Genomic DNA, 55419 nt, shown 5'->3' with positions numbered 1-55419 from the left:
CGGGGGAGGCGCGGGAGCTCGACCGCCTCCAGCGCCGGCACGCCGAGACGGCCCGCCGCACCGCCCTGCTCGCCGAGGCGGAGCCCGAGCGGGAGCGGGTCCGCGCCCTGCTGGACCGGGCCCGGCGCGGAGCCCTGGTGGCCCCCGCGCTGGAACTGCGCGGAGCCGCGTCGGCGGCCCACCTGTCCGCCGCCCACGCGGAGGCCGCCGCCCGTGCGCAGCTTCCGCCGGCCCTCGCCGAGGCGGGCACCGAGCAGCTGTCCGCCGTCGAGCAGCGGCTGCGCGAGGACCTCGGAGCGCTCGGCGCCGCCCAGCGGTCCGAGCAGCGCAGCGCCGAGATCGGCCGCGAACGGGCCACCCTGGAGCGGGAGGCCCGCGACGCCGAGGAGCAGCTGCGGGACTCCGCCGACTGGCTCGCCCGCTGGGAGGCCACCCGGACCGCGCTGGCCGAGCGGGTGGACGCCGCCCAGCAGGCCGCGACGCTGGCCGAGCAGCTCGCGGGGCGGCTGGAGCCGGCCCGGATGCACCTGACCGCGTCCCAGCGCCGGGATGCGCTGGACGCCGATGCGCAGCGCGCCGAAGGCGAACTGCTCTCCGTACGCGAGGAGTCGACCGCCGCCCGGGAGCGCTGGCTGGAGCTCAAGGAGGCCCGGCTGCGCGGGATCGCCGCCGAGCTCGCCGAGGCGCTGGTGGCGGGGGAGGCGTGCACGGTGTGCGGGTCGGCGGAGCACCCCGCTCCGGCGCGTCCGGCCCCCGGGCACGTGGACCGGGCCGCCGAGGACGCCGCCCACGCCCGCTACGAGCGGGCCGAGGAGGGCCGGGCCGCCGTCGAGCGGAAACTCGCCGCCGTCCAGGAGGCGCGGGCCGAGGCCGCGGCGGCCGCCGGGGAGGCCACCACCGGGGAACTCCTCGCGCTGACCTCGGACCTGAGCTCCCGGCACGCCGCCGCCCACGCCGCGGCGGCAGGGCTGCACGGCGCCCGGGAGCGGCTGGCCGGCGCAGAGCGGGAGCACGCCGTACGCAGCTCCGACCGGCTCGATGCCGAGCGCAGGGCCGCCGGCCGGGCCTCCCGGCGCGAGGCCCTGGACCAGGAGCAGGCCTCGCTGGAGGAGGAGCTCGCCCTCGTACGGGACGGCGCGCCCACCGTCGCCGCCCGCGCCCGGACCCTGGAGGACCGGGTCCGGATGGTCACCGGGGCCGCCGCCGCGCTGCGCCGGGCCGAGGACACCGCCGCCCGGCTCAAGGAGGCCGACGCCCAGCTCGCCGACGCCGCCTTCAAGGCCGGATTCGACACCACCGAGGCCGCCGCGGACGCGGTCCTTCCGGACTACGAACGCACCGCGCTCCAACGGAGGCTGGACGCCTGGCAGGCGGAGGAGGCCATGCTGGCGGACCGCCTCGGCGAGACCGGCACCGCCCTGGCCGCGACGCTGCCCCCGGCCGCGCCGGACGCCGCCGAGGCGTACGAAGCCCGGGCCGCGGCGAAGCTTCGTACGGCAGGGTCCGCCGTGGACGCGGCCCGGGTGCGCTGCGCGGAGCTGGACCGGCTCTCCCGGCAGGCGGGGCAGGAGCTGCGCGCCCTGGGCCCGCTGCGCGAGGCGTACGACCGGGTGGCCCGGCTGGCCGGGCTCACGGCGGGCACCTCCGCCGACAACGAGCGCAAGATGCGGCTGGAGGCGTACGTCCTGGCAGCCCGCCTGGAGCAGGTCGCGGCCGCCGCGACGGTACGGCTGCTGCGGATGTCCGGCGGCCGCTACACGCTCGTCCACTCCGACGCCAAGGCGAGCGGACGCGGGCGATCCGGCCTCGGACTGCACGTGGTGGACGCCTGGACCGGCAGCGAGCGGGACACGGCCACGCTGTCGGGCGGTGAGACCTTCTTCGCCTCGCTGGCCCTGGCCCTCGGTCTGGCCGACGTGGTCACCGACGAGGCGGGCGGCATGCGCCTGGACACCCTGTTCATCGACGAGGGCTTCGGCAGCCTCGACGACCAGGCGCTCGACGAGGTGCTCGACGTACTGGACTCGCTGCGCGAGCGGGACCGCAGCGTCGGCATCGTGAGCCACGTCGCCGACCTGCGCACCCGCGTCCAGGCCCAGTTGGAGATCGTCAAGCAGCGCGGCGGCTCGGTGGTCCGCCACCGCACGGCGTCCCTCACGGACTGAGCGGGCGGCGGGACAGCGGCGAGGAGTACACGATGCTGGTGGTGACGGAGCCGAGGCCCGCGATCCGGCCCGCCACCTCCTCCAGATGCCCCATCGAGCGGGTGGCGACCTTGAGCACGAAGCAGTCGTCGCCCGTGACGTGGTGGGCCTCCAGGATCTCCGGGGTCGCCTCCAGCAGGTCGTGGAACGGCTTGTAGTTGCCGTGCGGATAGCGCAGCCGGACCAGCGCCAGGATGGACTTGCCCAGCTTCTCCGCGTCCACCACGGCGGTGTACCCGGTGATCACTCCCGCCTCCTCCAGGCGGCGCACCCGCTCGGTGACCGCGCTCGCGGACATCGAGACGGCGCGCGCGAGATCGGCGAAGCTGGCCCGGCCGTCCTCTTGGAGGGCCGTCAGAATGCGCCAGTCGGTGGCGTCAGGGGAATAGTCGGTCATGAACCAGGTGTAGCAGGGGAATCCCCGGCCGAACAAGGGGAAGGCCGGGGAAACCCACTTCCCGGGATGATCAGTGGCTCGTAGATTCAGAGCCATGACGACGACACAGAACAGCGCCGCCGCGGCCACCGCCCCAGCCACCGCCCCCGCTCCCGCCGCCAACCCCGTGCTCCGGGTGCCCCCGGCCGCCCCGGCCGCGGCCGCCGCCTACTTCGCCGCGAGCCTCGCCTTCCACGCGGACGTGTCCGACGTCGCCGCCGCCTTCAAGGCCCACCACGAGCAGGGTGCCGAGCTCGGCTTCCAGCTGGTCGACTCCCGCTCCACCCCGGCCTGGGACCAGGCCCACGTGCCGGGTGCGGTCCACCTGCCGACCGCCCTCATCCCCCAGCAGGCCGAGCAGCTCCTCGACAAGAGCCTTCCCGTGGTCACGTACTGCTGGGGCCCCGGCTGCAACGGGGGAGCCCGCTCCGCGCTCGCCCTGGCCCGGCTCGGCTTCCAGGTCAAGGAGATGCTCGGCGGCATCGAGTACTGGATCCGCGAGGGCTTCGAGGTCGAGACCTGGCAGGGCGGCCGGCAGCGTGCCGAGGCGGACCCGCTGACCGCGCCGACCGACTCCGACGACTGCGGCTGCTGACGGTCCGGTTTCGCGCCGGAACGCGGTACGGGCCGCCCGCTCCCTCGCAGGGGAGCGGGCGGCCCGTACGCGTGAGCGCCGTCGATCAGAGCTTCGACAGCTCGTCCACCAGGTCGTCCAGGCCCAGAGAGCCCTGCGACAGCGCCGCCATGTGCCACGCCTTCAGGTCGAAGGAGTCGCCGTGCGCGGCACGCGCGTTGTCCCGCCCGAGCAGCCAGGCCCGCTCGCCCAGCTTGTAGCCGATCGCCTGACCCGGCATCGACAGATAGCGGGTCACCTCGCTCTCGATGAAGTCCGCGGGCCGGCCGCTGTGCAGGCCGAAGAACTCCTGCGCCAGGTCCACCGTCCAGCGCTCACCCGGGTGGAACGGCGAGTCCGCCGGGATCTCCAGGCCCAGGTGCATGCCGATGTCCACGATGACGCGCGCGGCGCGCATCATCTGGCAGTCCAGGTAGCCCAGGCGCTGCTCGGCGTCCTTGAGGTAGCCCAGCTCGTCCATCAGGCGCTCCGCGTACAGCGCCCAGCCCTCGACGTTGGCGCTGACGAGGCCGACGCTGGCCTGGTAGCGGGAGAGCTGGTCGGCGACGTGCGCCCACTGCGCGAGCTGGAGGTGGTGGCCCGGAACGCCCTCGTGGTACCAGGTGGAGACGAGGTCGTACACCGGGAAACGGGTCTGGCCCATCGTCGGCAGCCAGGTGCGCCCCGGGCGGGAGAAGTCCTCCGAGGGGTTCGTGTAGTACGGGGCCGCCGCGCCGCCCGGCGGGGCGATCATGGACTCCACCCGCTTCACGCGCTCGGCGAGCTCGAAGTGGGTGCCGTCGAGGTTCTCGATGGCCTCGTCCATGATGCCCTGGAGCCAGGCCTGGACCTCGTCGACGCCCTCGATGTGGGTGCCGTGCTCGTCGAGGTGGGCCAGCGCCTCCCAAGGGCCCGTGCCCGGCAGGATCTTGGCGGCCTCGGCGTTCATCTCGGCGAGCAGCCGGTGGTACTCCGACCAGCCGTAGGCGTACGCCTCGTCCAGGTCCAGGTCCGTGCCGTTGAAGTACCGCGACCAGCGGGCGTAGCGCTCGCGGCCCACCTGGTCCGGCGCGTCCGCGACGGCCGGCGCGTACACGTCGCGCATCCAGTCGCGGAGTCCGGCGACGGCCGCGGTGGCTCCGGCGGCCGCCTCCTCCAGCCCGGCGTGCAGCGCCTCCGGGCCGCGGGACGCGAGTTCGCCGAAGAAGCCCGCGCCGTCGCGGTCCGCACCGTCGCCGTCCGCGCCTTCGCCGTCCTCGCCCGCCCAGGTGGTGAGCTGGTCGATGAAGGTGGCGGTGGCGCGCGGGCCCCCGTACAGGCCGCGGTCCAGGCCGAGTCCGAGGCTCTCGCGGTAGCCGGCGAGGGCGGCGGGGACCGCGCGCAGCCGCTCGGCGATCGCGGCCCAGTCCTCGTCCGTGTCGGACGGGGTCAGGGTGAAGACGTCGCGGACGGCGTGCGCGGGCGAATGGATGTTGCTGACGGTCCGCAGGTCCTCGTCCGCCTCGTACACGGCGAGTTCGGCGTTGAGGCGCTCGCGCAGGAGGCGGCCGCAACGGCGCTCGGCGTCGCTGTCCGCGCCGGGCAGCCGCTCGGCGGCGTCGAGGCGGGCGAGGGTGGAACGGGACAGGTCGGCGGCGGCCGCACGGCCGGCGGGCGAGAAGTCCGGGAGCCGGCTGGAGCACGCGGCGACACCGAGATAGGTGCCCGCGATCGGATCGATGGCAATGAGGTCGTCGACGTATGCGTCGGCGACCTGGCGGGGCAGCCGGGAGGCGCTGTCGCTGCGAAGGGTCTCTGACATGCGGCCATCTTCGTACGAGGGACGGCCCCGCGTCATCACCGTTCGCTTTCAGCCTCCTGACGTGCACGGGAGCGGCGGAGCGTGGTTCCGCTCCCGTGCGGTCAACGGCGTGCGTCCGGCGGCGATCTCACGCCACCTGACGCGATCCCGGTGGGCCGGGTTCAGCGCGGGTGGTGCTGGCCGTACGGCTGCTGCGCGCGCGGGAGCTCGTACGCGACCCGGGAGGCGACCGGCTTCGCGTCCAGCCGGGCAGTGATCACCAGGGTGCCCTCCTCGATCTGGTAGTCGAGGGGGAGGCCGAGGCCGCGCATGGCCGCGACCATGCCGGTGTTGGAGGCCTGGGTGACGGCGTACACGCTGTCGCAGCCGGCCTCCACGGCCATCGCGATCAGGCGGCCCAGCAGTTCGGAGCCGATCCCGCGGCGCTGCCAGTCGTCCTCGATCAGGAGCGCGACCTCGGTCTCGTCCCCGTCCCACAGCAGGTGGCCGAGGGCGACGAGCTTGTCGGACGCGGTGGTGGCGGCGAGCGTACGGCCGAACCGGGGGCTCAGCAGGTGGCCGAGGTAGCGGTCGGCGTCGGCGACGGGCCCGTGGTAGCGCAGGCCCAGGGTGCGCTCGGAGCAGCGGTCGTGCATCGCGCGGGCGGCGGCGAGGTCCGAGCCGTCGGCGCGGCGGACGGTGATCTCGTTGCCCTCGGGCAGGGTCAGCACGTCCTGGCTGCGCGGCACGCGCGGGCCGAGCCGGGCGTCGAGCTCGACGAGGGCGCGGGCCCGGGCGAACTCGGTCGGGGTGAAGGGCAGATAGGGGCGCTCCACGGTGATGGCACCGCCCGAGGGGTCGCGCAGCCGCATCACCGTCGCCTCCAGGACGCCCTCGACGGGGGCGTCGGCGCCCGCGTTGGGGCGGCCGGAGAGGGTGGTGGCCGGGATCGAGTGGATGGTGCAGCGGCCGAGCAGCTGGCGCAGGGCGAGGGGCAGCTCGGCGGCGTCCAGGGCGGTGCGGGTGGCCAGGCCCAGGACCCGGGTCGGGGTGTCGACCAGGTCGTGCGCGTCGGCGCGTTCGATCCACGTGCTGTGGCCGCCGGCCCCGGAGATGGCGCGGGAGAGTTCGGAGGAGGCCAGCTGCTGCGGGGAGCGCAGCAGGAACTCGTCGACGGTGCCGCCCTCGGGGAGCGGGTGGGTCTGGAGGGTCAGGATGTCCACGCCGTGGTGGGCGAGCGCGCTGCAGATCGCGGCCAGGCTGCCGGGCTCGTCCCGTACGGTCGTCCGCATCCGCCACAGGGCGGTCGTGGCGGCGGTGGCGCTCTCCGACGTGGACCCCGACGCCTTCGCGGACGCGGACGTGGCCCCGGCCGTGCCGGGGGCCGGATCGGAGGGCGCTGCGCTCGGCGGCGGCGGTGCATGGCTGTGGCGGCGTGCCCACCAGGTGTGGAACGCCGTCGTGACCAGGAGTGCGATGGCCGAGGCGATGAGCAGGACCGGGCCGTGGGGGCCGTGCGCGACGAGATTGGCGATGCCGTCGGCGACCGCGACGGCGCAGAACAGCGCGGCCAGTTCGACGAGATCGCGGCGCCAGTGGTGGCGGTGGTGGCGGTGGGCGGGGGCGTGGTTGCGTTCAGTCATGCATGCCACTGTGACGCAGGGGTGTTGCGTGATCACGAACGATCTGTGTCCGACTGGTTAAGTGTCCGTCTGGCCGATTTCGCCCGGTTTTCGAGAGGGGTGCGGCCATCCGGAATCCGCAGCGGCGAGCCGGGGGCCGGGTCCGGGGCCCCGGGAGTTCCGGGGCCGGACGGCCGGCGCCGCCGTCCAGGATCCCCCGGGACTTGCGGTGGCTACTGGCCCACGCGTCCGGGCTGGAGCGAGGTGGCGAAGAGTACGCCGCCTCCCTGGCGCCGCAACCGGACGGTGAGTTCCCCGCACTCGCCGTCGATCTCGACCTCCCCGTAGTACGGGGGGCTCTCGGACGGTGACATGTTGGCGAGCGGAGCCGACTGGACGTAGGCGGTCTCGGGACCGAAGGTGGCGTCGAGCTTCCCGGCGGGGAAGCCGCCCGCGCCGATGGGACCGGAGACGAACTCCCAGAACGGCGCGAAGTCGGTGAAGGCGGCCCGCTCGGGGGCGTAGTGGTTCGCGGCCGTGTAGTGCACGTCGGCGGTGAGCCAGAGGGTGCCCGTGATGCGCTGGTGCTTGATGTGGCGCAGGAGTTCGGCGATCTGGAGTTCGCGTCCGAGCGGGGCGCCCGGGTCGCCCTGGGCGACGGCCTCGAAGTTCTCGGTGCCGTCGGCCACGACGATGCCCAGCGGCATGTCGGAGGCGATGACCTTCCAGGTGGCGCGGGAGCGCGACAGCTCGCGCTTGAGCCAGGCCAGCTGCTCCTGGCCGAGGATGCCGATGGGGTCCACGGTCTGGCGGCCGGGGGAGTTGGCGTCGCGGTAGGTGCGCATGTCGAGGACGAAGACGTCGAGCAGCGGCCCGTACCGCATCACCCGGTACATCCGGCCCTCGGCGCGGCCGCCGCGGAGGTCGGTGACCGGGAAGTACTCGCCGAAGGCCTGGCGGGCGCGGCCGGCGAGGGTGTCGACGTCGCGCACGGTGTAGCGGGGGTCGTCGATCGTCTGGCCGGGGTACCAGTTGTTGCGCACCTCGTGGTCGTCCCACTGGGCGAGGACCGGCACCTGGGCGTTGAAGTCGCGCAGGTTGCGATCGAGCAGGTTGTAGCGGAAGTTCCCGCGGAACTCGGCGAGGGTCTCGGCGACCTTCGCCTTCTCCTCGGTGGTGATGTTGCGCCAGATGCTGCCGTCGTGCAGGGGGACGGAGGCCTGGATCGGCCCGTCGGCGTAGATGGTGTCGCCGCTGAAGAGGAAGAAGTCGGGGTCGCGCTGGCGCATCTCGTCGAAGACGCGGTAGCCGCCGAGGTCCGGGTTGATGCCCCAGCCCTGGCCCGCGAGGTCTCCGGACCACAGGAAGCGCACGTTGTGGCGGCGCGAGACGGGGGTGGTCCGGAAGGTGCCGCGGACCGGCTCGCCCGTGCGGCGCGGGTCGTCCGGGTCGGCCAGGACCACTCGGTAGTGGATCTGCTGCCCGGGCGGGAGGTCGCGCAGGGTGGTGGTGCCGGTGAAGTCGGTGGCGGGGCCGAGGAACGGGCCGCCGTGCCGCCTGACGCCGTAGCGGAACGACTCGCTCGGGGAGGTCTCGACGTACATCCGCGCCGGCCGGTCGGAGCGCGTCCAGACGGTGGCCGAGTGTGCGGTGATCTCACCGGACTGGGTGCCCCACGACGCGCTCGGGCGTCCGGAGCGGGTGAACGCCGCGGCGGCGGTGGGTGCGGCGAATGCGGGCGCGGCGAGCGCGCCGGACAGGGCAAGGCCCACAGGAACGGCGAGTGAACCGCCGAGCAGGGACCGTCGGGTGTGCGGCATCGGTGCCATCGGAGCGTCTCCAGGGGCCGGCGGGGACGGGTCGGACCAGTGTGCCGTCGTACACCGGCCCGCCCGCGTCGCCCAACCGAACCGTGGATGAACAGCCGTCAGCAGGTCAGGCGGATTGGCCGGTTGTGGCGCGCACCGTGTCCAGAACCACGCGGCAGACCAGCGCCGGGTCGTCGTTCATCGGTACGTGGCCGCATCCGCGGAGCCGGACCAGCCGGGCGTCGGGGACCGTGTGCTTGGCGCGTACGCCCTGGCGGGGCAGGAGCAGCCGGTCGCGGGAGCCCCAGGCGATGGTGACCGGCAGGCCGGGCACGTCCGAGGTGAACCGTACGGAGCGGCCGGCGGCGAGGGTCCCCTCGAATCCGGTGGCCTCGCGCAGGGCGAGGGTCTCGGCGACCACGGCCTCGGGTGACCGGCGGGCCGGGTGCGCGTAGATCGTGCCGGTGAGCGCGGCCCGGCCGGCGGCGCTGCGCGAGAGCCGCTCCAGCGTGGAGTGGGGCAGCGTGAGCGCGCCGACGCGCATCGCGCGCAGGGTGGCGAAGGCGTACCTGCGCTCGGCCTCGGTCCAGAAGCCGGCGGGGGAGAGCGCGGTGACCGAGCGGGCCAGGTCGCTGCGGCCCATTTCGAGGGCGAGGAGCCCGCCGAGGGAGTTGCCCACGACGTGCGGGCGCTCGACGCCGAGGGCCGTGCAGAGCGCACCGAGCGCGGGGACGAAGGTGCCCAGGTCGTACGGGACCCCCTCGGGCAGCGGCTCCGAGACGCCGAAGCCGGGCAGGTCGACGGCGATGACGTCGTGATCGGCGGCCAGGATGTCGGTCACCGGGTGCCAGGCCTGGAGGTGGTGGCCGATGCCGTGCAGCAGGAGAAGCGGTGCGCCGGCGCCCTTGCGCTCGTAGGCGACGGTGGCGGTGCGGGGGCCCAGCGGCGATTCGATCGGGAAGGAGACCGTGGCGGTCATGCAGCTCCTCGTCGGGTGGACGCGACCGTTCGACCGGTGGAGACGCGATCGGGTGGACGCGTGTGAGACAGGCTGTCAGTAATGACTACCGCCATGATTACCGCCCGGTAGCCCGGTGGGACAAGCCTCGGAGGCGTGTCGGGGGAGCGAGAACATCGCATGAACGGCTTGATACGTATGCCCGATGTGCCCGGTAAAGGGGTGAGGATTGGTCTTGACCAAGGGGGAGTGCCGTCCTATCGTCGCAGGGATAGTGCAGGAACCTTTAATAAACAAAGGCGCGGAACTGCCGCTGGAACACGGCGATTGCAGCGATGGCAGGAGGAGTCAGGGTGGGGACCACGCAGCTCGAAACGGTGCCGGAGCCTAAGTACTGGCACCTCAAGACCGTCCTCAGCGAGGCGCTCGACCAGGACTTCGCGGTGGGCGAGGTCCTGCCGAACGAGCGTGAGCTCGCCGCCCGCTTCGGAGTCGCCCGCGCGACCCTGCGCCAGGCCCTGGAACAGCTCGAACTCGAAGGGCGGCTGCAGCGCCGCCGCGGGGTCGGCACCACCGTGGCCCCGCCGCGGGTCGGCGTGGCCGTCGGCAGTACGGGGCAGAGCTGGCCCGGCGAGAGCGTCGACGGCTGGGAGGTCGTGGACGCGGACCCGGCCGATGCCGCCCTGCCGTCCGCCGCCGTCCAAAAGCTCCTCGGTGGCGCAGCCGAACGGCCCCTGCACACCGTGCGCCGGACCCGGGTCTCCCACGGGCAGGCCGTCGCCGCCGAGCTGCTGTACGTGCCGGCCGCTTCCGTGCCCGGCCTCTCCGCCATCGACGCCCCGGCCGGACCGGCGCGCGCCCGGGCCGTGCTGCGAGAGCTGCAGCGGCTCGCCCTGGACGGGCAGGACCGCTCGGTGGAGCTCGGATCGGCGCGTGCCGACGACGCCAAGGAACTGGACCGGCTGCCGGGTGCGCCGGTGCTCGTGGTCACCACCCGGTACTTCACCGTCGCGGGTACGGCCGCCGTCTCGGTCGCCACGTACCGCGCGGACACCTGCCGCCTGACCTTCGGTGACTCGGGCGACGTGGAGATAACGCACGAAGCGCGCGTCGCCTCCTGACCGCCGAGGCCCCGCCCGTCCGCCGCCGCGGGGTCAGCGGCGGCGGGTCGTGACCGTCTTCTCCACCGCGAAGAGCTCTTCTTCCACGTGGTCCAGCGCCAGGCGCAGGGCTCCGGTGGCCACCGCGGCCTCGCCGAGCAGGGACTGCGCCACCCGCGGGGGACGAAGGCAGTAGCGCTCCAGTTCCCGGCGCAGGGGGTCCAGGACACCGGCCAGGCCGGCCGCCCAGCCGCCGACCACGACGAGCTCCGGATCCATGGCCAGGACCAGCGCCGCCACGTCGTGCACCAGCCGCTGGATGAAGCGCTCCACCGCGGCCACGGCCCGCTCGTCGCCCCGCCGGGCCATCGCGAAGACCTCGGCGACCGCCTGCTCGTCCAGCGGGTGCAGCGGTTCGCCGGTCGTGGACAGCAGCTTCTCGGGTGTGACGTCGCGGCCCAGCAGGTGCAGGGCGCCGATCTCGCCGGCCGCCCCGCCGAAGCCGCGGTGCAGCCGTCCTCCGATCAGTGATCCCGCGCCGGGGCTGAGCCCCGCCATCACGAACACCATGTCGTCGGTGTCCTGCGCGGCGCCCTTCCAGTGCTCGGCGACCGCGGCCGCGTTGGCGTCGTTCTCCACCTGTACCGGGCAGCGGAACGAGCGCCTCAGCCGCTCGCCGAGGGGCAGTCCGGTCCAGCCCGGCAGCGCCGTGCCCAGGCGTACGGTGCCGTCCGCCTCCACGATCCCGGGGCTGCCGACGCCGACCGCACGCAGGGAGTCCCGCGGTACGCCGGCCCGCCGCAGCAGATCGGCCACCGCCACTCGCACCCGCTCCAGCCGCTCGTCGGCGGACGCCGTCTCGGCGACCTCCTTCGTGCCGGCGCCGATCACCCGCCCGTCCAGCCCGGACAGCAGCACCGCGATCCGGTGCGAGCCGATCTCGATGCCGAGCAGATGCCCCGCCTCGGCCCGGAACCGGTAGCGCCTGGCCGGCCGCCCCTGGCGACGCGCACCCTCCTCCGCGCCGGCCTCGACGACGAGCCCGGTCCCGATCAGCCCCTCGACCACACCTTCGACGGTCGGCCGGGACAGTCCGGTCACCCGGGTGAGGTCGGTGAGGGTCGGCGATTCGGCCGCCCGCAGTGCACGCAGCACCACGGCCGAATTGATCCGCCGGAGCAGAGAGGGATCCCCGCCGGTCAGCTGCCCCAACGTTGTGTCCTCCCAGCTAGCGAGCTTGTCTGCCGGATCGTACTGTGCCCCCGGGGCCGCTGCGAGACGCAGCCCCCCATCGGCCGGAACCGGCTCCTCCCCTCAGGCCGGGGCGACGAATCCCGACTCGTACGCCGTGATCACAGCCTGGGTCCGGTCCCGTGCCCCCAGCTTGCCCAGAATCGCGCTCACGTGGGACTTCACCGTCTCCGTGCCGACGATCAGCTCCTTGGCGATTTCGACGTTCGTCAGCCCGCGCGCCATCGCCCGCAGTACCGCTTCCTCCCGCTCGGTCAGCGCGGCCCGCTTCAGCACCGCCCGCGCCCGCCGGTTCCCGTACTCCGCGGCCAGCGCCCGCACGGCCGCCGGGAACAGCAGCGTCTCGCCCTCGGCCACCAGCCGCACCGCGTGCACGATCTCGGAGGGGCGGGCCCGCTTCAGCAGGAACCCGTCCGCCCCGGCCCGCAGCGCCTGGTACACGTACTCGTCGTTCTCGAACGTGGTCACCACGAGGATCTTCGGCGGGCAATCCACGGTCCGCAGCACGGCCCGCGTCGCCTCGATCCCGTCGAGCAGCGGCATCCGCACGTCCATGGCCACCACGTCCGGCCTCAGCTGCCGCACGAGCGGGACCACGGAGGCCCCGTCGGCCGCCTCACCCACCACCTCGATGTCGGGCTGGGCATCCAGGACGGCACGCAGACCCGCGCGCACCAGGGGCTCGTCATCGACGAGCAGAACGGTAACCGGCATCCGGTCAGCGTATTCGCTCCAGCGGAAGCCGTGCGCGCACCCTCCAACTGCCCTCGAACGGCCCGGTCTCGGCCTCCCCGCCGAGCAGCGCGGCCCGCTCGCGCATCCCGCGCAGCCCGCTCCCGCTCCCGGGGATGAAGGCGGGCCCCTCCGGCAGCGGGTTCATGACCTCCATGTCCAGCCTGCCGACAGCCATCTCCACCCGGACCCTGACCGGCACCGGCCCGCAGTGCCGCAGCACGTTCGTGAGCGCCTCCTGCAGGATCCGGTAGCCCTCCCGGGTGACCGGGCCCGGCAACTGCTCCAGCGGTCCCGTCAGTTGCGCATCGACCTCCGACCCCGATGCCCGCGCCGACTCCAGCAGCCGGTCGGCCTCGGCCAGCGTCGGCCGCTGGGAGACGGGCTGCGCCGACTCCCGCAGGACCAGCAGGACCCGTTCCAGGTCCTCCAGCGCGGCCCGGCCCGTTTCCTCGATCGCGCTCAGCGCGCGGTCGGTGAACTCGGGGTTGCCGGCGGCCCGGGCCGCACCCGCCTGTACCACGGCCACCGTCAGGGCGTGCCCGATCGAGTCGTGCAGCTCCCGGGCGATGCGCGTGCGCTCCAACAGCTGCTCGGTGCGGGCCTCCAGGGCCGTGAGCCGCTCGGCGGCCGAAGGCCCCAGCAGCCGGCGCGCGACCGCGGTGACCACCTCGCCCAGCAGCACCACTATGGCGATGAGAAGGACCAGCGGCACCGGAACGAGCAGTGCGGCGGCCCAACGCGGCGGAGGGAAGGGGATCATGAGGTCCGAGTTGAGCGGGTGTCCGAGCGCCGCCGCGACCAGTTCGACGGTCATCACCGGGAGCCATACGGTCGCGGCCATGGCGGCGAGTGCGATGACGAGCCGTGCCTCGAGCCACAGCAGCGTCCGCCACCGGTCGCCCCACCGCGCCGACGGCGCGGCACTGATGCCGCTGTCGGGGTTGCCGCGGTCATGCGGGGTGAGCAGGAACTGCGCTTGCAGCCCCTCGGCCAGCCGCACCCAGGGCACCAGGCCGAACGGTATGACGATGACCAACGGCATCCACGGCCACGCCGGCTCTATGAACATCCACAGGGCCAGCAGCAGCACGGGCACGCACAGATGCAACCAGCGTGAGTAGGTCACCGGTTGGAGCGGGGCACGGAGCAGTCGGTACATGCCCCCATCGTGGCAGTGACCGGCCCGGACGCGTCTCCCCCACGTGGGGGAGACGGCACCCTCGCATGGGGGAGGAGCGGGGGTGGGGCGGGCGGCGAATCTTGAGCCATGAACAGCATCGAGATCCGAGAACTGACCAAGGAATACGGCCGCACCCGGGCCGTGGACCACCTCACCTTCGACGTCCTGCCAGGGCGGGTCACCGGATTCCTCGGCCCCAACGGCGCCGGCAAGTCCACGACGATGCGCCTGCTGCTGGGCCTGGACCGGGTCACGTCCGGGACGGCCACGATCGGAGGGGCCCGGTTCACCGACTTCCCCGACCCGCTGCACCGCGTGGGCGCACTCCTGGACGCCCAGGCGGCCCACGGCGGGCGCACCGCCCGGGACCACCTCCGCTTCCTCGCCGCTGCCGACCGCATCCCGGTGCGCAGGGTCGAAGAGGTACTGGAGCAGGCGGGGATCGCCTCGGCGGCAAAGCGTCGGGTCAAGACCTTCTCGCTCGGCATGCGCCAGCGCCTCGGCATAGCGGCCGCGCTGCTGGGAGATCCCGGGGTGCTGCTGCTGGACGAGCCCACCAACGGGCTCGACCCCGAAGGCATCATCTGGATCCGCGAGCTGATGCGGGGCCTCGCCGCCGAGGGCCGCACGGTGCTCGTCTCCAGCCATCTGATGTCCGAGACCGCGGCGCTCGCCGACCACCTGGTCGTGCTCGGGCAGGGCAGGCTACTGGCCGACTCCTCCATGGAGGAGTTCATCGAGGCCCGCAGCACCCCGAAGGTGCGCCTGCGGACTTCGGACCCGGTCCGTCTCCGGGCGACCCTGGCGCGGGACGGCTTCGAGATGGCGAGCGCCGACGACGGGCGCTGGACGGTGGAGGGCATACGGGCCGAGCAGCTCGGAGGCATCGCCGCCCGCGAGGGCATCCCTGTGCTGGAACTCTCCGACGAACGCGCCTCGCTGGAGCAGGCCTACCTCGACCTCACCGCCGACCACGCCCAGTTCGCCGCCACCCACTGACCTTCCCCAAGACCCAAGGAGGCTTCGCCATGAGCGCCGCTCTGCCCACCGTCCCCGTCCTGCACTCGGAATGGATCAAGATACGGTCCCTTCGCGGCACGTTCGGGGCGCTGATCGCCATATTCCTGGCCACCGCCGGGATACAGGCTCTGGCGGCTGCCGCCGTAGGCCAGGCCGAGGCCGGCAGCATGGGGGAGGACCCGCTGCTCGGCGCCTTCTACGGCATCAACTTCGGTCAGATAGCGGCGTTCACCTTCGGGGCGAGCGCGTTGGCCGCCGAGTTCCACAACGGCGCCCTGCGCACGTCGCTGACCGCCGTGCCGAGCCGTACGCGCTTCTACCTGTCGAAGATCGCCGTGGTGGGCGCGCTCGCCTTTCTTGCGGGCCAGGTCACCGGACTGCTCACCTTCGTCCTGGGTCAGGCGTTCATGGGTCAGTACGCGATGTCCCTGGGGGACCCGGGCACCCTCCGCGCAGTCTTCGGCAGCGGTGTGTACCTCACGCTCATGGCCCTGTTCGCGGCCGGACTGACAGCGGTGCTGCGCAGTGCGGCGGTCGTGCTGAGCGTGCTCATACCCTTCGTCGTCATGGCGCCTTTCATCATCGGCCAGGCCGCGGGCGGCGTGGCCGAGTTCTTGCCGGACCAGGCGGGGCAGCTCGTCATGCACCTGGAGTCCAGCGGTCGGCTCGGTCCCTGGAGCGGCCTCGGGGTGCTGGCGCTGTGGGCGGCGGCCGCGCTGGCCGGCGGCTGGCTGGCGGTGCGCCGGCGTGACGCGTGACGCCGGGCCAGTTGTCAGACCTCGACGCGATACTGACGGTATGACCACGGCAGAGCATCTCGACACGATCGACCGGCTCCGTACGCGTGCCTTCCCCGACGTCCCGGGCAGGTCCGAAGTGGGCACCAGCGGGCCCGGCTACCACCTTGCGGAGCTGGGCGGGAGCCGGTGGTACGGGGACGAGGACGCAGCCGATCGCCTGGCGCACGAGGACCAGGTGTCCGCCGAGTTCGACGCCCTGGCTCAGCGGCTGGAGGAGCGCTGGGGCAAGCCGGACCGGTTCACGCTCGACAGCCTGCGGCTGCGGACGGAGGCCGGGGAGGTGGCGCAGCCGTGGCAGGAGATCGGCGACACCAGCGACCACCTCCACCTCTGGCGGGTCGGGGACCGCTGGGTCGCCGTCTACGAGGCCCGCTGGGGGGCCGACCACTCACCGCAGCTGATGGCCGCGGTGACCGTGATCGACCCGCCCTAGAGGTCCCCGGGTTCGATTCGGCGGCCGTGCGGAGGCGGGCGTACTCCTGGGCCACGGACTCCGCGGTCCGGTGGGCGTTGAGGCCGCTGGGGTTGGGAGCGCCCGGACGCGGGTGGAGCCGATGCGGATCGGGTCGGCTCAGGGCGCCCGGGTTCCGAACGCGGGGGCGAGGCTCACGGGGGTGCGCCGACTTGCAGCCGCACACGCGGTGTGATCGCCTGGAGCTGAGAGTGACCGACCTTCAACGGCGGTGGAAACCGTGCCGTGGTCATGGAAGAAGCGGCCAACGCGGAGGACTGGCAAACGTCATGGGTCCGCGGGGTCAGGTCAGGTCCCAGGCCGGGTCGGTGTCAGTGGCGCGGACGGCAGAGCGGTTGAACGTGCCCGTCCCGCCGAGAGCAAGTGGCTGTGGGCAAGTCGGCCGGCACCATGCCCTCACCCTCCGGGTGGGGCCGTCATGGTTTCTGGGCTGGTCAGGCCGGCCACTGCGGGCGCAGCAGTTCCACCTTGGCGGTCGGCATGCGGCCGCCCTCGAGGAGACCCGGATCGATCCCGCAGAACAGCACACGCAGACCGCCCGTGACCACGTCCGGGATGACGCGGTCACGGGCGGCGCTCAGCTCCTCGGGGTCAGAGGATCGACCCCGGCGCGTACCCGGCGGCCTCCGGGTGCTGCTTGGTGATCGCCTCGATACGGGAGACCACCGCGGCCACCTGGTCACCGGCCGCGCCCGTGAAGGACAGCTTGTCGGCCATCAGGGCATCGAGCTGCGCCCGGTCCAGCGGCATCCGCTCGTCGGCAGCCAGCTTGTCCAGCAGCTCGTTGCGCTCGGCGCCCTGCTCGCGCATGGCGAGCGCGGAGGCCACCGCGTGCTCCTTGATGACCTCATGGGCGGCCTCGCGGCCGACACCCGCCCGCACCGCGCCCATCAGGACCTTGGTGGTCGCGAGGAACGGCAGGTAGCGGTCCAGCTCGCGGGCCACGACGGCCGGGAAGGCGCCGAACTCGTCGAGGACCGTCAGGAAGGTCTCCAGCAGGCCGTCGAACGCGAAGAACGCGTCGGGCAGGGCCACCCGGCGGACCACGGAGCAGGACACGTCGCCCTCGTTCCACTGGTCACCGGCCAGCTCGCCGGTCATCGAGGCGTAGCCGCGCAGGATGACCATCAGGCCGTTGACGCGCTCGCAGGAGCGGGTGTTCATCTTGTGCGGCATCGCGGAGGAGCCGACCTGGCCGGGCTTGAAGCCCTCGGTGACCAGCTCGTGGCCGGCCATCAGACGGATCGTCTTCGCGATCGACGAGGGGGCGGCGGCCAGCTGCACCAGGGCGGTGACCACGTCGTAGTCGAGCGAGCGCGGGTAGACCTGGCCGACGGAGGTGAAGGCCTCGGCGAAGCCGAGGTGGGTGGCGATCCGCTGCTCCAGGTCGGCCAGCTTGGCGGTGTCGCCGCCCAGCAGATCGAGCATGTCCTGGGCGGTGCCGACCGGGCCCTTGATCCCGCGCAGCGGGTAGCGGCCGAGCAGGTCCTCCAGCCGGGCGTAGGCGACCAGCAGCTCGTCGGCCGCCGTGGCGAAGCGCTTGCCCAGGGTCGTCGCCTGCGCGGCGACGTTGTGGGAGCGGCCGGCCATGACCAGCTCGGCGTGCTCGCCGGCCAGCTTGCCCAGCCGGGCGAGGACGGCGACCGTACGGTCGCGGGCCAGCTCCAGCGAGAGCCGGATCTGGAGCTGCTCGACGTTCTCGGTGAGGTCGCGGGAGGTCATGCCCTTGTGGACGTGCTCGTGGCCGGCGAGGGCGTTGAACTCTTCGATGCGGGCCTTCACGTCGTGCCGGGTGACCTTCTCGCGCTCGGCGATGGAGGCGAGGTCGACCGTCTCCAGGACGCGCTCGTAGTCGGCGAGGGCGGCGTCCGGGACCTCGATGCCGAGGTCCTTCTGGGCGCGGAGCACGGCGAGCCACAGCCGCCGCTCCAGCGTCACCTTGTACTCGGGGGACCACAGGACGGCGAGCTCCGCGGAGGCGTAGCGGCCGGCCAGGACATTGGGGATGCGGGGCTTGGCTGTCACGTGTAGGGATTCTACTTGGGCCGCAGCTGTGCGTTTACGCAGGTAGGGACCCCGCCCCGGATTGTGCCTTGCTACGAGAGCGGCTCGCGCGCGGCTGCCTCGTACGGGAGCAGCTCCGGGCGCTTGGCCGGGCGGCCGTCCCCCGAGGAGCGGCCGGTCAGGCGGCGGCCCACCCACGGCAGCAGGTGCTGCCGGGCGAAGCTCAGGTCCTGGGACCGGCGCACGGCCCAGCCCGGCGCTGCCGCCGCCGGGAGCTCGGCGCGCCAGTCCTGCTCGGGCGGCAGGCCCAGCGTCTGCCAGACCGCCTCGGCGACCCGGCGGTGGCCCTCGGCCGTCAGGTGCAGCCGGTCCACGTCCCACACGCGGGGGTCGGCCAGCACCCCGGCCCCGTACAGGTCCACGACCAGGGCCCCGTGCCGGGCGGCCAGCTCCTCGATGATGCCGAAGAGCTCCTCCATGCGCGGCCGGAAGCGGTCCATCACCGGCCCGTTGCGCCCCGGAGAGCGCATCAGCACCAGCGTCCGGCAGGTGGGGGCCAGCACCTCCACGGCCTGCTCCAGGTGCCCGCGGACCCGGCCCATGTCGACCTTCGGCCGCAGCGCGTCGTTCAGACCGCCGACCAGCGTCACCACGTCCGCGCCCATCGCCGCCGCGACCGGGGCCTGGTCCTCGGCTATCTGCCCGATCAGCTTCCCGCGGACCGCGAGGTTCGCGTAGCGGAAGCCGGGCTCGCGCGCCGCGAGGCGGGCGGCCAGCAGATCGGCCCAGCCGCGGTAGGAGCCGTCGGGCAGCAGGTCGGACATGCCCTCGGTGAAGGAGTCGCCGACCGCGACGAAACTGGTGTAAGACGCATTCATCTCCATGGCGCAGCGATGTTACCGCGCGGTACCCCGGCCGTGCAGGGCCGGGGCACCACCGCGGTGGCAACCGCGTCAGGCGGAGGCCGGCCTGCCGAACAGCTCGCGCAGCACGTCCTCCATCGTGACCAGGCCCGTCATCGCCCCGCCCGAACCCATGACCGCCGCCAGATGCGTCCGGCTGCGCCGCATCGCGGTCAGTACGTCGTCCAGCGGGGTCTCCGCCCGTACCTGGGCGATCGGACGCAGGGCGGAGACCGGGAACGGCTGGTCCCGCTCCGGACCGTCCGCGTCGAGGGCGTCCTTGACGTGCAGGTACCCGAGGATCCCCGCCTGGGCGTCGATCACCGGGAAACGGGAGTACCCGGACTCGGCGGACAGCCGCTGAAGGGCCGTCGGCGTGACGCCCTCCCGGGCCACGACGACCCGGTCCAGCGGCAGCACCACATCGGTGACCGGCCGCCGGCCCAGCTCCAGCGCGTCGTGCAGCCGCTCGCTCGCCCGGCCGTCGATCAGCCCCGCGGCGCTGGAGTCCTTCACGATCCGGGCCAGCTCGTCGTCCGAGAACGTCGCCGCGACCTCGTCCTTCACCTCCACCCGCAGCATCCGCAGCAGGAGGTTGGCGAAGGCGTTGATCGCGAAGATCACCGGCCTCAGCGCCCGGGCCAGGGTCACCAGCGGCGGACCGAGCAGCAGCGCGGTGCGCACCGGCTCGGACAGCGCCACGTTCTTCGGCAGCATCTCGCCGAAGAGCATGTGCAGGTACGTCGCCAGCGCCAGCGCCACCACGAACGAGATCACGTGGGTCAGCCCCGAGGGCACCCCGATCAGGTCGAACAGGGGGGTCAGCAGGTGCGCGATGGCCGGCTCGGCCACCACACCCAGCACCAGGGTGCACAGCGTGATGCCCAGCTGGGCCGCCGCCATCAGCGCCGAGACGTGCTCCAGCGCCCACAGCACGGCGCGGGCCCGCCGGTCGCCCTGCTCGGCGTACGGCTCGATCTGGCTGCGCCGCACCGAGATCAGCGCGAACTCGGCGCCGACGAAGAAGGCGTTGACGACCAGGGTCGCCAGGCCGATCAGCAGTTGGAGCACTGTCATCGCGCTCCCTCCCCACCCTTGTCCGACGACTCCTGCGCCGGCTCGGCCGGCGCGTGCAGCAGCACCCGCGCGGCCCGCCGGCCGCTGGCGTCCACCACGTCGAGCCGCCAGCCGGCCAGCTCCATGCTGTCGCCGACGGCCGGGATCCGGCCCAGCTCGGTCGCTATCAGCCCGGCGAGGGTCTCGTACGGGCCGTCCGGCACGCGCAGCCCGATCCGCTCCAGCTGGTCGGTGCGCACGGCGCCGTCGGCGGAGTAGAGGGGGCGCCCGGAGGCGTCCGTACCGGCCGGGGCCAGGTCCGAGGTCTCGTGCGGGTCGTGCTCGTCGCGCACCTCGCCGACGACCTCCTCGACGATGTCCTCCAGGGTGACCACGCCGGCCGTGCCGCCGTACTCGTCGATCACCACGGCCATCGTCTGGCGGCCGGACAGCAGGTCCAGCAGCCGGTCCACGGTCAGCGACTCCGGTACCAGCAGCGGATCGCGCAGCAGCCGGTTGACGGGGCGGCGGTGCCGTTCCTCGGCGGGCATCGCGAGCACGTCCTTGATGTGGACGGTGCCGACGACGGTGTCGAGGCTCCCGCGGTAGACGGGGAAGCGCGACAGGCCGGTCGCGAGCGTCGCGTTCGCCACGTCCTCGGCGGTGGCCTGTACGTCGAGGGCCGTGACCTGGACCCGCGGGGTCATGACGTTCTCCGCGGTCAGGTCGGCCAGGTTCAGGGTCCGTACGAAGAGCTCGGCGGTGTCCTTCTCCAGCGCCCCCGCCTTCGCGGAGTGCCGGGCCAGCGCCACCAGCTCCTGCGGGGTGCGCGCGGAGGCCAGCTCCTCGGCCGGCTCCATGCCGAGCCGGCGGACCATGTGGTTCGCCGTGGTGTTCAGATGGCTGATGAACGGCCGGAAGGTGCGGCTGAAGACCCGCTGCGCGGTGGCCACGCGCTTGGCGACGGCCAGCGGTGAGGAGATCGCCCAGTTCTTGGGGACCAGCTCGCCGACGACCATCAGGACGACGGTCGACAGTACGGTGCCCAGGATCAGGGCGGTGGAGGAGGCGGCGCCGGCCGACAGCCCCATGGCCTCGAAGGGGCCCTGGAGCAGGGCGGCGATCGAGGGCTTGGAGATCATGCCGATGACCAGGCCGGTCACGGTGATGCCGAGCTGGGCGCCGGAGAGCTGGAACGTGAGGCTCCGGACGGCCTGGAGGGCGCTCTCGGCCCCGCGCTCGCCGCGCTCGGCGGCCTGTTCGAGCTCACTGCGCTCGACGGTGGTGAGCGAGAACTCGGCCGCGACGAAGGCCCCGCAGGCAAGGCAGAGCAGCAGCGCCACGAGGAGCAGGAGCACTTCGGTCATCGGTCGGTCACCTCCGTCCCATGATCAGCCAGGAGGAGGGGTATCGCGCGATGTCGGGTACTGGGGGGCTCGCCCATGGGCGGACGCTCACACCTTTCGTTCGGGTCGGTTTTCGGTCGGTCGACCGCTTGCACCATAGTAAAGGAAAGGCAAAGAGGTCGGATCATTCTTTTGGCGGAGCGCAACCGGATGATGGGATCCGGCCATGAGTGATCTTCATATCGGTCCCGCGTCCGCCGCTGATCTCACCGCCGTGCTCGACTTCTGGAAGACGGCCGCCGAGGGAACGAGTATCAGCGACGACCTCGCCGGGGTCGAGCGCCTCCACGCCCGCGATCCGCACGCCCTGCTGCTCGCCCGGCGCGAGGGCGAACTGGTCGGCACCGTGATCGCGGGCTTCGACGGCTGGCGCTGCCACCTGTACCGGCTCGCGGTGCACCCGGACCGCCGCCGCCAGGGCGTCGGGTCGGCGCTGCTGGCCGCCGCGGAGGAGCGGTTCCGCGAGCTCGGCGGACGGCGCGCCGATGCGATGGTGCTGGACCGCAACGAGCGGGCGCACGGGGCATGGGCCGCCGGCGGGTACCACCCCGGGGACCAGTGGACCCGCTGGGTCAAGCCGCTGGGCTGAGGGCTCGGGTGGGCAGAACCGAAGCCGGCGGTCGGCTGAGTACGCGTACTCAGGAGTTCGGGGCCGTGTCGTGACGACAATCGGGTGATCCGATCATGCGCCCCGGCCGCTGGGGACCGCCCCAGGAAGTGGAGACCCGGTGACATCCCGTACGACCACCCCCGCCCGCGCCGTGCTGCTCGCCGCCGGAATGCTCGTCATGACGGCCTGCGGCACCACGGTGGCCGGGAGCGGCCCGGTCGCGGACCCGTCCCCGGTGCCGACGCCCGGCCAGAGCACGGACCACGCCGCCCAGGCGGCGGCCGCGGTGGTCCGCCACGACAAGCTCTTCCCGGAGGTGGCCGCGCTGTGCGAGGGCAAGGCGAGCGTGGCGCCGACCTCGTCGGCCGCACCGGACGACCTGCCCACGGACCCCGCGGCGCGCAAGTACGCGGAGAACCACGCGTACAAGAACCAGGCCGCGCTCACGCCCGCCGCCCAGTGCCGCGGCGACGCGCACGCCGCACGGATCAAGGCGGCGCTGGGCGGCTCCGACGGGAAGGGCGCACCGCGGACGGCGCAGGAGCTCAGCGGGCTCCTGACCGGGATGGGCTACAAGGTGGAGACGGGAGACGTGGACGCGTCGAGCACGGGCAACCTCTCGTTCGTCCTGTCGATTCCGGAGAGCGGGCCGTGCGTGACGGGTCATGTGAGGCCGCCGGTGAGCGTGCAGGCGCACGGCGTCTACATGGAGGGCGGCTGCCACGAGCCGCGCGGCGGCCACTGAACGCCCCGCGAACGGCAAGGCCCGGCGGGCCGGACGGCGCCGCCGGACCTGACCGGTCCGGGTATCGGATCAGGGCTGCCAGGTCCTCAGGAAGGACTCCGGGGACCAGGTGCCCGACAGGGCGGCGGAGAGCCACGTCGGGGCCGCCGCGCGGAAGGACTCCGGGGAAAGGGATCCCGAGGCCGCGGGCACGACGCCCAACAGCGGGAGCCCCGAGGACGACGGCAGGTCCGCCAGGTTGCAGCGGCAGGCCAGGTCCGGCTCCGCCGGCCAGCTGCCGATGACCACGCCCGGCGCCTTGAGCCCCCGGGCCCGGAGGGCTTCCGCCGTCAGGGTCGTCGAGTTGAGGGTGCCGAGGGCCGGCGGGGTGACCACCAGGACCGGGGCGTCGAGCAGGCGGGCCGCGTCGGCCAGGGTGTGGCCGTCCTCGTCGAAGCGGACCAGCAGCCCGCCCGCCCCCTCCACCAGGACCAGGTCGTGGGAGCCGGACAGGTCCCGCGCCGCCTCCGCGATCTCCGTCGGGGAGAGCGTCGGCAGGCCGGCCCGGCGGGCCGCCGTGTCGGGGGCCAACGGCTCCGGATAGCGGGCCAGTTCCACCGCCGTGACCGTCGGCCCGGCCAGGCGGACCACCTCCGCCGCATCGCCCGGAGCGCCGGGTTCCATGCCCGTCTGAGCCGGCTTCAGCACCGCCACCGAGCGGCCCGCCGCCACGGCGGCGGCCGCGACCGCCGCCGTGACCACCGTCTTGCCGATCTCCGTGCCCGTGCCCGAGACCACCAGTACCGTCATGTCAGCCCTCCTGCGCGGCCGCGCACACCGCACGGCAGATGCGGGCCACGTCGGCGTCGTCCGTGACGAACGGCGGCATCACGTAGATCAGGTCCCGGAACGGACGTACCCACACGCCTTCGCGGACCGCGGCCCGGGTCGCCGCGGCCACGTCCACCTCGTGCGTCAGCTGGACCACGCCGATCGCGCCCAGGACCCGTACGTCCCGCACACCGGGCAGCTCCCACGCCGGAGCCAGGCCCTCCAGCAGGCCCGCCCCGATGCGCTTGACCTCGCGCTGCCAGTCCTGCCCGAGGAGCAGGTCGATCGAGGCCAGCGCCACGGCCGTGGCGAGGGGGTTGCCCATGAACGTCGGCCCGTGGGCGAGGATCGGGACGGCGCCCCGGGAGATCCCGTTCGCCACCCGCTCCGTGCACAAGGTGGCGGCCAGCGTGAGGTAGCCGCCGGTCAGGGACTTGCCGAGGCACATCACGTCCGGGGTGATCCCGGCGTGGTCGGCCGCGAACAGGGCGCCGGTGCGGCCGAAGCCCGTCGCGATCTCGTCCAGGACGAGCAGGACGTCGTACTCGTCGCACAGTTCGCGCAGCACCCGCAGGTACCCCGGGTTGTGGAAGCGCATGCCGCCCGCGCCCTGGACCACCGGTTCCACGATCACCGCGGCCAGCTCGTCCGCGTGGGCGGAGAGCAGGGAGCGCAGGTGGTCGACGTACGCGGGATCCACGGGTGCGTCGAACCCGCTCGGCGGGATGTCCGCGAAGAGCTGCTGCGGGAGGATCCCCGACCAGAGCTCGTGCATGCCGCCCTCGGGGTCGCAGACGCCCATCGGCGTCCAGGTGTCCCCGTGGTAGCCGCCGCGCCAGGTCAGCAGCCTGGTCTTGCCGGACCGGCCGATGGAACGCCAGTACTGGAGGCACATCTTCACCGCGACCTCGACCGAGACCGACCCCGAGTCGGCGAGGAAGACGTGCTCCAGGCCGGGCGGGGTGATCTCGACCAGCCGGGCGGCGAGGCGGACGGCGGGCTCGTGGGTGAGCCCGCCGAACATCACGTGCGACATCCGGCCGAGTTGGTCGGTCACGGCCTCGTTCAGCGCCGGGTGGTTGTACCCGTGGATCGCCGACCACCAGGAGGACATGCCGTCGACCAGCTCGTCCTGCCCCTGCGAAGGCTCGGCCAGCCGCAGCCGGACCCCCGAGGCGGAGGAGACCACCAGGGGCTCCTGCCGCCCGGGCATCGGACCGTACGGGTGCCAGACGTGCTGCCGGTCCAGCGCGAGCAGTTCCGCGGCCGGCAGCGAGTGGTGCTGGTCAGGCATTGGGCGCGAGGTCCGTTCCCGCGCCCCGGCGGCGGACCGCCACCAGGTCCGAGCGGACCTCGCCGGCCGGAGCCTGGGCCTGTGCCCCGGCGGGCACGGGGGCCGCCGCCGCGACCGCCGCCTGTGCCGGGACGGCCTCGTGGCCCGAGCAGCCGCCGCACGCCGAACCGCAGCCGGCCTCGGCCGCCGAGGAGCCGCACGGTCCCTGGCCTGCCGCGGCCCTGGCCGCCGCCAACGCGTCCGCACGGTGCGCCGGCAGGGTCGTCGTACCGGCGCCCTCCACCTCGAAACCGGCGTCCGCGATCATGTCGAGGTCGGCCTGGCCCGCCTGGCCCTCACTGGTGAGGTAGTCGCCGAGGAAGATGGAGTTGGCGATGTGCAGTGCGAGCGGCTGCATCGAGCGCAGGTGCACCTCGCGGCCGCCGGCGATCCGGACCTCCACGTCGGGGCAGACGAAGCGCACCATCGCCAGGATCCGCAGGCAGCGCTGCGGGGTGAGGTTCCACTCCTTGGCCAGCGGGGTGCCCTCGAACGGGATCAGGAAGTTGACCGGCACCGAGTCCGAGTCCAGCTCGCGCAGCGAGTAGACGACGTCGACCAGGTCCTCGTCGCTCTCGCCCATGCCCGCGATGAGGCCCGAGCAGGCGGACAGGCCCGCCGCGTGCGCCTTCTGCACCGTGTCGACCCGGTCCGCGTAGGTATGGGTCTTGGTGATCTGGCCGTACGTGGCCTCGGAGGTGTTCAGGTTGTGGTTGTAGGCATCGGCGCCCGCGTCCTTCAGGCGCTCGGCCTGGCCCTCCGCGAGGAGGCCGAGGCACGCGCACACCTCGACGCCCTCGTTCTGCTCCTTGATCGCCTCGATCGTCCTGCCGACCCGCTCGACGTCGCGGTCCGTCGGGCCGCGCCCGCTCGCCACCAGGCACACGCGCTTCGCGCCGCCCGCGACACCGGCCGCGGCGGCCTGCGAGGCCTCCTCCGGTTTGAGCCACGTGTACTTGAGGATCTCCGCCTTCGATCCCAGCCGCTGGGAGCAGTAGGAGCAGTCCTCGGGGCAGAGCCCGGACTTCAGGTTGACCAGGTAGTTCAGCTTGACCCGACGCCCGAACCACTGGCGGCGCACCTTGCCGGCCGCGGCCACCACGTCGAGCAGTTCGTCGTCAGAGGTCGCCAGTACGGCAAGCGCCTCTTCGCGGGTCGGCAGCTCGCGCCGCAGCCCCTTGTCCACCAGGGTGTTCAGCAGGTCCATGAGGCCGATCCTGGACTACACGAGCACTCCCGGCCAAGGAGAGATCGCACAACATGGCCGGAACGGAGTGTGTGGATCGCCACACCTGGCACTCAAGTGACGGCCGTTAGGGTCAGGCAGGTCTGTGGACTGCCGACAAAAAACGAGGACCCGCCGATGAGCCAGCACAGCCCCGAGCCCGATGACGTGTTCGCCTGGATCGACGACGCGGAGCGGGCCCGTGAGCAGGCCGGACTCGTCCGGACGCTGCGCCCCCGTCCGGCCTCCTCGCCGCTGCTGGACCTCGCGAGCAACGACTACCTCGGCCTGTCCCGCCACCCCGAGACCGTACGCGGCGCGCGCGAGGCGGCCGAGCGGTGGGGGGCCGGGGCCACTGGATCACGCCTGGTGACCGGTACGACCGAGCTTCATGCGGAGCTCGAGCGGGAGCTCGCGGCGTTCTGCGGATTCGAGGCCGCGCTCGTCCTGTCCTCCGGGTACGCCGCCAACCTGGCGGCCGTCACGGCGCTCGGCGACCGCGGCACGCTCGTCGTCTCCGACGCGGGCAACCACGCCTCGATCGTCGACGGCTGCCGGCTCTCGCGCGCCGGGATCGAAGTGATCCCGCACTCCGATCCGGAAGCCGCGCGCAAGGCGCTCGCCACGCACGAGGGCCGCGCGCTGCTGGTCAGCGACTCGGTGTTCTCCGTGGACGGGGACGCCGCCCCGCTCGCCGCGTACGCGGCCGCCTGCCGGGAGCGGGGCGCGGCCCTGGTCGTGGACGACGCGCACGGGCTGGGAGTCCTGGGGGAGGGCGGCCGGGGGGCCCTGCACGCCGCCGGCCTCGCGGGCGCGCCCGGGGTGGTCGCCACCCTCACGCTCTCGAAGTCCCTGGGCAGCCAGGGCGGGGCCGTGCTCGGTCCGGCCAAGGTGATCCGGCACCTGGTCAACACCGCCCGGACGTTCATCTTCGACACCGGGCTGGCCCCGGCCGCCGCGGGCGCGGCGCTGGCGAGCCTGCGTCTGCTCCGGCGGGAGCCGGAGCGCGCCGGCCGGGCCCGCGAGGTGGCCGACCGGCTGTACGGGCGGCTCACCGCGTCCGGCCTGACCGCGGCCCGGCCGGACGCGGCCGTGGTGTCGGTACGGGCCCCGTCGGCCGCGGCGGCACTGCGCTGGGCCGCCGACTGCCGCGAGGCAGGTCTGTCCGTGGGGTGCTTCCGTCCGCCGTCCGTGCCGGACGGCATCTCCCGGCTGCGGCTGACCGCACGGGCCGATCTCACGGGGGACGAGATCGACCGGGCCGTCGAGACGATCCTGAAGACCGCCCCGGCCGGAGCCACGGACTGCTAGGGCCTCACGCGAGTACGTCCACGTCTGCCCGTACTGCTGCGAGGAAGCCGTTCCAGGCCGGCTCGGTGAAGAGCACGGCCGGGCCGTCCGTCCGCTTCGAGTCGCGGACGGCCAGCAGGCCGCCGCCACCGAGGACGGCGGTTTCCACGCAGTTGTTCATTCCGGTGCTGCGGCTGCTCCGCCGCCACCGCGCGCTGATCAGAAGTCCGCTGGTGGAGAGGGGGGTTGCGGACACGGGGGTGCCTCCTTACGCGTCGTCAGCGAGTGAGCTGATGAGATCCGACGAGTCCTGGGGCGGTAGGGCGTGCGCCTGGATGGTGCGGAATGCGGCGCTGTACGCCTCAAGGTCTTCCTTCCGCTCCAGGTAGAGGCTACTCGTCAAATGGTCGAGTACCACCACATCCAGATCGGCGATGTTCGGAAATGAGAAAATAACGAACGGTCCTGTCAGGCCGAGATGGCCCCCCACGCTGAACGGCAGTACCTGCAGCCGCACTTGGGGCAACCGGGCCACCTGCACCAGGTGCCGCAGCTGCGCCGCCATCACCCCGGGCCCGCCGATCTGACGCCGCAGCACCGCCTCGTCCAGTACGGCGCTCAGCTCCAGCGGCGGATCCGCCCGCAGCACCGACTGCCGGGCCAGCCGTACGTCGACCAGCGCGTCCACCTTGGGCTCCGGCAGCCCGCCCAGCGCGGCCCGGGTCACCGCCCGCGCGTACTCCGGGGTCTGCAAGAGGCCCGGCACCACGGAGAGCTCGACCGTACGGGCCGAACGGGCGCTCGCCTCCAGGCTGATGAAGTCCCGGTACTCCTGGGGCAGCAGGCCCCGGTAGTCGTGCCACCACTGGCGGCCGCGCCCGGCCTCGCCCCCGCCCGCTGCGGGTCCCGCCGCCGAGGCCGACAGGGCCTCCAGCAGCGCCCGCTGCTCGGGGCTGACGACCTTTCCGTACACATCGAGGAGGAGGCGGATGTCCTCCGGTTTCACGCCACTGCGCCCTGTCTCGATGCGGCTGATTTTCGACTGGTGCCACCCCGCGATCCGGGCGGCCTCACCACTGGTGAGTCCGGTCCGGTCGCGCAGGGCGCGCAGTTCCTCGCCGAGCTTGCGCCGGCGCACCGCGGGACCGTGCTGCATACCCGCCTCCTTCCACCGGCACAGCTCGCACCAGTCTGCCGTCCAAATACGCTCTTCCGTAGCAGAGTTCACTGCATTGAGCGACAGATATATGCATATCTTGGGAGAACGGCCGCTTCGACGGGACGATGGGTGGCACTCTGGCGTCCAGCACAGATCCGGGGCGGTTCGCCCCGGTGGGAAAGGGACCGTCTCCATGGCAGACCACCAGGAAGCATCCGTCACTCTGCCGAGCGATCCCGCCTCGGTCGCCACCGCCCGCCGCTACGTCGCGGAGGTGCTCGGTGAATGGGGACTGCCCGACGAGGCCGACACCGCGGACAGCGTCCGGCTGATCGTCTCGGAGCTTGCCACCAACGCCGTCCAGCACACGTTCGGCCAGTCGCCGACCTTCACCGTCGACGTCCGCCTGGAGCGCGGGGAGTGGCTCCGCGTCGGGGTGACCGACAGTCACCCGCGCTGGCCCAGGCGCCTCCCGGCCGCCGTGCAGCAGGACAACGGCCGGGGGATGGTCATCATCCGCTGGCTCACCGCCGAAGCGGGTGGCCGGCTCTCGGTCAGCCCCACCGAGGACGGCGGCAAGACCGTCTGGATCGCTCTCCCCTGGCCCGTCGGAGCCCCCGCGAAGAGCGTCTCCGGCTGTTGATCCCCCCTGGGTCGCAGTTCCCCCTGGGTGTCCGTATACGGAACCGGGTGTGGGCGGCCCGGGAGTTGAACCGAGTGCTTCCCTGAAACGTGGGTTAACGCGGCGGAAAAACGCGGCGCCTAGCGTTGCGGCCACGGCCGTCCGTCAATGATCACCCATCCTTCGGCAAAGGGCCGGTGCTCGGGACGGAAAGCCTTCCCCTGCGTTGGGCAAGAGACGCTTGGCCCGGATACGTGCAGGTCAACAAAGTGTTGAAGGCCGCTAGGGTCGGCCCGGCTCGACGCTGACATGGTCCTGGAAGCTTGGTGATACGAGTGCAACTGACACCGCACGAGCAGGAACGGCTGCTCATCCACGTGGCCGCGGACGTGGCCGAGAAGCGCAAGGCGCGCGGCGTCCTCCTCAACCACCCCGAGGCGATCGCGCTGATCACCTCGCACATCCTCGAAGGGGCCCGCGACGGGCGGACCGTGGCCGAGCTCATGGCCTCCGGCCGCACGGTGCTCGGCCGCGCCGAGGTGATGGAGGGGATCCCCGAGATGATCCACGACGTCCAGGTCGAGGCGACCTTCCCGGACGGCACCAAGCTCGTCACCGTCCACGAACCGATCGTCTGAAGGGGAGAACCCGCATGATCCCCGGCGAAATCGTCCACGGGGACGGCCCGGTGCGCCTCAACGAGGGCCGGCCCGTCACCCGCCTCACCGTGCTCAACGCCGCCGACCGGCCCGTCCAGGTCGGCTCCCACTACCACTTCGCCGAGGCCAACCCCGGCCTCGACTTCGACCGCCCGGCGGCCCGCGGGCTGCGGCTCAACATCGCCGCCGGCACCGCCGTGCGCTTCGAGCCGGGCATCCCGGTCGCCGTGGAACTCGTACCGCTGGGCGGGCTGCGCACCGTACCGGGCCTGCGCGGGGAGACCGGAGGGCCGCTCGATGGCTGAGCTCGACCGCCGCGCGTACGCCGACCTCTTCGGGCCGACCGCGGGCGACCGCATCCGGCTCGCCGACACCGACCTCTTCGTCGAGATCGAGCGGGACCTGAGCGGCGGCCCCGGACGCTCCGGCGACGAGGCCGTGTTCGGCGGCGGCAAGGTGATCCGCGAGTCCATGGGCCAGGCCCGGACCACGCGCGCCGAAGGCGCCCCCGACACCGTGATCACGGGAGTCGTCGTCCTGGACCACTGGGGCATCGTCAAGGCCGACATCGGCATCCGCGACGGCCGCATCTGCGGCATCGGGAAGGCCGGCAACCCCGACACCATGGACGGGGTGGACCCCGCCCTCGTGATCGGCCCCGAGACCGAGATCATCGCGGGCAACGGGAAGATCGTCACGGCCGGCGCCATCGACGCCCACGTGCACTTCATCTCGCCGACCGTCATCGACGAGGCCCTCGCCTCCGGCATCACCACCCTCGTAGGCGGCGGCACCGGCCCCGCCGAGGGCACCAAGGCCACCACCGTCACGCCCGGACCCTGGCACCTCGCCCGGATGTTCGCGGCCCTGGAGTCCTACCCCGTCAACATCGGCCTGCTGGGCAAGGGCAACACGATGTCCCGCGAGGCCATGCACTCCCAGCTGCGCGGCGGCGCCCTCGGCTTCAAGATCCACGAGGACTGGGGGGCCACCCCCGCCGTCATCGACGCCTGCCTGAGCGTCTGCGAAGAGACCGGCGCCCAGGTCGCCGTTCACACCGACACCCTCAACGAGGCCGGGTTCGTCGCCGACACCCTCGCGGCCATCGCCGGGCGGACGATCCACGCGTACCACACCGAGGGCGCGGGCGGCGGGCACGCACCCGACATCATCACCGTGGTCTCCGAGCCGAACATCCTGCCCAGCTCCACCAATCCGACCCGGCCGCACACCGTCAACACCATCGAGGAACACCTCGACATGCTGATGGTCTGCCACCACCTCAACCCGGCGGTCCCCGAGGACCTGGCCTTCGCCGAGTCCCGGATCCGGCCCTCGACCATCGCCGCCGAGGACGTACTGCACGACCTCGGCGCCATCTCGATCATCTCCTCCGACGCCCAGGCCATGGGGCGCGTCGGCGAGGTCGTGCTGCGCACCTGGCAGACCGCCCACGTGATGAAGAAGCGGCGCGGCTTCCTGCCCGGCGACGGGCCGGCCGACAACCACCGCGCCCGCCGCTACGTCGCCAAGTACACGATCAACCCTGCCGTGGCCCAGGGTCTCGCCCGTGAGATCGGCTCGGTGGAGACCGGCAAGCTCGCCGACCTCGTGCTGTGGACACCCGCCTTCTTCGGGGTCAAGCCCGAAGTGGTCATCAAGGGCGGCCAGATCGCCTACGCGCAGATGGGCGACGCGAACGCCTCCATCCCGACCCCGCAGCCGGTGCTGCCCCGCCCGATGTTCGGCGGTCACGGCCGGGCCCCCGGGCTGAACTCGGTCAACTTCACCGCGCAGGCCGCGCTCGACGACGAGCTGCCCGAACGGCTCGGACTCGGCAAGCAGTTCGTGGCCATCGAGAGCACCCGCAAGGTGGGCAAGGCGGACATGCGCAACAACGACGCCATGCCGAGGGTCGAGGTCGACGCCGACACGTTCACCGTCACCATCGACGGCGAGGTGGTGGAGCCCGCGCCCGCCGCGGAACTGCCCATGGCGCAGAGATACTTCCTCTTCTGACATGGAACCCCTGCTGATGGCGGCGGCCCCATGAGCCTCGCCGCGCTGCTCGTCCTCGCCGACGGACGCTTCCCCGCGGGCGGGCACGCCCACTCCGGCGGGGCCGAGGCCGCCTGCAAGGCCGGCCGGATCCACGACGCCGCCACCCTGGAGGAGTTCTGCCGCGGCCGGCTCCACACGGCCGGACTCACCGCCGCGGGACTCGCCGCCGCCGCGGCCCTCGGGCTCGACCCGGCGGTCCTCGACGCCGCCGCCGACGCCCGCACGCCCTCGCCCGCGCTGCGCACCGCGGCCCGGCGGCTGGGCCGGCAGCTGCTGCGCGCCGCCCGGGCCACCTGGCCCGCCCCCGAACTCGACGCGCTCGCCGCGGCCTTCCCGCGCGGGGCGCACCAGCCGGTGGTGCTCGGGCTGACCGCCCGGGCGGCCGGGCTCGGGCCGCTGGAGGCCGCGCACGTGGCGGCGTACGAGAGCGTGAGTGGACCGGCGACCGCGACGGTACGCCTCCTCGGCCTGGACCCCTTCGAGGCGAGCGGGGTCCTGGCCCGCCTCGCCCCCGAGCTCGACGCCGTCTCCGGCCGGGCCGCGCAGGCCGCGGACCGGGCCCGGCGGGCAGGCCCCGACGCCCTGCCCGCGGCCTCCTCACCACTGCTGGAGATCGCGGCGGAGCTCCATGCCGACTGGCCGGTACGGCTGTTCGCCTCCTGACGGCTCCGGCCGCCTCCCCCATCCCCTTGGAGTTCCCCATGCACCTCGACCACGGCGTGACCTACCCCCAGCGCCACACCCACAGCGCCGCGCCCGTACGGGCGGACGGCACGCGCCGCGCCCTGCGCATAGGACTCGGCGGACCCGTCGGCTCCGGCAAGACGGCCACCGTCGCCGCGCTCTGCCGCGCCCTGCGCGCCGAACTGTCCATGGCCGTCGTCACCAATGACATCTACACCCGGGAGGACGCCGAGTTCCTGCTCCGCGAGGCCGTCCTGCCGCCCGAGCGGATCAGCGCGGTCGAGACCGGCGCCTGCCCGCACACCGCCATCCGCGACGACATCTCCGCCAACCTGGAGGCGGTGGAGGAGCTGGAGGAGACGGTCGGTCCGCTCGACCTGATCCTCATCGAGTCCGGCGGCGACAACCTCACCGCCACCTTCTCCCGCGGTCTCGTCGACGCCCAGATCTTCGTCATCGACGTGGCGGGAGGCGACGACATCCCGCGCAAGGGCGGCCCCGGGGTCACCACCGCCGACCTGCTCGTCGTCAACAAGACCGACCTCGCCCCCTACGTGGGCTCCGACCTGGACCGGATGGCCCGCGACGCCGCCGAGCAGCGCGGCGAACTCCCCGTCGCCTTCCAGTCGCTGCGCGGCGGGCAGGGCGTGGCTCCGGTGGCCGCCTGGGTGCGCGAGCGGATCGCCGTCTGGGCCGCCCGGTGAGTCCTACGGTGGCCGGCGCACCTCCCGCCGCCCCGCCGGCCCCGGCTCCGCCCGGTCTGGCCCCGCCCGCCCCGGCTCCACCCGCCCCGGCACGGCCCGCCCCGGCTTCGGCTCCGGCCGGTGTCCGGGCCACCGCCCGGATCTCCGCCGTCGCCGACGGCCGGGGCGGAACCGCCCTGCCGCTGCTGGCCGGGGAAGGGCCGCTCGCGCTGCGCCGCACCCGTGGCACGCCCGCCGAGGCCGGCGTGATGCTGGTCGGCGCGATGAGCGCGCCGCTCGGCGGGGACCACCTCACGGTGGAGGCCGCCGCCGGCCCCGGGGCCCGCCTCGCCCTGGCCTCGGCGGCCGCCACTCTGGCGCTGCCTGGGCGCGGTGGTGCGCCCGCGCGGTACGACGTACGGCTGACCCTGGCCGAGGACGCGGCGCTGCGGTGGCTGCCGGAGCCGCTGGTCTCCGTGCGCGGCAGCGACCTGCGGGTGCGCACCCGCGCCGAACTCGCGCCCACGGCCCGGCTGCTGCTGCGCGAGGAGCAGGTGCTGGGCCGTTCGGGGGAGGTGCCGGGCCTGCTGCGCAGCCGGCTCACCGTGACCCGGGGCGGGAGCCCGCTGCTGGACCAGGAGGTGACCTGCGGACCGGGCGCGCCCGGCGGCTGGGACGGCCCGGCGGGGCTCGCGGGCCACCGGGCGCTCGGTCAGCTCCTGGTCGTGGACCCGGCGTTCGCCACATCGGCGCCGGTGGCCGCGGTGCTCGGGGAGTTCGCGGCGGTCACTCCGCTGGCCGGTCCCGCCGTCCTCGTGACGGCTCTGGCGCCCGACGCCCTGCGGCTGCGCGAGGTACTCGACGTGGCGTGTCTCACGTACGGCTGGTAATCGCTGAGCGAACCTGGGACGAATGGGACACCGCTCAGCGGTACACGCCTTTCCGGTTATCGGGTTGGCAAAGAACGCGACCTCGCTCTGTTGTCAGGTGTACGTCAGGCGAAAGGATCCCCCTGTTCGACCGAACGACCCGAACGACCCGAACGACCCGACCGACCCGGCCTCTTCCGGCCGGATCTGACGCAGGGGGAACAACCACGTGATACGCACTGCAGCGCTGGGGAGCGCTGCCACTCTGATCACCGGAGCGCTGGCTGCGGGCCTGCTGCTGGCCCCGCCGGCCGCCGCGGCTTCGTCCAGCCAGAACAACGGGCTTCCGGAGGCGCTGGGTGTCCAGCTCGCCGCCGCCCGGGCCGCCGCCACCGGGGTCGAGTGGAAGGACTGCCCCGCCGACTGGGGCTTCGAGGCCCCGATCCAGTGTGGCTGGGTCAAGGTCCCGCTGGACTACGCCAAGCCGTTCGGCAAGACCATCGACCTCGCGGTCGACCGGATCGGCAACACCGGCACCAAGGAAGAGCGCCAGGGCGCGCTCGTCTACAACCCGGGCGGCCCCGGCGGCTCCGGCATGCGCTTCCCGCGCCGGGTCACCACCAAGAGCCCGCTGTGGGTCAACACCTCCAAGGCCTACGACTTCGTGGGCTTCGACCCGCGCGGTGTCGGCCACTCCGCCCCGATCTCCTGCATCGACCCGCAGGAGTTCGTCAAGGCTCCCAAGGCCGACCCGGTCCCGTCCAACGAGGCGGACAAGCGCGCCCAGCGCAAGCTCGCCGCAGAGTACGCGGACGGCTGCAAGGAGCGCAGCGGCGAGATGCTGCCGCACATGACCACGCCGAACACCGCGCGCGACCTGGACGTCATCCGGGCCGCACTCGGCGAGAAGAAGCTGAACTACCTCGGCGTCTCCTACGGCACCTACCTCGGCGGCGTCTACGCGACGCTGTTCCCGACCCACGTGCGCCGCATGATCGTCGACAGCGTGGTCAACCCGGACACCGACAACATCTGGTACCAGGCCAACCTGGACCAGGACGTCGCCTTCCAGACGCGCTGGAACGACTGGCAGGACTGGGTCGCCAAGTACGACTCCGTCTTCCACCTCGGCGACAGCCGCGCCAAGGTCGAGGCCAAGTACCAGCAGCTGCGGGCCCAGGCCAAGGCCAACCCGCTCGGCGGCGTCGTCGGCCCGAACGAGCTCATCGGCTTCTTCCAGGGCGCCCCGTACTACGACTCCTCGTGGGTCCCGGTCGCGCAGGCCTTCAGTGCCTGGGCCGCCGGTGACGAGAAGCCGCTGATCGAGGCCATCGCCCCGGACATGTCGGACACCGCGGGCAACGCCGCGTCCGAGAACAGCAACGCCGTCTACACCGCGGTCGAGTGCGCCGACGCCAAGTGGCCGACCAGCTGGGCCAAGTGGGACCGGGACAACTCCAAGCTGCACGAGAAGTACCCGTTCCTGACCTGGTCCAACGCGTGGATGAACCTGCCCTGCGCGACCTGGAAGTCCAAGCAGAGCAACCCGATCGAGGTCGGTGCCAAGCGCGGTCTGCCGCCGGTCCTGATCGTCCAGTCCGAGCGTGACGCGGCCACGCCGTACGAGGGCGGCGTCGAGCTGCACCGCCGCCTGGCCGGCTCGCGTCTGATCACCGAGCAGAACGCCGGCTCGCACGGTGTCACCAGCCTGGTGAACCCCTGCATCAACACCCGGGTGGACGCCTACCTGCTGACCGGCAAGGTCGACGCCAAGGACGTGAAGTGCGGTCCGCACGCCACGCCGGTTCCCCCGGCCCCGGCCGCCGCGAAGTCGCTGGCCAAGGCTCCGGCCTCGGCGCTCCCGGCGCTGGAGGAGCTGCCCGCCGTCCGCTAAGGCCGGCAGAGCCCGGCGGGGCTCGGTAGGGCACGGCACGGGAGAAGGCTCAGCGCGTTTTGCGCCGGGCCTTCTTCCGTGCTTCCTCCTCCTGCGCCTTGACCTCGGCGGCGTACCGGTCGACGTACTCCTGGCCGGACAGCCCGAGGACCGCGTACATGATCTCGTCGGTGACGGCCCGCAGTACGGCCCGCTCGCCCTCCATCCCGTCGTACCGGGAGAACTCCAGCGGCTTGCCGAAGCGGATGGTCACCCGCCGGATGTTCGGGATCTTCTGCCCGGGCGGCTGGATCTCGAAGGTGCCGACCATCGCGCACGGTACGACGGGCACCCCGGCCCCGAGCGCCATCGCGGCCACGCCCACCTTGCCCTTGTAGAGCCGCCCGTCGTGCGAGCGGGTGCCCTCCGGGTAGATGCCCAGCAGCTCGCCCTTGGCCAGTACCCCGAGCCCCTCGCGCAGCGCGGCCTGCCCGGCGTCCTTGCCGGAGCGGTCCACCGGGATCTGCCCGGCGCTGCGGAAGAAGAACGCGGTCAGCCGTCCCTTCACCCCGGGACCGGTGAAGTACTCGGCCTTCGCGAGGAAGGTGATCCGGCGTTTGAGGATGGCCGGCATCAGGAAGTGGTCGGAGAACGACAGGTGGTTGCCCGCGATGATCGCGGCTCCCTCCGCGGGGATGTTCTCCAGTCCCTCGATGCGCGGCCGGAACAGCAGCCGGAGCAGCGGACCGAGCAGCACGTGCTTGAGCAATTGGTAGAACACCGGGGCATTTTCCCTTCACCTGGGGGTCAGGTCAGTGTGCCGGACACCGTGCCAGATGGGCATGGCGAACCGGAATCCCACCAGCCGGCACAGGATCACCGCGGCCAGCAGCCCGGCCGGCAGCCCGGCCTGCGACAGGCTCAGGACCAGGCTGAGGACCAGGAGTACGGCCGCCGACATCGCCGGCATCAGCAGCAGGACGCCCCGCAGGGCGAGCCTCCCCGCGATGTGCACGAGCCGGGTCTTGTCCTTCCGTTGCCTGATGGAACGGACGGCGTTGCCGGGGGTTCATGTGAGGGCCGATCGGAATCGGCCAAAGGGGCCAGGCCTGGGGAGGGGCGGCTGGGGCGGGAGGTGTGGGGGAGGTGCGGAGGCGCCGGTTCAGCTTTTGCGGGACGCGGCCATGCCGGCGGTCAGCAGGCCGAGGACCACCCAGCCGAACCACAGCCAGCCGTTGCTGCCGAGGGCCACGGAGTACGTGGCGACGGCCACCAGAGCGGCGAAGGTCATCACGGCCATCGCCTTAACGGATCCGGTCATGCCCCATGGTCGCGCGCGAAGGTGCCGCCGCGCTACTGGCCACGCGCTTGGAGCGAGGCGAGATAGGAGTTGTACGCCTCCAGCTCCTGGTCGCCGTTGCGGTCCGCGGCCCGGTCGGAGCGCCTCGCCGCCCGCTGCTCGGAGTGGTACCACTGGTAGACCAGCGCGATCAGCACCAGCACCGAGGGGATCTCGCTGAAGGCCCAGGCGATGCCGCCGCCCCACTGCTGGTCGAGCAGCGGATCGATGCCGAGGGAGGCCGGCGGGTTCGCGTACGTCTTGATCATCGGCTCGCTCGCCATCATCAGCGCGATGCCGAAGAACGCGTGGAACGGCATGCCGGCGAAGAGCTCCAGCATCCGCATCACGTAGCCGGGGCGGTGCGGGCCCGGGTCCACGCCCATGATCGGCCAGAAGAAGATCAGGCCGACGGCCAGGAAGTGCACCATCATGCCGATGTGCCCGGCCTTGCTCTCCATCAGGAAGTCGAAGAGCGGGGTGAAGTAGAGGGCGTAGAGGCTGGCGATGAACAGGGGGATCGTGAACACCGGGTGGGTGATCACCTTCATGTAGCGGCTGTGCAGCAGCATCAGCAGCAACTCACGCGGTCCCTTGACGCCCCGTGCGGCGGGCGGCAGCGCGCGCAGCGCCAGCGTCACCGGCGCGCCCAGCAGCAGGAGGATCGGGGAGAGCATGCTGATGACCATGTGCTGGACCATGTGCACGCTGAACATGACCATGCCGTAGTCGTTTAGCTTGGTGCACATCACCAGGGCGACGGTCAGCACACCCGTGGTGAAGGCGATGGTCCGGCCCAGCGGCCAGGCGTCCCCGCGGCGGCGCAGCCGCAGCACGCCCCACACGTACAGGCCGAGGCCCACCAGCGAGCCGATCACGAAGAACGCGTCGAAGGAGAACTCCAGCCCGCGCCCGAGAGTGAACGGCGGCAGGTCCATGTCCATGTTCATGTCCATGCCGTGACCGCTGTGATCCATCTGTTCACTCCCTTGACCCGTGGTGCCCCACCACAGTAGTGCCGCCCCCGGAGGCGAACGCGTCCGGGGGCAGGGTCAGAAGGGGGGAAACATCACAGAACGTTCTGCGCCTCGGCGTACCGTTCCGCCGGAACCGTCTTGAGGGTCTGCACGGCGTCGGCGAGCGGGACCATCTCGATCTCGGTGCCGCGCAGCGCGGTCAGCATCCCGAATTCGCCGCGGTGCGCCGCCTCGACCGCGTGCCAGCCGAAACGGGTGGCCAGGACCCGGTCGTACGCGGTCGGCGTACCGCCGCGCTGGACGTGGCCCAGGATGACCGGACGGGCCTCCTTGCCCAGGCGCCGCTCCAGCTCGACCGCGAGCAGGTTGCCGATGCCGGCGAAGCGCTCGTGCCCGTACTGGTCGGTGCCGCCCTCCTGGAAGTCCATGGAGCCGGAGCGCGGCTTGGCGCCCTCGGCGACCACGACGATCGCGAACCGCTTGCCCGCGGAGAAGCGCTCGCCGACGATCGCCGTCAGCTCGTCGATGTCGAAGGGGCGCTCCGGGACGACGATGGCGTGCGCGCCGGCGGCCATGCCCGAGTGCAGGGCGATCCAGCCGGTGTGGCGGCCCATGACCTCCACCACCATCACGCGCTGGTGGGACTCGGCGGTGGTCTTCAGCCGGTCCAGTGCCTCGGTAGCGACCCCGACGGCGGTGTCGAAGCCGAAGGTGACGTCCGTCGAGGCGATGTCGTTGTCGATGGTCTTGGGGACGCCGACGATGGGCAGGCCGGCCCGCGAGAGCAGGTTCGCGGCCTTCAGGGTGCCCTCGCCGCCGATCGGGATGATGGCGTCCAGGCCCAGGTCGGCCACGTGCCCGCGGGCCCGCTCCACGCCGTCGCGCAGGTGCGCGGGCTGTACCCGGGAGGAGCCGAGGATGGTGCCGCCGCGGGCCAGGATGCCGGCCACGGCGTCGAGGTCGAGCTTGCGGTAGTCGCACTCCAGCAGGCCGCGCCAGCCGTCGTGGAAGCCGATGACCTCGTCGCCGTGGTCGACGACGGAGCGGTGCACGACGGAGCGGATGACGGCATTGAGGCCGGGGCAGTCGCCGCCGGAAGTGAGCACACCAATGCGCATGGCAGGAAGAACCTTTGCAACGTGGGCCGACGACCGGACCACGTCGTCCGGTTGGAACTACGGCCACCCTACAAGCGGTGGAGCGGTGGGCTGAACCATCCTCCACATGCTGGTCATACTCGTCGTACGAAACCACGTCGGCCCGGTTCCCCCTAGGGAAAACCGGGCCGAACACATGATTGCGGGGCCGCCCCGATGAGCGGTCCGCGCGGTGTTACGCGGGCTGCGTCGCCGCCGCGATGCGCTCGGCGCGCAGCGCCTCGTACCACCGGTCCTCGATGGGCGGCAGCGCGTTCACGTCGAGGGCCAGCTTCAGCAGCAGGTCCGCGATCTGAGGGTTGCGCGCCATCACGGGGCCGTGCATGTAGGTGCCGAAGACCGTGTCGTTGTACGCGCCCTCGGTGCCGTCGCCCGTGCCGTTGCCGCGGCCCAGCCGGGTGCGGGCGAAGGGCCTCGCGCTCGGGCCGAGGTGGGTGACGCCCTGGTGGTTCTCGAAGCCCGTCAGCTGGGGCAGGTTCAGGCGCGGGTCGATGTCCGCGAGGACGTCGCCGACGCACCGCTCGCCCTCTCCGCGCACGGTGACCACGTCCAGCAGGCCGAGACCCTCCTGGCGCTCGCCCATGTCGTTGACGAACTCGTTGCCGAGGATCTGGTAGCCGGCGCAGACGGAGAAGACGATCGCCCCGTTCGAGACGGCCCGCTCCAGACCGCCGTCGCGCAGCAGGCGCTCCGCGGCGAGCCGCTGCGGGCGGTCCTCACCGCCCCCGATCAGGTAGATGTCGCCCGAGGTGGGGATGGGCTGGTCGCTGCGCACGTCCACGCGCTGCACGTCCAGGCCGCGCTGGCGCGCCCGGCGCTCCACCACGAGGGCGTTGCCCTGGTCTCCGTACGTGCTGAGCAGGTCCGGGTAGACCCACACCAGACGCAGGCTGTTGTCGCTCATGCTCTTGTCCTTGAGGGTTCTAGTTGCCGACGCGGCGGCGCACGTCCTGGAAGGCGGTGTAGTTGGCGATCAGCTCGATCTGCCCGGGCGGCGCCAGCTGCACGGCCTCGTCGAGGGTCTCGCACACGCGGAAGTCCAGGCCCGCGACCTCCAGGCGGACCGCCAGGTCCAGCTTGCGGTCGCCGATCACGAAGATCGGGTGGCCGGCCAGGCGCGGGTAGTCCACGTCCCACAGCCAGGAGGTGTCCGTGCCGTCGGCGCCGCGCGCGTTCACCGAGAGGATCACCGGGGTCGGCGGCGGGTCGATCAGCGAAAACGTTTCGAGCCAGCCCGCCGGGTTCTTCGCGAGCAGCAGCCGCAGCTCACGGCCCTGGAAGTTCACGACGTCGTAGCGGCCGGCGACGGCCTGCACCTGGTACATCCGCTCCAGCGCGACCTGCGGCGGCACGCCGAAGACGGCGGCGACGGCGGCCGAGGTGGCGGCGTTCGCCTTGTTGGCGCGGCCGGGCAGCTGGAGGTGGATCGGCCAGGCCGAGCCGTGCGGGTCCAGTACGTGGTCCCCGGACAGCACCCAGCTCGGGGTGGGACGCCGGAATCCGCACTCGCCGCAGAACCAGTCGTCGCCGGGGCGCTGCATGACGCCACCGCAGGAGGGGCACGACCAGGCGTCGTCCTTCCACTCCTGGCCGGCGGCGACCCACACCACGTTCTGCGAGGACGAGGCCGACCACACGATGAGCGGGTCGTCGCAGTTGGCGACGATGACGGCCTTGGAGCCCTGGAGGCCCTCGCGCCACTTCTCCGCGAGCATGCGGGTCTCGGCGGCGCGGTCCAGCTGGTCGCGGGAGAGGTTCAGCAGGGCGATCACCTTGGGGGTGACGTCCCGGGCCACTCCGGCGAGGTACTTCTCGTCCACCTCGATGACGCCGTACTTGGCGTCCGAGCCACCCGCGAGGGCGGAGGTGATGCCGGCCGGCATGTTCGCGCCGAGGGCGTTGGAGACGACCGGACCGCTGGCCCGCAGGGCCTCGGCGATCAGCCGGGTCGTCGTGGTCTTGCCGTTCGTCGCGGAGACGAGGACGACGTCGAGATGCTGCGCGAGCGCTCCGAGGAGATCGGGGTCGAGTTTGAGTGCGACCTTGCCACCGATCACCGATCCGCTTCCGCGTCCCGCGGCCCGCGACACCGCCGCCGCGGCCTTGCCCGCCGTCACGGCCAGCTTGGCCCGCGGCGAAAGCGGCTCTGTGTTGCCTGCCATCGTCCCTTGTCCTCCTTGCGTCGGTCGGCCCCAGCCTATCCAGTACCGGCCGGGGCCTTGACCGCGGCGCCCCACGGGCGCCGCGGATCTCCTCATATATTCGCCCGTCGTACCCTTACGGCCATGCGACAGCGCCCCATCCCCGGTACCACCGGCCTCGTCCGCACCATGAGCCTGCTGGGCGACCCGGTGCTCCACTCGGCGTGCGCGGAGGTCACCGCATTCGGCCCGGCCCTCGACCGGCTCATCGAGGACATGTTCGCGACGATGTACGCCGCCGAGGGCGTCGGCCTCGCCGCGAACCAGATCGGCGTCGGGCAGCGGGTGTTCGTGTACGACTGCCCCGACGACGAGGACGTGCGCCACGTCGGGCACATCGTCAACCCGCGTCTGGTGGCGGCCGACGGGGACGAGTTCCGCGGCCCCGAGGGCTGTCTGTCGCTGCCCGGCCTGGAGGCGGGCACGGTCCGCTTCGACCGCGCGGTCGTCGAGGGGGTCACCTCCGGCGGCGCGCCCGTACGGATCGAGGGCACCGGGTTCTTCGCGCGCTGCCTCCAGCACGAGTGCGACCACCTCGACGGCACCGTCTACGCGGACCGGGTCACCGGGCTGCGGGCCAAGCGGCTGCGGCGGGCGATCCGCAAGACGCCGTGGGGCGTACGGGCCGCCGGGGCCGCGCAGAACTGAGCGCGGCCCGCTTCCGGGCCCGTCAGAACCCCGGGCCGTCCACACGGTTGCCGGCCGTGGCCAGCCGGCCCCACAGCAGGTCGGTGAGCCCGGTGACCAACTCCGCGCGGTCGCAGGGGCGTTCGCCGAGCCACCAGTCGCCGGCGGCGTGCATCATGCCGACGATGCCGTGGCCCCAGATCCGGGCCAGGCGTTCGCCGCCGGGGCCGAGGTCCACGCGCTCGCCGATCACGTCGGCGAGCTCCTCGCCGAGCCGGCGCAGCAGCGGGGCCGAGTGCAGGCCCACGTCGAATCCCCGCTCGGCGGCGTGCGAGTCCTCGGCCGGGTGCATCAGGAACCGGTACACCTGCGGCCGGGCCTCGATGGCCGCGAGATAGGTGTCCAGGGTGGACTCCACGCGGCTGCGGCGCTCGGCCGGGGCGTCCAGCGCGGCCCGCAGCGAGTCGAGCAGGGCGTCGGTGTGCCGGACGGCGAGGGCCTGGTAGAGCCCGGCCTTGTCGCCGAAGTGCCGGTAGAGGATCGGCTTGGTGATGCCGGCCTCCGCCGCGATGGCGTTCATGGACGCCTTGGGGCCGTCCCGGAGGACGACCCGGTCGGCCGCTTCGAGCAGCTCCCGCCTGCGGCGCTCGGCCGCTCCCGGTTCGCCGGCCTGCTGAGTGGTCTCCATGACGTGTTTCTCTCCCCGCCCTTGCGATGGTGCGTGACGCCCACGCAACGTAACACCCCGCACACCCTCGCGATCGAATCGGCTGCACTGTGGACGGCTCTGCTTGACAGTGATTACCCGTCGGTAACAGACTGTGGCCACCGTACGGGTTACCGCTAGTAACACACTGGTGGACGCACAGCTGGAGGGGAACATGGCGGAGTTCACCATGGAGCTCAATGACGACCAGAAGCAGGTACGCGACTGGATCCACGGCTTCGCGGCCGATGTGATCCGGCCCGCCGCCGCGGAATGGGACGAGCGCGAAGAGACTCCGTGGCCCGTCATCCAGGAGGCCGCGAAGGTCGGCATCTACTCGCTCGACTTCTACGCCCAGCAGTTCTTCGACCCTACCGGCCTCGGCATCCCGGTGGCCATGGAGGAGCTGTTCTGGGGTGACGCGGGCATCGCCCTGTCGATCGTGGGCACCGGGCTCGCCGCCATCGGCGTCGTCGCCAACGGCACCGAGGAGCAGATCGGGACCTGGATCCCGCAGATGTACGGCACGCCCGACGACGTGAAGGTCGCCGCCTTCTGCTCCTCCGAGCCGGACGCCGGATCCGACGTCGGCTCGATGCGGACCCGCGCCGTCTACGACCAGGCCAAGGACGAGTGGGTGCTGAACGGCACCAAGACCTGGGCGACCAACGGCGGCATCGCCAACGTCCACATCGTCGTCGCCGTCGTCGACCCCGAGCTCGGCACCAAGGGCCACGCCTCCTTCATCGTGCCGCCGAGCACCCCGGGCCTGTCCCAGGGCCAGAAGTTCAAGAAGCACGGCATCCGCGCCTCGCACACCGCCGAGGTGGTTCTGGAGGACGTCCGCGTCCCCGGCTCCTGCCTGCTCGGCGGCAAGGAGAAGCTGGACGAGCGGCTCGCGCGGGCCCACGAGCGGGCCAGGGCCGGCGGTGGTGGCGAGCGCGTGAAGAACGCGGCCATGGCCACCTTCGAGGCCTCCCGCCCGGCGGTCGGCGCCATGGCCGTCGGCACCGCGCGCGCGGCGTACGAGGTGGCCCTCGACTACGCCAAGACCCGTACGCAGTTCGGCCGCCCGATCATCGACAACCAGGGCGTGGCCTTCCAGCTCGCCGACATGCGGACCTCCATCGACGCGGCCCGGCTGCTCGTGTGGCGGGCCTCCTGGATGGCGGTCGCGGGCAAGCCCTTCACCTCGGCGGAGGGCTCCATGTCGAAGCTGTTCGCGAGCGAGGTCGCCAAGAAGGTCACCGCCCAGGCGGTCCAGATCCTCGGCGGCAACGGCTTCACCCGCGAGTACCCGGTGGAGCGCATGCACCGCGACAGCGCGATCTACACGATCTTCGAGGGCACCAGCGAGATCCAGCGGCTGGTGATCGCCCGCACGATCTCGCAGATGCCGATCCGCTAGCCGGCCGTCGTGCCTCACGCGTGACTCCGTCAGTGCACGGGCGTGAGGCACAGCGAGTGGGCGCCCTCGACCCACTTTTCGGGGACGCTGATCAGGTCGCCGTCCGCGCAGTCCACGCCGGGGGTGCCCCGCCGCTTGGTGACCAGGTACTTGGCCAGTGGGGAACCGCAGGCTTCCGGGACCAGCTTCTCGTTGCGCAGCTCGTCCGCGTCGCGCACGCACGTTCCGATGGCCGGGCCGGTCGGCAGCTCGTCGCCCCCGGCCATCAGGCCCAGCAGCACGAGAAGGGGCGGTGCGAAGGCGATGAGCACGGTCGCTGTGAGGAAGACGAGCGCCGACGGCCGGCGCCACAGCGGCTTGCCGGGGTTCAGCGAGGGCACGATGGCGCCCGCCGGGGGAGCGAGCCTGAGGAAGCGCGCCCGCGCGCCGAGGTTCATCAGCAGGGTGACGGGCGTGATGAACACGGACAGCGGGCCCCACCAGCCCTGCCACAGCGTGTCCGCGGACATCTTCCGGTAGGTGGCGAGCCCGCAGTCGCGGCAGAACGGCCCCTCCTGGCGCAGGAACCGCATCAGGACGAGCATGCCCTGGTGCCCGCGCACGGTGGCCTGCACCGCCGGCTGGGCCCCGCACACCCGGCAGCCGTACGGGGCCTGCACCGCCGGCTGGTGGCCGTACGGGACCGCCTGCGGCGCCGCGCCGTACGGGTAGGGGCTGCCCTGCTGCGGGGCGTACGGGTGGTACGGGCCGGCGCCGTGCTGCGGTGGCGGAGTGGCCACGGATCTCTCCTCGGGTTTCGCGGTGACCACCGGGCGGTCGGTGATCACCGGCACCCTAGCCCGCATCTTGATGTCCGCGGCAGTCGGCCAACGGGCCCGCGCCGAACGTGATCCCGGCCACTCCCGTACGCGCCGCGAACACCGCCGGAACCCCCGTGGCCGCGCCCTCTAAGGGGCGTCGGGTGAACGATCCGAATACCGGGCATGAGCGCATGGTGAGCGGGCATACACACCCTGAACTGGACCACGAATATGGGTTCCGTCCGGGGGCGGCGATCAGCAATACTCACCGCCACCGTGGATCGCGGATTCGACCGGGTGACCACCGGCCCTCCCGCCCCACACTGCGAGGAGGTGCGCCTTGTGCTCACACCAGCCCCCCTGCCCGTCCGCCGACAGCGCCGATCACGACGCCGCCCGCACGGTGGCCTTCCGCCCCGAACAGGGCTGGAGCCTGCTCTGCAACGGCCTGGTGGTCTTCGACGACACCGGTGAGCTGCTCCCCGACGGCCGCGCGGTGGAACCCCGCCGCCCGGCCCTGGTCTGAGCTAGGAGGCCGCATGCGCCAGCAGCTGATCCGCAAGCCCGTCCCCAAGCCCGCACCACGAGACCTGGACCTGCGCACACCGTCGGGCAGACCCCTCCCGTACTGACGGGAGCCCCGGCGTTACGCGGCCCCACCGGCTGGAGTTCAGCTGGTGGACGCCGCGGTTCCGCCCAGGAACGCGGCCTCGTAGGCCTCGTCGCCGATCGCCGCGCGGGCCTGCCGCTCGCCCCGGTCCCGCAAGGCCGTCAGCGAGGGTGAGCCCATCTGCGGCCGGCCGACCGTGCGCCACCAGGCGTGCCCGGTGCCCAGCAGCCGCGCCGCGAGTTCCCCGTCGCCCAGCGCCGCCACCGCCGCCGCGAGCACGTCCAGGCCGAGCGCGATGCCGAACCGGTCGCCCAGCAGCCGCTTCCCGGAGAGCATCGCCCGTACGTGGCGTGCCGCCTCCCCGTGGTGGCCGAGCCCGAGCGCCGCGACCGCCAGCACGTAGTCCGCGTACGCCCGCAGCCAGCGCTCGCCCAGCTCCGCGCAGGCCTCGCGCAGCTCCCGGGCCTCCTCCGCGGCCTCCTCGAAGCGCTGCAGGTCGCACAGGGCGTAGCCGGTGGCCAGCCGGCACAGCAGCCAGCCCGGGCCGCTCGTACGGCCGCCGTGGCCGGCCCGCGCCCGGGGCCCGGCCATCTCCAGCGCCCGTACGGGGTCCCCGGGCATCAGCACCGACACCCCGTGCAGATACGCCGCGCGCAGCTCCGGCTCGGGATCCGCCAGCCGGGCCGCCGCGCGGGTGCACTCCGCGCCCAGCTCCCGGGCCGCGTCCATGTCCCCCTGGAGCAGGGCGGTCAGCCCGAGGGCCCACAGGGCCTGGGTGTAGGCGGCGCCGGTGCCAGGGGCCGTCCGCAGGGCCCGTTCCAGGAAGCCGCGTCCCTCGTGGACGTGCCCGCACGAGAACCAGAAGAACCACAGGGCCCCGGCCATCTCCAGAGCGGCCGCCGGGTCCGCGCCGAGGAGGTGTTCCAGCGCCGTGCGCAGCTGTGCGTGCTCGGCGGTCATCCTGCGGTACCAGTCCACCTGGTCCGGGCTCATCCAGCCCCGGTCGGCGGCCTGGCAGAGCGCCGCGTACCAGTGGGCGTGCCGGTCGGCGACGGTCTGCACCTCGCCGAGCTCGGTCAGCCAGTCGTGGCCGTACTCGCGGATGGTGTCCAGCATCCGGTAGCGGGCGCCCGCCCCCCGCTCCAGGGAGCGCCGCACGACGGACTTCGCGACCAGGCCCGCGAGCACCCGCTCCACCCGGGAGGCGGGCAGCGGGCCGCCCGAGCACACCGCTCGGGCGGCGGCTGCGTCGAAGTCCCCGGTGAAGACCGACAGCCGGGCCCACAGCAGCCGTTCCACCGGTTCGCACAGCTCGTGGCTCCAGCCGATCGCGGTCCGCATCGTCCGGTGCCGGGGCTGGTGGACGGGCCCGCTGTCGGACAGCACGGAGAAGCGGGTGCCGAGGCGCTGCGCCATCTGCTCCAGGGTCCACACCCGCAGCCGGGCACCGGCGAGTTCCAGGGCCAGCGGGATCCCGTCGAGGCGGCGGCACACCCCGGCCGCGAGCCGGGCCCGTTCGGGGTCGTCGAAGGCGGCCGCGGCCTCGGGGGTCGCGGCCACGGCCCGGGCGCGGAAGAGGGCGAGGGCGTCGCTCTCGGGGCCGTCGCAGGGCAGCGGGCAGACCTCGACGACCTTCTCGCAGGGGCTGTCGAGGGGCTCCCGGGAGGTGACCAGGACCGTCAGTCCGGGTGCGGACTGCAGGAGTTCACCGACGAGGTGGCGGCACTCGGCCACCATGTGCTCGCAGGTGTCGAGGACGAGGAGCAGTTCCTTGTCGGCCATCCACGCGCACAGCTCCTCGTCGAGAGGGCGGGCGGAGTGGTCGGCCAGGCCGACGGCGTGGGCGACCGTCATGGTGAGCAGGCCGGGGTCGCGCAGGGGTGAGAGCTCCACCCACCAGACCCCGTCGGGCCGGGCCTGTTCGGGATCGCTGACGGCCCGCAGGGCGAGGCGGGACTTGCCGACGCCGCCCACCCCGGTCAGGGTGGTCAGCCTGCGCGAGCGCAACAGGCAGTGCAGCTCGGCGAGTTCGCTCTCCCGCCCGATGAACCCCGTCGGGCCGGGCGGCAGGTTTCCCGGCGGGGCGCAGGGAGCCGGCTCGGGATCGCCGTCGGGCTCCGCGGAATCCGGCCGTTTTCTGTTGAACGCGTACTCACCGAACACGGGTGTATTGTGCGCGATCTTCTTGCCCTGCCGTGCCGTTCCGTTCGGATTGCCGTCACGTTGCCGGGAGATGGGCCGTGCGCCTCATGCCACGAGTACGATGCTCCGCTCCGCGGAGAAGGCTCCCCAGTTGCCGTCGGGCAGCCGGGCGCGCAGCTTGAGGGTCCACCGGGTGCCGGCCGGCTCGGTCACCGTGAGCCGGTGCTCCACCCCGGCGGCTCCGGAGGCGGGCACGGCGCCGGCGCCGAACTGGATGACGGTGACGGGCCGTCCGTTGACGTGGAGTTCGTACTCGGCGGTCGGGCGGCCGGTGTCCGGGGCGGTCCAGGTCAGCGTGACGGCGCCGGGGGAGGCGGTCGCGGTGAACTCGGCGGGCGCGGTGCCCGGGCCCTGCCCGGCGGACGGCGGGGTGGTCACGTCCACCGCCGGACCGTCGGGGGAGGAGTTGTCCGCTCCGTCGCGGGCCCGGACGGTGAAGGTGTAGACGGTGTCCGGCTGGAGGCCGGTCAGGGTGGTGCCGGTCTCTCCGGGGCCGGCCGTGTGGATCCGGATGCCGCCCTGGTAGACGTCGTACGCGGTCACGCCGGTGTCGTCGCTCGCCGCGGCCCAGGACAGCGTGGCGGACCGGGGCCCGTCCGCCCGGCCCGTGGTGCGGGCGGGGGCGGTGGGGGCCTGGCGGTCCTCGGTCTTGGCGGGCGGGGTGGTGGCTTCGGCGGAGGTGCTCGGGGCGGAGGTGTTCCCGGCGGCGTCCCGGGCCCGGACCGTGAAGGCGTAGCCGGTCTGCGGGGTGAGGCCGGTGATGTCCACCATCGTCTTGTCGGCCGGGAGTTCGCGCATCAGCCGGCCGGCCTGGAAGACCTGGTAGTTGGTCACCGCGTCGGCCGGGGCCGCCGCCTGCCACATGACGTGCACGGAGGTGGCGCTGCCGGCCTGCGCGGTGATCCCGGCGGGGGCCGCGGGGGGCGTGGTGTCGGCCGCGGTGCAGGCGGCGAGCCCGGTGGCGGCCAGGCAGAGGGCGAGCAGGGGGGCGGTGCGTCGCACGGGGGCCCTCCTCGGCTTCCGCTTCCTCGTAAAGGTCTAGACATATATGGCACGGGTGCGGGCGGTGCGGCAAGACCCGCGCGCGGCGCTCTCTCCCCGTCGGCCGATGTGACCGGGTTCGTGTTCTTCTGATCCCGTCTGGCATTATTGCGAGCTCTTTGCAATAGCGGTTGATCACAAGCTGCTCGAAAACAGCAATACAGGGATGTGCACAGCATGACGGCCCGGACAGCACGGGGGGCGGCCGCGACGACGCTGGCCGCCGCACTCATCACGGGCGTGGCGGCCTGCTCCAACCCCGGCTCCGCCGCCGGGGGCGCGGACGCCGACACGGCCGTGGTCGGCATCGCGAACGAGCCGGAGACCCTCAGTCCCCTGCTGGGGTACGGCAAGGACGGCAACTCCAAGATCTTCGACGGGCTGCTCACGCACGACGCGGACATGAAGCTGAAGCCCGCGCTGGCCGAAGCCCTGCCCGAGATCTCCGCCGACGGGCTCACGTACACGTACAAGCTGCGCCAGGGCGTGAAGTTCAGCGACGGGACGCCCTTCACCGCCAAGGACGTCGTCTTCACGTACCGCACGATCCTCGACCCGAAGACGAACAACGCCTCGAAGACCGAGCTCGACGCGATCGCCGGGATCGAGGAGCGGGGCGCCGACTCGGTCGTCTTCACCCTGAAGTACCCGTACGCGCCGTTCGCCGAGCGGACCGTGCTGCCGATCGCCCCCGAACACATCGCGGGCCGGCAGGACGTCAACAGCGGCGAATTCACCGCCAAGCCCGTCGGTACCGGTCCGTACGTGCTCACCGCCTGGTCCAAGGGCGAGAAGCTCGGCTTCAGGGCCAACCCGGCGTACTGGGGCGGCGAGCCGGCGGTGGAGAAGTTCACCATGGCCGTCATCAAGGACGACGACGTACGCGCCACCCGGCTGCGCTCCGGCGAGCTCGACGCGGCGATCCTGCCGCCCGACCTCGCCAAGGGCTTCAAGGACGACAAGGCGCGCACGACGTACGCGGCCACGTCCTTCGACTACCGCAACGTGACCCTGCCGACCCACCACCGGGTCACCGGCGACCCGGCGGTCCGCCAGGCTCTGGACATCGCCGTGGACCGCGCCACCATGGTCGACAAGCTGCTGGCGGGCGCGGGCAAGCCCGCCTACGGGCCCGTCCCGACCGGCAGCCCCTGGTTCACCGCCGGCACCGAGCGCGCCCACGACCTCGACAAGGCGAAGAAGATCCTCGACGACGCCGGCTGGAAGGCGGGCGAGGACGGCATCCGTGCCAAGGACGGGGTCCGGGCCTCCTTCCCGCTCTGGTACACCTCCGGCGACAAGATCCGCCAGGACCACGCGCTCGCCTTCGCCTCCGACGCCAAGAAGGCCGGCATCGAGGTCAGGACCGAGTCCGGGACCTGGGAGGTCATCGAGCCCCGGATGAAGACCGACGCCGTCCTCGCGGGCGGCGGCTCCCCGGCCGACCCCGACTTCGACCAGTACCTGCTGCTCAAGTCCTCCCTCGGCGGCGACGGCTTCAACAACATGGCCCGGTACGACAACCAGAGCGTCGACCGCGCCCTGGACGAGGCCCGCAGGAGCGGCGACCCGGCCGTCCGCAAGGCCGCGTACGACACCGTCCAGCGCGAGCTGGTGAAGAACCCCGGCTACGTCTTCCTCACCCACATCGACCACCTGTACGTCGTGAACGACAAGTGGGACGGACTCACCACCCAGGTCGAGCCGCACGACCACGGCCTCGGCGCCGGCCCCTGGTGGAACGTCGAGGTCTGGAAGCCGAAGCAGAAGTGAGCCGACCCCGATGAACGCCCGGTCAGCCCGCTCCCCGCGCCCGCCCTGGGGGCCGATGGCGCGCATGGCCGGGCGGCGCACCCTGCTCGCCGCCCCGGTCCTGCTCGCGGTCACCTTCGGGGTCTTCGCCGTCGCCGAGCTGTCCCCCTTCGACCCCGTCAAGGCGTACGCCGGCACGGCGGGCCTCACCGCCTCGCAGGCCGAACTCGACCAGCTGCGGGCCAACCTGGGCGTGGACCGGCCGCTCGTCGGGCGCTGGTGGGACTGGCTCACCTCCGCGCTCACCGGTGACCTCGGCACCTCCGCCGTCATGCGCCGGCCGGTGGCCGACGTCATCGCCGAGCGGGTCGGCTGGTCGGCGCTGCTCGCCGCCACCGCCTTCGCGGTGGCGGTCCTGGCCGGTACGGCGCTCGGCGTCCTCGCGGCCCGCCGCCGCGGGGGCCCGCTGGACCGGGTGGTGTCCTCGCTGGCCTACACCCTGGAGGCGGCGCCCGCCTTCTGGCTCGGCCTGCTCGCCATCTGGTTCTTCTCCGTGCACCTCGGCGTCCTGCCGTCGGGCGGGCTGACGGACGCGGGCAGCGACGTGGTCACCGCGGACCAGGTGGTCCGCCACCTCGTGCTGCCCGCCCTGGTGCTGGGCCTCTCCCAGCTCCCCTGGTTCTTCCTGTACGTCCGCCAGGGCGTGGTCGACGCCCTCGACGAGGATCCCGTACGGGGGGCCCGAGCGCGGGGCGTCGGCGAGCGGCGCGTGCTGCTGGGCCACGGGCTGCGCGCCGGGATGCTCCCGATGCTGACGCTGATCGGCTCGCGCGTACCCGAGCTGATCACCGGAGCGCTGCTCGTGGAGACCGTGTTCAGCTGGCCGGGCATCGCGGCGGCCACCGTGCAGGCGGCGACCTCGGTGGACTTCCCGCTGCTGGCGGCGCTGACCGCGGCGGCCAGCGCCGCCGTCCTCGCCGGGAACCTCCTCTCCGACCTGCTGTACGGCCTGGCGGACCCGCGGGTGGGTTTCGATGGCTGACCTCGTGTGGAAGAGCCGTGGCCGGACGGGCCGTTCGACGCGGACCCTTCGGGTGCGCACCTCCGCGGTGCTGGTGGCGCTGATCGCCCTGGCGGTGCTGCTGGTTCCGCCGCTGGCGCAGCTGGACCAGCAGGCGGTCGATTTGTCGATGAAGCTCCGGCCGCCGTCGTGGGCGCACCCGTTCGGCACCGACGACGTGGGCCGCGACCTGCTCCTGCGCTGCGTGTACGGACTGCGCGTCTCGCTGCTGGTCGGCCTGGTGGCCGCGCTGGTCGCCACGGTGATCGGCACGGCCGTGGGCGCGGCCGCGGGGGCGCTCGGCGGGTGGACCGACCGGCTGGTGATGCGTGCGGTCGACACCCTCGCGTCCATCCCGCACCTGCTGCTGGGCGTGTTCATCGTGGCGATGTTCCGGCCGGGCGTGTGGCCGGTCGTGGTGTCCGTGGCGCTCACGCACTGGTTGTCGACGGCGCGGATCGTCCGGGCCGAGGTGCTGTCGCTGCGCTCCCGGCCGTTCGTCGACGCGGCGATCTCGGGCGGGGCCTCGCGCCTGCGCGTGACCGTGCGCCACCTGGTCCCGGCGGTGCTTCCGCAGGCGGGGCTGGCCGCGGTGCTGATGATCCCGCACGCGATGTGGCACGAGTCGGCGCTGTCGTTCCTCGGCCTCGGGCTCCCCGCCCACCAGGCCAGCCTGGGCAACCTCGTCCAGACGGCGCGCGGCTCGCTGCTCGCCGGCGACTGGTGGCCCACGCTCTTCCCCGGCCTCCTCCTGGTCGTCCCGACCCTGGCCGTCGCAGGCCTCGCGGGCGCCTGGCGCGACCGCCTGAACCCCCGCCGCCGCTCGGAGCTGACCCTGTGACCGCCGATCCGACCACCGGGCCGACCACCGGTCCGACCTGCGCTCCGTCGACCGCTCCCGTCCTCAGCGTGGACCGGCTGTCCGTGCGGTTCCGGATGGGCGGCGGGCAGTACGTCGAGGCCGTCACCGGCGCCACGTTCACGCTGGCCGCCGGGGAGTGCCTCGCCCTCGTCGGCGAGAGCGGATGCGGCAAGTCCGTCCTCGCCTCCGCCCTGCTCGGCCTGCTCCCCGGCAACGCCGAAACCGCCGGATCGGCCCGGCTCGCCGACGGGCTGGACGTGCTCGCCGCCGACGAGCGGACGCTCGCCCGGACCGTTCGGGGCCGCCGCATCGGACTCGTCCCGCAGAGCCCCGCCGCGCACCTCACCCCGGTCCGCACGATCCGCTCCCACCTGGAGGAGACCGTCCGGGAACTGGCCGGCCGGGCGGCGGGCCGCAGCAGGGCCGCACTGCGCGCCCGGGCGGAAGCGGCGGCCGGCCGGGCGGCCTTCCCCGCCACCCACCTCGACCGCCACCCCCACGAACTCTCCGGCGGACTCGCCCAGCGGGCCGCCACCGCCCTCGCGCTCATCGGCGACGCCCCCCTGCTGCTCGCCGACGAGCCGACCACCGGCCTCGACCGAGACCTCGTCCGCCGCACCGTGGACGAGCTGCGCGCCCACACCCGGGAGGCCGGGCGCGCGCTGCTGATGATCACGCACGATCTCGCGGCCGCCGAGCGGATCGCCGACACCGTCGCCGTCATGTACGCGGGCCGGATCGTGGAGATCGCGCCCGCCGAGGCCTTCTTCGGCGTGCCCGGCCCCCGCCACCCCTACGCCCGCGGCCTCCTCGACGCCCTGCCCGAGCGGGCCTTCACCCCCGTCCCCGGCGCCCCGCCCGAACTCGGCGCGCTCCCGCCCGGCTGCGCCTTCGCCGCCCGCTGCGCCCGCGCCGACGCGACCTGCCTTACGCAGCGGCCCCCGCTCGCCGAAGGGGTGGCCTGCCACCATGCTTGAGCTCCGCGACATCACCGCCGGCTACGACCGCCGCCAGCCCGTCGTCCGCGACGCGCACCTCACGCTCCGCCCCGGCGAGTCCCTCGGCCTCCTCGGCCCCAGCGGCTGCGGCAAGTCCACCCTCGCCCGGGTCGCCGCCCTGCTGCACCGGCCCGACCGGGGGACCGTGGCCCTCGGCGGCACTGCCGTGACCGGCTTCCGCCATCGGGCGCCGCGCTCCCTGCGCGTCGAAGTCGGCGTCGTCTTCCAGCAGCCCCGCCTCTCGGCAGACCCCCGCCTGCGGCTGCGCGACCTCGTCGCAGAACCCCTCCGGGCAACGGGCCGACGTAGAGAAGTGGAGGAGACCGTCCCCGAGTTGGCCGCGCGTGTCGGCCTCGGCGCGGATCTGCTCGCCCGGCGCCCCCACGAGGTCAGCGACGGCCAGCTGCAACGCGCCTGCCTGGCCCGCGCCTTGGTACTGCGCCCGCGCTGGCTGGTCTGCGACGAGATGACCGCGATGCTGGACGCCTCCACCACGGCCGCCCTGGTGGGGGTGGTCGAGGAGTACCGCGCCGACACCGGGGCGGGGCTGCTGGCGGTCGGCCACGATCCGGTCCTGCTCGCCCGCTGGTGCGACCGCACGACCCACTGGGACGAGATCGTCAAGCACTGATCGCCCGTCACGGACGGTCAACACCCGTACGGCGGACACGGGTTTCGCCCGAAGGCACCCCCTCCTGCGCCACGATGGCGCCGCCTAAGGAGGTATCGATGGTGATTTCGCTCTCCGTGGTCGTGCTGCTCCTCGTCCTCGCGTGGATCTTCATGCGCGGCGGCGGCCTCAAGTTCTCCCATGCCCTCGTCTGCGTACTGCTCGGCTTCTACCTCGCGAGCAGCAGCATGGCGGCGACCATCCACGACGGTCTGACGGCCACGGCCCAGGTGGTCTCCGGCCTGCGCCCGTAAGCCGGCCGGTCCGCTGCCAAATGATCAACTGTTGCGCCTTCATGAATCATCCGGCTCCTCCATGGACTCCTCAGGCCGTGCGATCTAGCGTCTGGCGGCGGCGCGACGTCATACGCACTGTCAACAACGGAAGAGAACGGAGGAAGCCCGGATGTTCCGAAGAGCGCTGAACTGCGCCGTGGTCCCCGCCCTCATCGTGTTCACCGCGATGTACGGGATCTCCCCGGCGCAGGCCGCGGAGATACCCCAGGCCCCCGGCCACCGCCTGGTCAGCCACTACGACGGCGCCCCCGCGGCCGCCGTCCCGCTGCCCGGCGATGCCCCGCCCCAGCACCCCTTCCTCGCGCCCAACGGCCGCAGCGGCATGCACTCCGACGCCGGAGGCAGCGCCACCTCCCCCTGGTCCGGGCCGCTCGGCCGGAACCCGCAGGTGAGCAGCGAGAAGATCGCCGCCCTCGGAGGCGAATGCGCCACCGCGACCTTCGACGCGGGGGGCCGGCTGGTCACGGTGTGCGGCACCTTCACCGGCTTCAAGGTCAAGCTCCTCGATCCCCGTACGCTGGCCACGCTCGCGGAACACCAGCTTCCGCAGCGTTCCTCGACGGTCGAGGCGATCACCTCCCTCGACTTCTCGAGGATCTTCAAGGACACCTCGGGCGGTGCCTACTTCTACCTGGACGACCAGGACCGGGCCGTGCTGGCCGACTCCCGCCAGCACATCCTGCGCCTCTCGCACGCGCGGCAGCCGGACGGCAGCTGGACGTTCGCCGTCGACGACGACTGGG

The 55419-nt window shown here is 72.8% G+C and carries 55 protein-coding genes and 1 pseudogene (2 of these 56 cut by a window edge); 27 read left to right on the top strand and 29 right to left on the bottom strand.

Annotated elements, in window-relative coordinates; genetic code table 11:
- Nucleotides 1–2165 carry the 3' portion of an AAA family ATPase gene (locus ACIQU4_RS32695; protein WP_403738454.1) on the top strand. It extends 847 nt beyond the left edge of the window, so the window shows 2165 of its 3012 coding nt (coding positions 848–3012); its start codon lies beyond the left edge, outside the window; the stop codon is at nucleotides 2163–2165.
- Here the strand turns inward: ACIQU4_RS32695 and ACIQU4_RS32690 are convergent.
- Complete coding sequence (locus tag ACIQU4_RS32690) at nucleotides 2155–2601, bottom strand: Lrp/AsnC family transcriptional regulator (protein WP_053688949.1); 447 nt, start codon at nucleotides 2599–2601, stop codon at nucleotides 2155–2157. The genes ACIQU4_RS32695 and ACIQU4_RS32690 overlap by 11 nt on opposite strands.
- Before the next feature lie 94 nt (nucleotides 2602–2695).
- On the opposite strand from ACIQU4_RS32690, the gene ACIQU4_RS32685 reads away from it, so the two are divergent.
- Nucleotides 2696–3235, top strand: coding sequence for a rhodanese-like domain-containing protein (locus tag ACIQU4_RS32685; RefSeq protein ID WP_403738451.1), 540 nt, complete (start codon nucleotides 2696–2698; stop codon nucleotides 3233–3235).
- A gap of 85 nt (nucleotides 3236–3320) precedes the next feature.
- Here ACIQU4_RS32685 and ACIQU4_RS32680 read toward each other — a convergent pair whose 3' ends face one another.
- From ACIQU4_RS32680 to ACIQU4_RS32665, 4 genes are all read right to left on the bottom strand, one after another.
- The gene (locus ACIQU4_RS32680) at nucleotides 3321–5054 is read right to left on the bottom strand and encodes a DUF885 domain-containing protein (protein WP_403738449.1); all 1734 of its coding nucleotides are present in this window, start codon (nucleotides 5052–5054) and stop codon (nucleotides 3321–3323) included.
- A gap of 161 nt (nucleotides 5055–5215) precedes the next feature.
- Entirely contained in the window at nucleotides 5216–6676 is a 1461-nt protein-coding gene (locus tag ACIQU4_RS32675) for a GNAT family N-acetyltransferase (protein WP_403738447.1), read from the bottom strand.
- A gap of 212 nt (nucleotides 6677–6888) precedes the next feature.
- Nucleotides 6889–8484: an alkaline phosphatase D family protein gene (locus ACIQU4_RS32670; RefSeq protein ID WP_403738446.1), complete on the bottom strand. Its 1596-nt coding sequence runs from the start codon at nucleotides 8482–8484 to the stop codon at nucleotides 6889–6891.
- 106 nt (nucleotides 8485–8590) lie between these two features.
- Complete coding sequence (locus ACIQU4_RS32665) at nucleotides 8591–9442, bottom strand: alpha/beta fold hydrolase (RefSeq protein WP_403738443.1); 852 nt, start codon at nucleotides 9440–9442, stop codon at nucleotides 8591–8593.
- A 332-nt stretch (nucleotides 9443–9774) separates the two neighbouring features.
- Between ACIQU4_RS32665 and ACIQU4_RS32660 the strand changes: the two genes are divergently transcribed.
- The gene (locus ACIQU4_RS32660; protein WP_403738441.1) at nucleotides 9775–10542 is read left to right on the top strand and encodes a GntR family transcriptional regulator; all 768 of its coding nucleotides are present in this window, start codon (nucleotides 9775–9777) and stop codon (nucleotides 10540–10542) included.
- A 33-nt stretch (nucleotides 10543–10575) separates the two neighbouring features.
- Here ACIQU4_RS32660 and ACIQU4_RS32655 read toward each other — a convergent pair whose 3' ends face one another.
- From ACIQU4_RS32655 to ACIQU4_RS32645, 3 genes are all read right to left on the bottom strand, one after another.
- Nucleotides 10576–11733: an ROK family transcriptional regulator gene (locus tag ACIQU4_RS32655; protein WP_403738439.1), complete on the bottom strand. Its 1158-nt coding sequence runs from the start codon at nucleotides 11731–11733 to the stop codon at nucleotides 10576–10578.
- A 102-nt stretch (nucleotides 11734–11835) separates the two neighbouring features.
- Nucleotides 11836–12486, bottom strand: a complete 651-nt coding sequence (locus ACIQU4_RS32650; RefSeq protein WP_403738437.1) for a response regulator — start codon at nucleotides 12484–12486, stop codon at nucleotides 11836–11838.
- Between the two features lie 4 nt (nucleotides 12487–12490).
- A complete protein-coding gene (locus ACIQU4_RS32645; RefSeq protein WP_403738434.1) occupies nucleotides 12491–13666 on the bottom strand; it encodes a sensor histidine kinase in 1176 nt (391 codons plus the stop codon).
- A gap of 108 nt (nucleotides 13667–13774) precedes the next feature.
- On the opposite strand from ACIQU4_RS32645, the gene ACIQU4_RS32640 reads away from it, so the two are divergent.
- From ACIQU4_RS32640 to ACIQU4_RS32630, 3 genes are read left to right on the top strand one after another with little or no spacing between them, the layout of a single operon-like run.
- Complete coding sequence (locus ACIQU4_RS32640; RefSeq protein ID WP_403738432.1) at nucleotides 13775–14686, top strand: ABC transporter ATP-binding protein; 912 nt, start codon at nucleotides 13775–13777, stop codon at nucleotides 14684–14686.
- Between the two features lie 29 nt (nucleotides 14687–14715).
- Nucleotides 14716–15465, top strand: a complete 750-nt coding sequence (locus ACIQU4_RS32635) for an ABC transporter permease subunit (RefSeq protein WP_403738429.1) — start codon at nucleotides 14716–14718, stop codon at nucleotides 15463–15465.
- 40 nt (nucleotides 15466–15505) lie between these two features.
- Nucleotides 15506–15940: a hypothetical protein gene (locus ACIQU4_RS32630; RefSeq protein WP_403738426.1), complete on the top strand. Its 435-nt coding sequence runs from the start codon at nucleotides 15506–15508 to the stop codon at nucleotides 15938–15940.
- A gap of 536 nt (nucleotides 15941–16476) precedes the next feature.
- On the opposite strand, the pseudogene ACIQU4_RS32625 reads toward ACIQU4_RS32630, so the two are convergent.
- The 5 genes and pseudogenes from ACIQU4_RS32625 to ACIQU4_RS32605 form a co-directional block, all read right to left on the bottom strand.
- A pseudogene (locus ACIQU4_RS32625) lies at nucleotides 16477–16560 on the bottom strand (mismatch-specific DNA-glycosylase); the annotation flags it as partial.
- A 10-nt stretch (nucleotides 16561–16570) separates the two neighbouring features.
- Entirely contained in the window at nucleotides 16571–18004 is a 1434-nt protein-coding gene (purB, locus tag ACIQU4_RS32620; RefSeq protein WP_403738423.1) for an adenylosuccinate lyase, read from the bottom strand.
- Between the two features lie 71 nt (nucleotides 18005–18075).
- Nucleotides 18076–18867 carry an SGNH/GDSL hydrolase family protein gene (locus tag ACIQU4_RS32615; RefSeq protein WP_403738420.1) on the bottom strand — a complete coding sequence of 264 codons (792 nt, stop codon included), beginning with the start codon at nucleotides 18865–18867 and terminating at the stop codon, nucleotides 18076–18078.
- Between the two features lie 69 nt (nucleotides 18868–18936).
- The gene (locus ACIQU4_RS32610; RefSeq protein WP_403738417.1) at nucleotides 18937–19962 is read right to left on the bottom strand and encodes a hemolysin family protein; all 1026 of its coding nucleotides are present in this window, start codon (nucleotides 19960–19962) and stop codon (nucleotides 18937–18939) included.
- Nucleotides 19959–21308, bottom strand: a complete 1350-nt coding sequence (locus ACIQU4_RS32605) for a hemolysin family protein (protein ID WP_403738415.1) — start codon at nucleotides 21306–21308, stop codon at nucleotides 19959–19961. Before ACIQU4_RS32605 ends, ACIQU4_RS32610 begins: the two co-directional genes overlap by 4 nt.
- Nucleotides 21309–21513: 205 nt before the next feature.
- On the opposite strand from ACIQU4_RS32605, the gene ACIQU4_RS32600 reads away from it, so the two are divergent.
- The gene (locus ACIQU4_RS32600; RefSeq protein ID WP_403738412.1) at nucleotides 21514–21936 is read left to right on the top strand and encodes a GNAT family N-acetyltransferase; all 423 of its coding nucleotides are present in this window, start codon (nucleotides 21514–21516) and stop codon (nucleotides 21934–21936) included.
- Between the two features lie 139 nt (nucleotides 21937–22075).
- The gene (locus ACIQU4_RS32595; RefSeq protein WP_403738411.1) at nucleotides 22076–22702 is read left to right on the top strand and encodes a hypothetical protein; all 627 of its coding nucleotides are present in this window, start codon (nucleotides 22076–22078) and stop codon (nucleotides 22700–22702) included.
- A gap of 69 nt (nucleotides 22703–22771) precedes the next feature.
- Here the strand turns inward: ACIQU4_RS32595 and bioD are convergent, their stop codons facing one another.
- From bioD to bioB, 3 genes are read right to left on the bottom strand one after another with little or no spacing between them, the layout of a single operon-like run.
- Nucleotides 22772–23491: a dethiobiotin synthase gene (gene bioD / locus ACIQU4_RS32590; RefSeq protein WP_403738408.1), complete on the bottom strand. Its 720-nt coding sequence runs from the start codon at nucleotides 23489–23491 to the stop codon at nucleotides 22772–22774.
- A gap of 1 nt (nucleotide 23492) precedes the next feature.
- Nucleotides 23493–24806, bottom strand: coding sequence for an adenosylmethionine--8-amino-7-oxononanoate transaminase (locus ACIQU4_RS32585; RefSeq protein ID WP_403738406.1), 1314 nt, complete (start codon nucleotides 24804–24806; stop codon nucleotides 23493–23495).
- The gene (gene bioB, locus ACIQU4_RS32580) at nucleotides 24799–26052 is read right to left on the bottom strand and encodes a biotin synthase BioB (RefSeq protein ID WP_403738404.1); all 1254 of its coding nucleotides are present in this window, start codon (nucleotides 26050–26052) and stop codon (nucleotides 24799–24801) included. The genes ACIQU4_RS32585 and bioB overlap by 8 nt, the downstream gene beginning before the upstream one ends.
- Before the next feature lie 156 nt (nucleotides 26053–26208).
- Between bioB and ACIQU4_RS32575 the strand changes: the two genes are divergently transcribed.
- Nucleotides 26209–27381, top strand: coding sequence for an 8-amino-7-oxononanoate synthase (locus ACIQU4_RS32575; protein WP_403738402.1), 1173 nt, complete (start codon nucleotides 26209–26211; stop codon nucleotides 27379–27381).
- Nucleotides 27382–27385: 4 nt separating this feature from the next.
- Here ACIQU4_RS32575 and ACIQU4_RS32570 read toward each other — a convergent pair whose 3' ends face one another.
- A complete protein-coding gene (locus tag ACIQU4_RS32570) occupies nucleotides 27386–27616 on the bottom strand; it encodes a DUF397 domain-containing protein (protein WP_134068303.1) in 231 nt (76 codons plus the stop codon).
- Between the two features lie 12 nt (nucleotides 27617–27628).
- Nucleotides 27629–28516, bottom strand: a complete 888-nt coding sequence (locus ACIQU4_RS32565; protein WP_403738399.1) for a helix-turn-helix domain-containing protein — start codon at nucleotides 28514–28516, stop codon at nucleotides 27629–27631.
- Nucleotides 28517–28712: 196 nt separating this feature from the next.
- On the opposite strand from ACIQU4_RS32565, the gene ACIQU4_RS32560 reads away from it, so the two are divergent.
- The 8 genes from ACIQU4_RS32560 (at nucleotide 28713) to ACIQU4_RS32525 (ending at nucleotide 35991) form a co-directional block, all read left to right on the top strand.
- Nucleotides 28713–29162, top strand: a complete 450-nt coding sequence (locus ACIQU4_RS32560; protein ID WP_132758724.1) for an ATP-binding protein — start codon at nucleotides 28713–28715, stop codon at nucleotides 29160–29162.
- Nucleotides 29163–29476: 314 nt separating this feature from the next.
- Nucleotides 29477–29779, top strand: a complete 303-nt coding sequence (locus tag ACIQU4_RS32555) for an urease subunit gamma (RefSeq protein ID WP_030158263.1) — start codon at nucleotides 29477–29479, stop codon at nucleotides 29777–29779.
- Nucleotides 29780–29793: 14 nt separating this feature from the next.
- Nucleotides 29794–30105: an urease subunit beta gene (locus ACIQU4_RS32550; RefSeq protein ID WP_030860667.1), complete on the top strand. Its 312-nt coding sequence runs from the start codon at nucleotides 29794–29796 to the stop codon at nucleotides 30103–30105.
- On the top strand, nucleotides 30098–31819 hold the full coding sequence (locus ACIQU4_RS32545) for an urease subunit alpha (protein WP_403738395.1): 1722 nt from the start codon (nucleotides 30098–30100) through the stop codon (nucleotides 31817–31819). The genes ACIQU4_RS32550 and ACIQU4_RS32545 overlap by 8 nt, the downstream gene beginning before the upstream one ends.
- Nucleotides 31820–31849: 30 nt before the next feature.
- Nucleotides 31850–32524 carry an urease accessory protein UreF gene (locus ACIQU4_RS32540; RefSeq protein WP_403738392.1) on the top strand — a complete coding sequence of 225 codons (675 nt, stop codon included), beginning with the start codon at nucleotides 31850–31852 and terminating at the stop codon, nucleotides 32522–32524.
- Between the two features lie 38 nt (nucleotides 32525–32562).
- Nucleotides 32563–33249, top strand: a complete 687-nt coding sequence (ureG, locus tag ACIQU4_RS32535) for an urease accessory protein UreG (protein ID WP_403738390.1) — start codon at nucleotides 32563–32565, stop codon at nucleotides 33247–33249.
- A gap of 140 nt (nucleotides 33250–33389) precedes the next feature.
- On the top strand, nucleotides 33390–34118 hold the full coding sequence (locus ACIQU4_RS32530; protein ID WP_403738614.1) for an urease accessory protein UreD: 729 nt from the start codon (nucleotides 33390–33392) through the stop codon (nucleotides 34116–34118).
- 208 nt (nucleotides 34119–34326) lie between these two features.
- On the top strand, nucleotides 34327–35991 hold the full coding sequence (locus tag ACIQU4_RS32525) for an alpha/beta hydrolase (protein WP_403738387.1): 1665 nt from the start codon (nucleotides 34327–34329) through the stop codon (nucleotides 35989–35991).
- 49 nt (nucleotides 35992–36040) lie between these two features.
- Here the strand turns inward: ACIQU4_RS32525 and ACIQU4_RS32520 are convergent, their stop codons facing one another.
- From ACIQU4_RS32520 to ACIQU4_RS32490, 7 genes are all read right to left on the bottom strand, one after another.
- Nucleotides 36041–36751 carry a lysophospholipid acyltransferase family protein gene (locus ACIQU4_RS32520; protein WP_403738384.1) on the bottom strand — a complete coding sequence of 237 codons (711 nt, stop codon included), beginning with the start codon at nucleotides 36749–36751 and terminating at the stop codon, nucleotides 36041–36043.
- A 15-nt stretch (nucleotides 36752–36766) separates the two neighbouring features.
- A complete protein-coding gene (locus ACIQU4_RS32515; protein WP_403738612.1) occupies nucleotides 36767–37015 on the bottom strand; it encodes a DUF6328 family protein in 249 nt (82 codons plus the stop codon).
- Between the two features lie 117 nt (nucleotides 37016–37132).
- Nucleotides 37133–37291, bottom strand: coding sequence for a hypothetical protein (locus ACIQU4_RS32510; RefSeq protein ID WP_403738381.1), 159 nt, complete (start codon nucleotides 37289–37291; stop codon nucleotides 37133–37135).
- A 32-nt stretch (nucleotides 37292–37323) separates the two neighbouring features.
- A complete protein-coding gene (locus tag ACIQU4_RS32505) occupies nucleotides 37324–38286 on the bottom strand; it encodes a cytochrome c oxidase assembly protein (protein WP_403738379.1) in 963 nt (320 codons plus the stop codon).
- Nucleotides 38287–38378: 92 nt separating this feature from the next.
- Nucleotides 38379–39404 (bottom strand): 6-phosphofructokinase, encoded by a 1026-nt coding sequence (locus ACIQU4_RS32500; RefSeq protein ID WP_403738377.1) that lies wholly within the window; start codon nucleotides 39402–39404, stop codon nucleotides 38379–38381.
- A gap of 214 nt (nucleotides 39405–39618) precedes the next feature.
- Nucleotides 39619–40347, bottom strand: a complete 729-nt coding sequence (locus tag ACIQU4_RS32495) for a type 1 glutamine amidotransferase (protein ID WP_403738374.1) — start codon at nucleotides 40345–40347, stop codon at nucleotides 39619–39621.
- 19 nt (nucleotides 40348–40366) lie between these two features.
- Nucleotides 40367–41605 (bottom strand): MurT ligase domain-containing protein, encoded by a 1239-nt coding sequence (locus tag ACIQU4_RS32490; protein WP_266669266.1) that lies wholly within the window; start codon nucleotides 41603–41605, stop codon nucleotides 40367–40369.
- 123 nt (nucleotides 41606–41728) lie between these two features.
- On the opposite strand from ACIQU4_RS32490, the gene def reads away from it, so the two are divergent.
- Nucleotides 41729–42292: a peptide deformylase gene (gene def / locus ACIQU4_RS32485; RefSeq protein WP_403738372.1), complete on the top strand. Its 564-nt coding sequence runs from the start codon at nucleotides 41729–41731 to the stop codon at nucleotides 42290–42292.
- Nucleotides 42293–42314: 22 nt separating this feature from the next.
- Here def and ACIQU4_RS32480 read toward each other — a convergent pair whose 3' ends face one another.
- Nucleotides 42315–42959 (bottom strand): TetR family transcriptional regulator, encoded by a 645-nt coding sequence (locus ACIQU4_RS32480; protein WP_030860645.1) that lies wholly within the window; start codon nucleotides 42957–42959, stop codon nucleotides 42315–42317.
- A 193-nt stretch (nucleotides 42960–43152) separates the two neighbouring features.
- Here ACIQU4_RS32480 and ACIQU4_RS32475 point away from each other — a divergent pair, with 193 nt between their 5' ends.
- Nucleotides 43153–44385, top strand: a complete 1233-nt coding sequence (locus ACIQU4_RS32475; RefSeq protein ID WP_403738610.1) for an acyl-CoA dehydrogenase family protein — start codon at nucleotides 43153–43155, stop codon at nucleotides 44383–44385.
- Nucleotides 44386–44414: 29 nt separating this feature from the next.
- Here ACIQU4_RS32475 and ACIQU4_RS32470 read toward each other — a convergent pair whose 3' ends face one another.
- Entirely contained in the window at nucleotides 44415–45164 is a 750-nt protein-coding gene (locus ACIQU4_RS32470) for a hypothetical protein (protein ID WP_403738369.1), read from the bottom strand.
- 361 nt (nucleotides 45165–45525) lie between these two features.
- Between ACIQU4_RS32470 and ACIQU4_RS32465 the strand changes: the two genes are divergently transcribed.
- Nucleotides 45526–45711, top strand: a complete 186-nt coding sequence (locus ACIQU4_RS32465; protein WP_030158228.1) for a DUF5999 family protein — start codon at nucleotides 45526–45528, stop codon at nucleotides 45709–45711.
- A 144-nt stretch (nucleotides 45712–45855) separates the two neighbouring features.
- Here ACIQU4_RS32465 and ACIQU4_RS32460 read toward each other — a convergent pair whose 3' ends face one another.
- Both ACIQU4_RS32460 and ACIQU4_RS32455 read right to left on the bottom strand, forming a co-directional pair.
- Nucleotides 45856–47958 carry an ATP-binding protein gene (locus ACIQU4_RS32460; protein ID WP_403738366.1) on the bottom strand — a complete coding sequence of 701 codons (2103 nt, stop codon included), beginning with the start codon at nucleotides 47956–47958 and terminating at the stop codon, nucleotides 45856–45858.
- Between the two features lie 84 nt (nucleotides 47959–48042).
- Complete coding sequence (locus ACIQU4_RS32455; protein ID WP_403738364.1) at nucleotides 48043–48999, bottom strand: fibronectin type III domain-containing protein; 957 nt, start codon at nucleotides 48997–48999, stop codon at nucleotides 48043–48045.
- Nucleotides 49000–49215: 216 nt separating this feature from the next.
- Here ACIQU4_RS32455 and ACIQU4_RS32450 point away from each other — a divergent pair, with 216 nt between their 5' ends.
- From ACIQU4_RS32450 to ACIQU4_RS32420, 7 genes are all read left to right on the top strand, one after another.
- Complete coding sequence (locus ACIQU4_RS32450) at nucleotides 49216–50811, top strand: ABC transporter substrate-binding protein (RefSeq protein ID WP_403738362.1); 1596 nt, start codon at nucleotides 49216–49218, stop codon at nucleotides 50809–50811.
- Nucleotides 50812–50821: 10 nt separating this feature from the next.
- Nucleotides 50822–51832, top strand: coding sequence for an ABC transporter permease (locus ACIQU4_RS32445; protein WP_403738359.1), 1011 nt, complete (start codon nucleotides 50822–50824; stop codon nucleotides 51830–51832).
- Nucleotides 51825–52691: an ABC transporter permease gene (locus tag ACIQU4_RS32440; RefSeq protein ID WP_403738356.1), complete on the top strand. Its 867-nt coding sequence runs from the start codon at nucleotides 51825–51827 to the stop codon at nucleotides 52689–52691. Before ACIQU4_RS32445 ends, ACIQU4_RS32440 begins: the two co-directional genes overlap by 8 nt.
- A gap of 95 nt (nucleotides 52692–52786) precedes the next feature.
- Nucleotides 52787–53689 (top strand): oligopeptide/dipeptide ABC transporter ATP-binding protein, encoded by a 903-nt coding sequence (locus tag ACIQU4_RS32435; RefSeq protein ID WP_403738607.1) that lies wholly within the window; start codon nucleotides 52787–52789, stop codon nucleotides 53687–53689.
- Complete coding sequence (locus tag ACIQU4_RS32430) at nucleotides 53682–54341, top strand: ABC transporter ATP-binding protein (protein ID WP_403738352.1); 660 nt, start codon at nucleotides 53682–53684, stop codon at nucleotides 54339–54341. The genes ACIQU4_RS32435 and ACIQU4_RS32430 overlap by 8 nt, the downstream gene beginning before the upstream one ends.
- Before the next feature lie 98 nt (nucleotides 54342–54439).
- Complete coding sequence (locus ACIQU4_RS32425) at nucleotides 54440–54634, top strand: hypothetical protein (protein WP_403738350.1); 195 nt, start codon at nucleotides 54440–54442, stop codon at nucleotides 54632–54634.
- Between the two features lie 151 nt (nucleotides 54635–54785).
- Nucleotides 54786–55419 carry the 5' portion of a hypothetical protein gene (locus tag ACIQU4_RS32420; protein ID WP_403738347.1) on the top strand. Its footprint extends 935 nt past the window's final position, so only the first 634 of its 1569 coding nucleotides appear in the window; the start codon lies at nucleotides 54786–54788; the stop codon falls past the right edge of the window.

It is taken from the genome of Streptomyces sp. NPDC090741 (assembly GCF_044769045.1).
In the GTDB taxonomy this organism is placed as follows: Bacteria; Actinomycetota; Actinomycetes; order Streptomycetales; family Streptomycetaceae; genus Streptomyces.
Note: the sequence above shows the minus strand (reverse complement) of the source record. Positions and strands in the feature narration are given on the sequence as shown.

Bases quoted from the DNA above. Each gene is read 5' to 3' on its own strand.
- ACIQU4_RS32430 (WP_403738352.1), top strand. From the start codon at position 53,682: ATGCTTGAGCTCCGCGACATCACCGCCGGCTACGACCGCCGCCAGCCC.
- ACIQU4_RS32495 (WP_403738374.1), bottom strand. From the start codon at position 40,347: ATGAGCGACAACAGCCTGCGTCTGGTGTGGGTCTACCCGGACCTGCTC.
- ACIQU4_RS32640 (WP_403738432.1), top strand. From the start codon at position 13,775: ATGAACAGCATCGAGATCCGAGAACTGACCAAGGAATACGGCCGCACC.
- ACIQU4_RS32600 (WP_403738412.1), top strand. From the start codon at position 21,514: ATGAGTGATCTTCATATCGGTCCCGCGTCCGCCGCTGATCTCACCGCC.
- ACIQU4_RS32560 (WP_132758724.1), top strand. From the start codon at position 28,713: ATGGCAGACCACCAGGAAGCATCCGTCACTCTGCCGAGCGATCCCGCC.
- ACIQU4_RS32440 (WP_403738356.1), top strand. From the start codon at position 51,825: ATGGCTGACCTCGTGTGGAAGAGCCGTGGCCGGACGGGCCGTTCGACG.
- ACIQU4_RS32645 (WP_403738434.1), bottom strand. From the start codon at position 13,666: ATGTACCGACTGCTCCGTGCCCCGCTCCAACCGGTGACCTACTCACGC.
- ACIQU4_RS32435 (WP_403738607.1), top strand. From the start codon at position 52,787: ATGGGCGGCGGGCAGTACGTCGAGGCCGTCACCGGCGCCACGTTCACG.
- ACIQU4_RS32605 (WP_403738415.1), bottom strand. From the start codon at position 21,308: ATGACCGAAGTGCTCCTGCTCCTCGTGGCGCTGCTGCTCTGCCTTGCC.
- ACIQU4_RS32510 (WP_403738381.1), bottom strand. From the start codon at position 37,291: ATGACCGGATCCGTTAAGGCGATGGCCGTGATGACCTTCGCCGCTCTG.
- ACIQU4_RS32680 (WP_403738449.1), bottom strand. From the start codon at position 5,054: ATGTCAGAGACCCTTCGCAGCGACAGCGCCTCCCGGCTGCCCCGCCAG.
- ACIQU4_RS32575 (WP_403738402.1), top strand. From the start codon at position 26,209: ATGAGCCAGCACAGCCCCGAGCCCGATGACGTGTTCGCCTGGATCGAC.
- ACIQU4_RS32490 (WP_266669266.1), bottom strand. From the start codon at position 41,605: ATGGCAGGCAACACAGAGCCGCTTTCGCCGCGGGCCAAGCTGGCCGTG.
- ACIQU4_RS32685 (WP_403738451.1), top strand. From the start codon at position 2,696: ATGACGACGACACAGAACAGCGCCGCCGCGGCCACCGCCCCAGCCACC.
- ACIQU4_RS32610 (WP_403738417.1), bottom strand. From the start codon at position 19,962: ATGACAGTGCTCCAACTGCTGATCGGCCTGGCGACCCTGGTCGTCAAC.
- bioB (WP_403738404.1), bottom strand. From the start codon at position 26,052: ATGGACCTGCTGAACACCCTGGTGGACAAGGGGCTGCGGCGCGAGCTG.
- ACIQU4_RS32505 (WP_403738379.1), bottom strand. From the start codon at position 38,286: ATGGATCACAGCGGTCACGGCATGGACATGAACATGGACATGGACCTG.
- ACIQU4_RS32635 (WP_403738429.1), top strand. From the start codon at position 14,716: ATGAGCGCCGCTCTGCCCACCGTCCCCGTCCTGCACTCGGAATGGATC.
- ACIQU4_RS32475 (WP_403738610.1), top strand. From the start codon at position 43,153: ATGGCGGAGTTCACCATGGAGCTCAATGACGACCAGAAGCAGGTACGC.
- ACIQU4_RS32540 (WP_403738392.1), top strand. From the start codon at position 31,850: ATGAGCCTCGCCGCGCTGCTCGTCCTCGCCGACGGACGCTTCCCCGCG.
- ACIQU4_RS32445 (WP_403738359.1), top strand. From the start codon at position 50,822: ATGAACGCCCGGTCAGCCCGCTCCCCGCGCCCGCCCTGGGGGCCGATG.
- ACIQU4_RS32500 (WP_403738377.1), bottom strand. From the start codon at position 39,404: ATGCGCATTGGTGTGCTCACTTCCGGCGGCGACTGCCCCGGCCTCAAT.
- ACIQU4_RS32545 (WP_403738395.1), top strand. From the start codon at position 30,098: ATGGCTGAGCTCGACCGCCGCGCGTACGCCGACCTCTTCGGGCCGACC.
- ACIQU4_RS32665 (WP_403738443.1), bottom strand. From the start codon at position 9,442: ATGACCGCCACGGTCTCCTTCCCGATCGAATCGCCGCTGGGCCCCCGC.
- ACIQU4_RS32670 (WP_403738446.1), bottom strand. From the start codon at position 8,484: ATGGCACCGATGCCGCACACCCGACGGTCCCTGCTCGGCGGTTCACTC.
- ACIQU4_RS32675 (WP_403738447.1), bottom strand. From the start codon at position 6,676: ATGACTGAACGCAACCACGCCCCCGCCCACCGCCACCACCGCCACCAC.
- ACIQU4_RS32615 (WP_403738420.1), bottom strand. From the start codon at position 18,867: ATGGAGATGAATGCGTCTTACACCAGTTTCGTCGCGGTCGGCGACTCC.
- ACIQU4_RS32480 (WP_030860645.1), bottom strand. From the start codon at position 42,959: ATGGAGACCACTCAGCAGGCCGGCGAACCGGGAGCGGCCGAGCGCCGC.
- def (WP_403738372.1), top strand. From the start codon at position 41,729: ATGCGACAGCGCCCCATCCCCGGTACCACCGGCCTCGTCCGCACCATG.
- ACIQU4_RS32585 (WP_403738406.1), bottom strand. From the start codon at position 24,806: ATGCCTGACCAGCACCACTCGCTGCCGGCCGCGGAACTGCTCGCGCTG.
- ureG (WP_403738390.1), top strand. From the start codon at position 32,563: ATGCACCTCGACCACGGCGTGACCTACCCCCAGCGCCACACCCACAGC.
- ACIQU4_RS32450 (WP_403738362.1), top strand. From the start codon at position 49,216: ATGACGGCCCGGACAGCACGGGGGGCGGCCGCGACGACGCTGGCCGCC.
- ACIQU4_RS32550 (WP_030860667.1), top strand. From the start codon at position 29,794: ATGATCCCCGGCGAAATCGTCCACGGGGACGGCCCGGTGCGCCTCAAC.
- ACIQU4_RS32630 (WP_403738426.1), top strand. From the start codon at position 15,506: ATGACCACGGCAGAGCATCTCGACACGATCGACCGGCTCCGTACGCGT.
- bioD (WP_403738408.1), bottom strand. From the start codon at position 23,491: ATGACGGTACTGGTGGTCTCGGGCACGGGCACGGAGATCGGCAAGACG.
- ACIQU4_RS32650 (WP_403738437.1), bottom strand. From the start codon at position 12,486: ATGCCGGTTACCGTTCTGCTCGTCGATGACGAGCCCCTGGTGCGCGCG.
- ACIQU4_RS32565 (WP_403738399.1), bottom strand. From the start codon at position 28,516: ATGCAGCACGGTCCCGCGGTGCGCCGGCGCAAGCTCGGCGAGGAACTG.
- ACIQU4_RS32690 (WP_053688949.1), bottom strand. From the start codon at position 2,601: ATGACCGACTATTCCCCTGACGCCACCGACTGGCGCATTCTGACGGCC.
- ACIQU4_RS32425 (WP_403738350.1), top strand. From the start codon at position 54,440: ATGGTGATTTCGCTCTCCGTGGTCGTGCTGCTCCTCGTCCTCGCGTGG.